Annotated in this window: 55 protein-coding genes and 1 riboswitch (2 of these 56 cut by a window edge); of the genes, 35 read left to right on the forward strand and 20 right to left on the reverse strand. The window is 55.1% G+C overall.

Annotated elements, in window-relative coordinates:
• Positions 1-14: the beginning of a PA0069 family radical SAM protein gene (locus ACT3TR_RS14505; protein WP_441683839.1), read on the reverse strand. It extends 1069 nt beyond the left edge of the window; 14 of the gene's 1083 nt are visible here — the first part of the coding sequence; its start codon is at positions 12-14; the stop codon falls past the left edge of the window.
• 170 nt (positions 15-184) lie between these two features.
• Between ACT3TR_RS14505 and ACT3TR_RS14510 the strand changes: the two genes are divergently transcribed.
• Positions 185-916: an SDR family oxidoreductase gene (locus ACT3TR_RS14510; RefSeq protein ID WP_444625695.1), complete on the forward strand. Its 732-nt coding sequence runs from the start codon at positions 185-187 to the stop codon at positions 914-916.
• Between the two features lie 68 nt (positions 917-984).
• The gene (locus ACT3TR_RS14515) at positions 985-1353 is read left to right on the forward strand and encodes an MliC family protein (RefSeq protein WP_441683835.1); all 369 of its coding nucleotides are present in this window, start codon (positions 985-987) and stop codon (positions 1351-1353) included.
• Between the two features lie 17 nt (positions 1354-1370).
• Here ACT3TR_RS14515 and ACT3TR_RS14520 read toward each other — a convergent pair whose 3' ends face one another.
• Together ACT3TR_RS14520 and ACT3TR_RS14525 are read right to left on the reverse strand one after the other, a co-directional pair.
• The gene (locus ACT3TR_RS14520; RefSeq protein ID WP_225734499.1) at positions 1371-1646 is read right to left on the reverse strand and encodes an AzlD domain-containing protein; all 276 of its coding nucleotides are present in this window, start codon (positions 1644-1646) and stop codon (positions 1371-1373) included.
• Between the two features lie 35 nt (positions 1647-1681).
• Positions 1682-2344 (reverse strand): AzlC family ABC transporter permease, encoded by a 663-nt coding sequence (locus tag ACT3TR_RS14525; protein ID WP_096279348.1) that lies wholly within the window; start codon positions 2342-2344, stop codon positions 1682-1684.
• Positions 2345-2737: 393 nt separating this feature from the next.
• On the opposite strand from ACT3TR_RS14525, the gene ACT3TR_RS14530 reads away from it, so the two are divergent.
• The 8 genes from ACT3TR_RS14530 to ACT3TR_RS14565 all read left to right on the forward strand — a co-directional run bounded on the left by ACT3TR_RS14530 (position 2738) and on the right by ACT3TR_RS14565 (position 9747).
• Entirely contained in the window at positions 2738-3718 is a 981-nt protein-coding gene (locus tag ACT3TR_RS14530) for a C4-dicarboxylate TRAP transporter substrate-binding protein (RefSeq protein ID WP_441683831.1), read from the forward strand.
• A gap of 63 nt (positions 3719-3781) precedes the next feature.
• The gene (locus tag ACT3TR_RS14535; protein WP_444625694.1) at positions 3782-4411 is read left to right on the forward strand and encodes a TetR/AcrR family transcriptional regulator; all 630 of its coding nucleotides are present in this window, start codon (positions 3782-3784) and stop codon (positions 4409-4411) included.
• Positions 4408-4908, forward strand: a complete 501-nt coding sequence (locus ACT3TR_RS14540) for a TRAP transporter small permease subunit (RefSeq protein ID WP_096279355.1) — start codon at positions 4408-4410, stop codon at positions 4906-4908. The genes ACT3TR_RS14535 and ACT3TR_RS14540 overlap by 4 nt, the downstream gene beginning before the upstream one ends.
• 10 nt (positions 4909-4918) lie before the next feature.
• Complete coding sequence (locus ACT3TR_RS14545; RefSeq protein WP_441683826.1) at positions 4919-6226, forward strand: TRAP transporter large permease; 1308 nt, start codon at positions 4919-4921, stop codon at positions 6224-6226.
• A 23-nt stretch (positions 6227-6249) separates the two neighbouring features.
• Entirely contained in the window at positions 6250-7476 is a 1227-nt protein-coding gene (locus ACT3TR_RS14550; RefSeq protein WP_441683824.1) for an amidohydrolase family protein, read from the forward strand.
• Positions 7477-7731: 255 nt separating this feature from the next.
• Positions 7732-8328, forward strand: a complete 597-nt coding sequence (locus ACT3TR_RS14555) for a GNAT family N-acetyltransferase (RefSeq protein WP_444625693.1) — start codon at positions 7732-7734, stop codon at positions 8326-8328.
• 252 nt (positions 8329-8580) lie between these two features.
• Positions 8581-9075: an AAA family ATPase gene (locus ACT3TR_RS14560; RefSeq protein WP_441683820.1), complete on the forward strand. Its 495-nt coding sequence runs from the start codon at positions 8581-8583 to the stop codon at positions 9073-9075.
• A gap of 93 nt (positions 9076-9168) precedes the next feature.
• The gene (locus ACT3TR_RS14565) at positions 9169-9747 is read left to right on the forward strand and encodes a GNAT family N-acetyltransferase (protein WP_444625692.1); all 579 of its coding nucleotides are present in this window, start codon (positions 9169-9171) and stop codon (positions 9745-9747) included.
• A 149-nt stretch (positions 9748-9896) separates the two neighbouring features.
• Here the strand turns inward: ACT3TR_RS14565 and pgi are convergent, their stop codons facing one another.
• The 4 genes from pgi to ptsP all read right to left on the reverse strand — a co-directional run bounded on the left by pgi (position 9897) and on the right by ptsP (position 17335).
• Complete coding sequence (gene pgi / locus ACT3TR_RS14570) at positions 9897-11546, reverse strand: glucose-6-phosphate isomerase (protein WP_442346190.1); 1650 nt, start codon at positions 11544-11546, stop codon at positions 9897-9899.
• Between the two features lie 193 nt (positions 11547-11739).
• Entirely contained in the window at positions 11740-13473 is a 1734-nt protein-coding gene (locus ACT3TR_RS14575) for a PTS fructose-like transporter subunit IIB (RefSeq protein WP_444625691.1), read from the reverse strand.
• Complete coding sequence (gene pfkB, locus ACT3TR_RS14580) at positions 13470-14441, reverse strand: 1-phosphofructokinase (RefSeq protein ID WP_444625690.1); 972 nt, start codon at positions 14439-14441, stop codon at positions 13470-13472. Before pfkB ends, ACT3TR_RS14575 begins: the two co-directional genes overlap by 4 nt.
• Positions 14441-17335 carry a phosphoenolpyruvate--protein phosphotransferase gene (gene ptsP / locus ACT3TR_RS14585; protein WP_444625689.1) on the reverse strand — a complete coding sequence of 965 codons (2895 nt, stop codon included), beginning with the start codon at positions 17333-17335 and terminating at the stop codon, positions 14441-14443. The genes pfkB and ptsP overlap by 1 nt, the downstream gene beginning before the upstream one ends.
• Before the next feature lie 262 nt (positions 17336-17597).
• Here ptsP and cra point away from each other — a divergent pair, with 262 nt between their 5' ends.
• Positions 17598-18581: a catabolite repressor/activator gene (cra, locus tag ACT3TR_RS14590; protein WP_441683807.1), complete on the forward strand. Its 984-nt coding sequence runs from the start codon at positions 17598-17600 to the stop codon at positions 18579-18581.
• Positions 18582-18601: 20 nt separating this feature from the next.
• On the opposite strand, the gene ACT3TR_RS14595 is transcribed toward cra, so the two are convergent.
• Positions 18602-19078: a methylglyoxal synthase gene (locus tag ACT3TR_RS14595; protein ID WP_444625688.1), complete on the reverse strand. Its 477-nt coding sequence runs from the start codon at positions 19076-19078 to the stop codon at positions 18602-18604.
• 197 nt (positions 19079-19275) lie between these two features.
• Between ACT3TR_RS14595 and gap the strand changes: the two genes are divergently transcribed.
• The 4 genes from gap (at position 19276) to ACT3TR_RS14615 (ending at position 22381) form a co-directional block, all read left to right on the forward strand.
• Entirely contained in the window at positions 19276-20277 is a 1002-nt protein-coding gene (gene gap, locus ACT3TR_RS14600) for a type I glyceraldehyde-3-phosphate dehydrogenase (RefSeq protein ID WP_096279377.1), read from the forward strand.
• Between the two features lie 177 nt (positions 20278-20454).
• Entirely contained in the window at positions 20455-20976 is a 522-nt protein-coding gene (locus tag ACT3TR_RS14605; RefSeq protein ID WP_096279379.1) for a DUF3455 domain-containing protein, read from the forward strand.
• 113 nt (positions 20977-21089) lie between these two features.
• Complete coding sequence (locus ACT3TR_RS14610; protein WP_096279381.1) at positions 21090-21653, forward strand: sigma-70 family RNA polymerase sigma factor; 564 nt, start codon at positions 21090-21092, stop codon at positions 21651-21653.
• Positions 21650-22381, forward strand: coding sequence for an anti-sigma factor (locus ACT3TR_RS14615; protein ID WP_441683804.1), 732 nt, complete (start codon positions 21650-21652; stop codon positions 22379-22381). Before ACT3TR_RS14610 ends, ACT3TR_RS14615 begins: the two co-directional genes overlap by 4 nt.
• A gap of 101 nt (positions 22382-22482) precedes the next feature.
• Here ACT3TR_RS14615 and ACT3TR_RS14620 read toward each other — a convergent pair whose 3' ends face one another.
• Positions 22483-23973 carry a TrkH family potassium uptake protein gene (locus ACT3TR_RS14620; RefSeq protein WP_096279385.1) on the reverse strand — a complete coding sequence of 497 codons (1491 nt, stop codon included), beginning with the start codon at positions 23971-23973 and terminating at the stop codon, positions 22483-22485.
• Positions 23974-24210: 237 nt separating this feature from the next.
• On the opposite strand from ACT3TR_RS14620, the gene zwf reads away from it, so the two are divergent.
• The 4 genes from zwf to ACT3TR_RS14640 all read left to right on the forward strand — a co-directional run bounded on the left by zwf (position 24211) and on the right by ACT3TR_RS14640 (position 28941).
• Positions 24211-25716: a glucose-6-phosphate dehydrogenase gene (zwf, locus tag ACT3TR_RS14625; protein WP_096279387.1), complete on the forward strand. Its 1506-nt coding sequence runs from the start codon at positions 24211-24213 to the stop codon at positions 25714-25716.
• A 1-nt stretch (position 25717) separates the two neighbouring features.
• Positions 25718-26383 carry a 6-phosphogluconolactonase gene (gene pgl, locus ACT3TR_RS14630; RefSeq protein WP_096279389.1) on the forward strand — a complete coding sequence of 222 codons (666 nt, stop codon included), beginning with the start codon at positions 25718-25720 and terminating at the stop codon, positions 26381-26383.
• A gap of 57 nt (positions 26384-26440) precedes the next feature.
• A complete protein-coding gene (locus tag ACT3TR_RS14635) occupies positions 26441-27103 on the forward strand; it encodes a bifunctional 4-hydroxy-2-oxoglutarate aldolase/2-dehydro-3-deoxy-phosphogluconate aldolase (RefSeq protein WP_096279391.1) in 663 nt (220 codons plus the stop codon).
• A 242-nt stretch (positions 27104-27345) separates the two neighbouring features.
• Positions 27346-28941, forward strand: a complete 1596-nt coding sequence (locus tag ACT3TR_RS14640; RefSeq protein WP_444625687.1) for a solute:sodium symporter family transporter — start codon at positions 27346-27348, stop codon at positions 28939-28941.
• A gap of 83 nt (positions 28942-29024) precedes the next feature.
• Here ACT3TR_RS14640 and ACT3TR_RS14645 read toward each other — a convergent pair whose 3' ends face one another.
• The 8 genes from ACT3TR_RS14645 to edd all read right to left on the reverse strand — a co-directional run bounded on the left by ACT3TR_RS14645 (position 29025) and on the right by edd (position 37522).
• Positions 29025-29909 carry an SMP-30/gluconolactonase/LRE family protein gene (locus tag ACT3TR_RS14645; protein WP_444625686.1) on the reverse strand — a complete coding sequence of 295 codons (885 nt, stop codon included), beginning with the start codon at positions 29907-29909 and terminating at the stop codon, positions 29025-29027.
• 27 nt (positions 29910-29936) lie between these two features.
• On the reverse strand, positions 29937-30542 hold the full coding sequence (locus ACT3TR_RS14650) for a 2-dehydro-3-deoxy-6-phosphogalactonate aldolase (protein ID WP_444625685.1): 606 nt from the start codon (positions 30540-30542) through the stop codon (positions 29937-29939).
• Positions 30543-30615: 73 nt separating this feature from the next.
• Positions 30616-31590 (reverse strand): 2-dehydro-3-deoxygalactonokinase, encoded by a 975-nt coding sequence (locus tag ACT3TR_RS14655; protein WP_444625684.1) that lies wholly within the window; start codon positions 31588-31590, stop codon positions 30616-30618.
• Positions 31591-31606: 16 nt separating this feature from the next.
• Complete coding sequence (gene dgoD, locus ACT3TR_RS14660) at positions 31607-32755, reverse strand: galactonate dehydratase (RefSeq protein WP_096279399.1); 1149 nt, start codon at positions 32753-32755, stop codon at positions 31607-31609.
• Positions 32756-32776: 21 nt separating this feature from the next.
• The gene (locus ACT3TR_RS14665) at positions 32777-33496 is read right to left on the reverse strand and encodes a FadR/GntR family transcriptional regulator (RefSeq protein WP_096279401.1); all 720 of its coding nucleotides are present in this window, start codon (positions 33494-33496) and stop codon (positions 32777-32779) included.
• Between the two features lie 201 nt (positions 33497-33697).
• Positions 33698-34645: a carbohydrate kinase family protein gene (locus ACT3TR_RS14670; protein ID WP_444625683.1), complete on the reverse strand. Its 948-nt coding sequence runs from the start codon at positions 34643-34645 to the stop codon at positions 33698-33700.
• Positions 34646-34667: 22 nt separating this feature from the next.
• Positions 34668-35633 carry a glucokinase gene (gene glk, locus ACT3TR_RS14675; protein ID WP_096279405.1) on the reverse strand — a complete coding sequence of 322 codons (966 nt, stop codon included), beginning with the start codon at positions 35631-35633 and terminating at the stop codon, positions 34668-34670.
• Positions 35633-37522: a phosphogluconate dehydratase gene (edd, locus tag ACT3TR_RS14680; protein ID WP_444625682.1), complete on the reverse strand. Its 1890-nt coding sequence runs from the start codon at positions 37520-37522 to the stop codon at positions 35633-35635. Before edd ends, glk begins: the two co-directional genes overlap by 1 nt.
• 281 nt (positions 37523-37803) lie before the next feature.
• Between edd and cobT the strand changes: the two genes are divergently transcribed.
• The 12 genes from cobT (at position 37804) to ACT3TR_RS14740 (ending at position 48944) form a co-directional block, all read left to right on the forward strand.
• On the forward strand, positions 37804-38853 hold the full coding sequence (gene cobT, locus ACT3TR_RS14685) for a nicotinate-nucleotide--dimethylbenzimidazole phosphoribosyltransferase (protein WP_444625681.1): 1050 nt from the start codon (positions 37804-37806) through the stop codon (positions 38851-38853).
• The gene (cbiB, locus tag ACT3TR_RS14690) at positions 38850-39866 is read left to right on the forward strand and encodes an adenosylcobinamide-phosphate synthase CbiB (RefSeq protein WP_444625680.1); all 1017 of its coding nucleotides are present in this window, start codon (positions 38850-38852) and stop codon (positions 39864-39866) included. The genes cobT and cbiB overlap by 4 nt, the downstream gene beginning before the upstream one ends.
• Positions 39863-40957 (forward strand): threonine-phosphate decarboxylase CobD, encoded by a 1095-nt coding sequence (gene cobD, locus ACT3TR_RS14695; protein ID WP_444625679.1) that lies wholly within the window; start codon positions 39863-39865, stop codon positions 40955-40957. The genes cbiB and cobD overlap by 4 nt, the downstream gene beginning before the upstream one ends.
• Positions 40941-41495 (forward strand): bifunctional adenosylcobinamide kinase/adenosylcobinamide-phosphate guanylyltransferase, encoded by a 555-nt coding sequence (locus ACT3TR_RS14700; protein WP_444625678.1) that lies wholly within the window; start codon positions 40941-40943, stop codon positions 41493-41495. Before cobD ends, ACT3TR_RS14700 begins: the two co-directional genes overlap by 17 nt.
• A 13-nt stretch (positions 41496-41508) precedes the next feature.
• A complete protein-coding gene (gene cobS / locus ACT3TR_RS14705; protein ID WP_444625677.1) occupies positions 41509-42279 on the forward strand; it encodes an adenosylcobinamide-GDP ribazoletransferase in 771 nt (256 codons plus the stop codon).
• Entirely contained in the window at positions 42216-42869 is a 654-nt protein-coding gene (locus tag ACT3TR_RS14710) for a histidine phosphatase family protein (protein ID WP_444625676.1), read from the forward strand. The genes cobS and ACT3TR_RS14710 overlap by 64 nt, the downstream gene beginning before the upstream one ends.
• The gene (locus ACT3TR_RS14715) at positions 42821-43246 is read left to right on the forward strand and encodes a bifunctional adenosylcobinamide kinase/adenosylcobinamide-phosphate guanylyltransferase (RefSeq protein WP_444625675.1); all 426 of its coding nucleotides are present in this window, start codon (positions 42821-42823) and stop codon (positions 43244-43246) included. The genes ACT3TR_RS14710 and ACT3TR_RS14715 overlap by 49 nt, the downstream gene beginning before the upstream one ends.
• An 82-nt stretch (positions 43247-43328) precedes the next feature.
• A riboswitch (cobalamin riboswitch) is annotated at positions 43329-43559 on the forward strand.
• A 167-nt stretch (positions 43560-43726) separates the two neighbouring features.
• Positions 43727-45538, forward strand: coding sequence for a TonB-dependent receptor domain-containing protein (locus tag ACT3TR_RS14720; protein WP_444625674.1), 1812 nt, complete (start codon positions 43727-43729; stop codon positions 45536-45538).
• Positions 45519-46442, forward strand: a complete 924-nt coding sequence (locus tag ACT3TR_RS14725; RefSeq protein WP_444625673.1) for a cobalamin-binding protein — start codon at positions 45519-45521, stop codon at positions 46440-46442. Before ACT3TR_RS14720 ends, ACT3TR_RS14725 begins: the two co-directional genes overlap by 20 nt.
• The gene (locus tag ACT3TR_RS14730) at positions 46442-47422 is read left to right on the forward strand and encodes a FecCD family ABC transporter permease (protein ID WP_444625672.1); all 981 of its coding nucleotides are present in this window, start codon (positions 46442-46444) and stop codon (positions 47420-47422) included. The genes ACT3TR_RS14725 and ACT3TR_RS14730 overlap by 1 nt, the downstream gene beginning before the upstream one ends.
• Complete coding sequence (locus ACT3TR_RS14735) at positions 47422-48192, forward strand: ABC transporter ATP-binding protein (RefSeq protein ID WP_444625671.1); 771 nt, start codon at positions 47422-47424, stop codon at positions 48190-48192. Before ACT3TR_RS14730 ends, ACT3TR_RS14735 begins: the two co-directional genes overlap by 1 nt.
• A 140-nt stretch (positions 48193-48332) precedes the next feature.
• Positions 48333-48944, forward strand: a complete 612-nt coding sequence (locus tag ACT3TR_RS14740; protein WP_096279431.1) for a Yip1 family protein — start codon at positions 48333-48335, stop codon at positions 48942-48944.
• A gap of 22 nt (positions 48945-48966) precedes the next feature.
• Here the strand turns inward: ACT3TR_RS14740 and ACT3TR_RS14745 are convergent, their stop codons facing one another.
• From ACT3TR_RS14745 to ACT3TR_RS14755, 3 genes are read right to left on the reverse strand one after another with little or no spacing between them, the layout of a single operon-like run.
• Entirely contained in the window at positions 48967-49731 is a 765-nt protein-coding gene (locus ACT3TR_RS14745; protein ID WP_444625670.1) for an ABC transporter ATP-binding protein, read from the reverse strand.
• The gene (locus tag ACT3TR_RS14750) at positions 49728-50795 is read right to left on the reverse strand and encodes a FecCD family ABC transporter permease (protein WP_444625669.1); all 1068 of its coding nucleotides are present in this window, start codon (positions 50793-50795) and stop codon (positions 49728-49730) included. Before ACT3TR_RS14750 ends, ACT3TR_RS14745 begins: the two co-directional genes overlap by 4 nt.
• The gene (locus tag ACT3TR_RS14755; RefSeq protein WP_444625668.1) at positions 50795-51808 is read right to left on the reverse strand and encodes an ABC transporter substrate-binding protein; all 1014 of its coding nucleotides are present in this window, start codon (positions 51806-51808) and stop codon (positions 50795-50797) included. Before ACT3TR_RS14755 ends, ACT3TR_RS14750 begins: the two co-directional genes overlap by 1 nt.
• Positions 51809-52080: 272 nt before the next feature.
• Between ACT3TR_RS14755 and ACT3TR_RS14760 the strand changes: the two genes are divergently transcribed.
• The 4 genes in view from ACT3TR_RS14760 to cobW are tightly spaced (each overlapping or abutting the next) and all read left to right on the forward strand, a layout consistent with a single transcriptional unit that may run on beyond the window.
• A complete protein-coding gene (locus ACT3TR_RS14760; RefSeq protein ID WP_444625722.1) occupies positions 52081-53832 on the forward strand; it encodes an AAA family ATPase in 1752 nt (583 codons plus the stop codon).
• On the forward strand, positions 53829-54422 hold the full coding sequence (cobO, locus tag ACT3TR_RS14765; RefSeq protein ID WP_096279443.1) for a cob(I)yrinic acid a,c-diamide adenosyltransferase: 594 nt from the start codon (positions 53829-53831) through the stop codon (positions 54420-54422). The genes ACT3TR_RS14760 and cobO overlap by 4 nt, the downstream gene beginning before the upstream one ends.
• Entirely contained in the window at positions 54422-55795 is a 1374-nt protein-coding gene (locus tag ACT3TR_RS14770; protein ID WP_444625667.1) for a cobyrinate a,c-diamide synthase, read from the forward strand. The genes cobO and ACT3TR_RS14770 overlap by 1 nt, the downstream gene beginning before the upstream one ends.
• Positions 55786-56140, forward strand: partial view of a cobalamin biosynthesis protein CobW gene (gene cobW / locus ACT3TR_RS14775; RefSeq protein WP_096279447.1) — the 5' end (the start) only. 743 nt of this gene lie beyond the right edge of the window; only the first 355 of its 1098 coding nucleotides appear in the window; it begins with the start codon at positions 55786-55788; its stop codon lies off the right edge, out of view. The genes ACT3TR_RS14770 and cobW overlap by 10 nt, the downstream gene beginning before the upstream one ends.

Consider the following 56140-nt stretch of genomic DNA (forward strand, 5'->3'; position numbering starts at 1 on the left):
CCAAGAGATGCCATGCTTTCACCCCTTTAGTGATTTTATATACAGTAGTTGCGGAGTGAAAAGAAATCAATAGCCATCCAGTTGTTGAGCGAGTGATAAAGTGAACAAGGCGCTACCTAAGGCCCTATTACGACGTTAAGGTATTTGCAGGAACTGACTGTTAACGCGTTACTGAGGAAGCATTATGTCGAAAGTAGTCATCGTGACAGGAGGAAGCCGTGGTATTGGGGCAGCGACCTCATTACTGCTAGGCGCTAAAGGCTATGCGGTGTGCGTTAACTATCTTACTAACCAAGAGCGAGCACGTGAAGTGGTTGATTCCATTATACGTGGCGGGGGCAGGGCCTTTGCTTATCAAGCCGATGTCAGCAAGGAAGCCGATGTCATCCGCTTGTTTGATGCGGCAGAGGCTCACTTTGGCAGTGTGACCCACTTGGTTAACAATGCGGGTATTTTGTTTACGCAATCCAGGTTTGTTGATATTGACTTTGAACGCTTCAAACAGGTGATGGGTAGTAACGTGGACAGCTGTTTTCTGTGTTGCAGAGAAGCTATCCGACGCTTTGGGCAAGGCAGTGCGATCGTCAATGTCTCTTCGCGTGCCTCACAAACAGGCTCGCCCTTTGAGTACGTTGACTACGCCGTCTCAAAAGGAGGCATGGACACGCTGACTAAAGGCTTATCTTTAGAAGTTGCCGCCTTGGGTATTCGTGTCAACGCCGTTCGCCCTGGATCTATCTACACTGATATGCATGCCGATGGGGGCGAGCCAGGTCGTGTTGACCGTTTAGCACCGCAGATTCCTATGCAGCGTGGCGGTACCGCTGAGGAGGTGGCGAATAGCATCGCATGGTTGCTTTCGGAGGAAGCTTCTTATGTGACGGGATCATTTATTGATGTGGCGGGCGGGCGGTAACACTCCCGCACTGGCTACAGTATTATATAGTGTGGATTAGCCCGCATCTCAACAACCGGGAGGCTCATGTGAAAATCTTCGTTCCGCTAACGATTACTTCAATTTTGTTCATTTCGGGCTGTGCAAATTCAGCCCAAAATCAAGTTGATGCTCAAGCATCTGCCGCGACACTTCCAGAATCTATTATGCATAGCTATGAGTGCGAGAGCGGTGAAACGATAGCCGCCGCCTACCCCTCAGCAGACACGGCGAGAGTGCAGTACAAAGGCCGAAGCTACAGTATGCAAATTGCAGTTTCTGGCAGCGGTGCGCGTTATGTGAGTGACGATTTAGAGTGGTGGACAAAAGGCTCTGGCTCAGGGTCTGAGAGTATACTGCTCAGCCATCTGGCTGACGGCACTTCTGGTGACATTATCGAGCATTGTGCCGTGCCCTGAATCCGTCTAGCAATTCATTATGTTACAAACCACCAGCGCCAGCTTGCCGCACATATAATGCCAACGGCAATTGATGCTAAAGGACTTTTTAAGATAATAGCGACAGCACCTGCCATTAAAGCGGCAAACCGGGTTCCTCCGTCACCATGCACAATGATGGGGGTGATGATGGCAATAAGCACCGAGCTAGACATGGCATCAATAAACAGGCGAATGTTAGGGCTTAATGGTATACGGGCCATAATGAGGAGCCCCAAAATTCGAGACCCGTAGCCTATAGCTACCATCATCATGATGGCTAATAGCGATTGCCATAATGGTGATGAGCTCACAAAATACCCGCCTTATACCAGCGTTTGGGAAGTAATATGGCGACCATTCCTCCTGTCAGTGCGCCGACCAGTACATGTAGATAGGGCGGTAGCCACCAATAGGCTAGCAGCGCACTGAGGGCTGCTGCTAACCATGGAAGAATCATTACTAGCTTTGGGTTACCACCTATCACGATCACAAGCAGAAAACATAGCATGATCACGTCAAGACCAAAGCGTTCAGGTTGATGGATACCACCGCCAAATGCCAAGCCGATACCCGTACCTATTACCCAGGCAGTCCATAACGCGATACCTCCTCCTAGGAGAATGCCAATATTGCGCTCTCCGCGCTGATATTCGCCCAGTGCCATGGCCCAATTGGAATCCGTTAACATGAAAATGACGCCAAATTGCTGCAGTAGAGGTAATGGTTTGAGCCAAGGATAAAGCGATGCACTCATTAATAGGTGTCGGGTATGAATGGCCATGGTCGTCATTGCTAGGGCCAGAAGGGGCAGCGGCGTTGTCCATAGTTCAAGTGCCGCAAACTGTGAGGGAGCAGCAAATACAAACATGCTCATTAATATCGCTTCCCAATGAGTGATGCCTGCATGGATAGCTGCTACGCCGAAGGCTAGGCCAAAGGCCACCGTGAAAGTGGCCAAAGGCAGCATCATGAGAATACCTCGCCATGTACCCGCCATATCCAATTTTATTTTATTTTCTCTTTTATTCATAAGCTTACTAGGCATCTTTTGATAGTGAATAATAAAAACAAACAGTCGTGCTTGTTTTTATTATTCTTCGCGTTTAGATTTAACAGCACACATACACCGCTAGGCAATGTGTTATTAAAAATAATGAAATAATATAACACTAAAAAAAGCCGATTAATTCGGTCAGGAGACTGATATATGAACTTCAAGCGCAATGTAATAACACTGGCGGTAACAGCTTTAGCTTTACCTGTAACAGCTAGTTCTACTCAAGCTTCAACTTCATTTATTGCCAATTCGTTTTATGATCAACAACACCCTTTCTCTCGTTACGGCTATATCGAATGGGCAGAGATGGTTAAAGAACTGTCTAACGGGGAGCTTCAACCCGAGGTGTATACCGGGACTGTACTGCTAGCACCTCGTGCTAATTTGCAGGGCATTCAGGATAATATCGTTCAGGTGGCGCATCATGCTGCTATTTTTACTCCGTCTGAAATGCCAGTAGCGAATGCCGTTCAGGAGCTGGGCTTTAACTACGATGATCCGTTAGTCAGCATACTGGCCGTTACCGATTTCAGCCTTAACAACCCCATTCAACTAGCCGAATGGGAAGGCCTGAATATCGTTTATCTCGGCGCCTACAGCACCCCGCCTTATGTCATGTTCTGCCGCGAACCGGTTCGAAACCTTGAAGAATTACGCGGTAAACGGATCCGCACTGCGGGCTCAACGGTGTCTGCCTGGGTCGAACAAGCCGGCGGCACGCCTGTCAATGTTCCTTCGAGTGAAATGTATAGTGGCCTTGATCGAGGCTCGCTGGATTGTGCAACCAACGCGGCTAATGACTTGATTGATCGCTCCCTATGGGAAGTGGCTGAGCACACCACGCTGCTGCCCACCGGCATGTACTGGTCCGGCCCTCAGTGGGGCTTCAACGAAGATTTCTGGTCAAACCTTAATGACGAGCAGCGTGATGTGTTCAAAGAAGCTACCGCTCATGCAATGACGCGTATGGTTGTGCAGTATATTAATGCGTCAGAGGCAGCTATCGAAGAAGCGATCAAGCTTGGCAATAACATCTATGAGCCGGAAGAAGATCTAATGGCATCTGTGGTGGCTTTCCGTGATGAGGCATTGGCAAATGTTTACGATAAGGCCCGTGATCAATACGGTGTGGAAGATCCAGAAGCGCTAATTGATGATTTCCTCGCCACTTACGAAAAGTGGGAAAGTTTACTCAGCGACGTTGATCGTAATGATGAAGGGGCGCTTGCCGAGCTAGCTATGCAAGAAATTTATAATAAGCTACCCGCTGACTACGGCATTTATTAATTTTGGCCGTCATTGGCTGCCCTAATGGGCAGCCAATGCTAATACGATAAAAGGGTGCGCTATATGACTAAACGACAAAATCAGGAAGAGCGCTCACGTCATACCCAGGCTCGCGTTATACAAGCGACTATTGAATGCATTCTTGAAAATGGTATCCGTGCTACATCGACTGTTGACATCGCTCGTCAAGCTGGCGTTTCTCGCGGTGCTCTCGTACATCACTACCCATCCAAAACGCTGTTAATGCAGTCGGCGCTTGAAGACCTGCTAAGCAGAGAGGTTGAGAGCGTTCGAATCATGGCTAATGGCATCAAAGAGGGTGCCTTGGATTTTGATAGTCTATTAAAAGCCTTGCATGAGCACTTCAAGGGCGACCTGTATATGGTGACGCTAGAATATCTTACCAATGCGCGAACTGACCCTAACTTAATGAAAGTTCTAGCTCCATTAGGGATCAAATTCAACACGTCACTTGAATATATATGGGAGCAGTTAGTCGCTAGTGCTGAGCACACTTCTCATCAAAATCGTGTCGCCTTGAACGCCACTTTATGCATGATGAGAGGGATGGGTGCACAGAGCATTTGGCGTGATGATCCTGAGCTTTATCGTGATATGTTGCTGTTTTGGAAGGAAACTCTTATGAAGCTTGGTTTCTCGACTACAGATTCCGAGAGGGGCAGAACAGCATGATCGCGAACAGTATTGAACGCTTATCCCAGTGGGTCGCTAAGAGCACGTTGGTACTCGCTGCTTTCTTTTTAGTACTAATGGCACTGCATGTCTCACTTGATGTCGGACTGCGCTATTTCTTTGGAAAATCGTTTGCCGGCACGCTGGAGTTCGTCTCTTTCTACTATATGGTCGCGGTGATTTTCCTGCCAATTGCTTACGTTGAATTAAAACGCGAGCATATTAGCGTTGATGTTTTTGTGGGCAGGTGTTCGCCTACTGTACAGCTAGCGTTTTACCTCTTTGCCGGTGCTCTGGGCCTTGTGTATTTTGGCATGCTTTGTTACCAGAGCTATCTCGATGCAGTTCGTGCCACGGTTCGTATGGAAACTGCCATGGCCAACTTCACGTTCTATTTGTGGCCTAGTCGTTGGGCATTACCCGTCGGTTTTGCCGCCATGTGTCTGGCCATTCTCGCCAATATGATAAAGGCAGTGCAGCAACGCCAAGCGCTGTAGGAGCTAATCAATGACTAACATCGAGATAGGTGTGGCGGGTATCGCCATCGCCTTGGCCCTGATCGCCCTGCGGGTGCCAATCGGCATTGCCCTTGGCCTAGTATCGATTATCGGTATAGGCGAAATGACCAGTATGCGCGTGGCATGGGGGATGATTTCTGCCACTCCTTTCGATTTTGCAGGCACTTGGGAATTAACCGCCGCGCCTATGTTTTTATTCATGGGCTATTTGTGTACCACTACCAATATGACGCAAGGCTTATTTCAGGCCATGCGTCTTTACCTAGCGCGTCTTCCGGGAGGCTTGGCCGTTTCCAGCGTGATGGCCTCTGCCTTTTTTGCGGCTGCGTCTGGCTCTAGTGTAGCAACATCCGCGGCCATGTCGCGCATCGCTGTACCCGAAATGCTCAAACACAACTACGACAAGGGGCTTGCCACCGGCACCGTAGCTGCTTCTGGGACACTGGGTTCGCTGATTCCACCAAGCGTATTGCTGGTGCTTTATGGTGTTTATGCCCAAGTGTCAGTCGGCCAGCTGTTTATGGCAGGCTTCATCCCAGGCGTAGTTTCTGCGCTGTTATATATCGGCATGATTATGGTGAGGACCAAGCTGAATCCGAAGCTCGCGGGTGATACTGATATTCGCTCGACGTGGAATGAAAAATGGGAGGCGTTCAAACATATTTGGCCACTGCCATTGCTCATTGGCTCCGTGCTTGGGGGGATCTTCCTGGGAGTCTTTTCACCTACCGAAGCTGGAGCGGTAGGAACTACCATTGCCGCATTAATTGCCTTGGCTCGACGTACCCTGACCCTTGAAGCTGTTCGTGAAGCCGTTACGCAAACCGCAGTCAGCACGGCGAGCATTTTCATTATCTTGATTGGGTCGCTCTTTTTTACCCGTTTCTTGGCCATGAGCGGTGTACCTGCTGCATTCGCTGAGTTGATTCTGGGTGTCAGTACTGAAACATGGTGGATCATTCTGGCGGTAGCGCTGATCTATCTTGTGCTCGGAATGTTTATCGACTCAATTGGTCTGCTGCTTCTAACGCTGCCGCTGATACTCCCTTTGGTCGAAGGTGCAGACCTTAATTTGATTTGGTTTGGCATTATCGTGGTTAAGCTCCTGGAAATCGGGTTAGTGACTCCGCCCATCGGCCTTAACGTTTATGTCATCAAGGGTGCCCTGGGCAACAGCGTTACGCTTAGCGAAGTTTTTAAGGGCGTGAGCTGGTTTATCGTCATGGACATCGTCGCACTATTACTCATCGTATTGATTCCCGCGCTTTCGCTTTATCTTCCGCAGAAAATGTTCTGACGCTTTCTCAATAAGGAACACACATGACAGCAATTCGTTTTATCAACGCCAACGTTATCGATTCACGCAACGGTAAAGTGCTCCCTAATCATCAGGTGCGTATTAAAGATGGCCGCATCGACGCGGTAAGCGCAACGCCGCTTGAAGGCGACGACGATCAGGTGATCGATGTCAAAGGGCGCTATTTGATGCCGGGCTTGGTGGACTCCCACGTACACGTAACCGCTATCACGCCCAACTTTGCGCTCCTAGGCACGCTTTCGCCGTTTTACGTGGGCGCCAAGTCTAGTGAGCTGCTTGAAGCCATGCTGATGCGCGGCTTTACCACTGTGCGTGATGCAGGTGGCGCGGATTACGGCCTTGCCAAAGCGGTAGACGAAGGGACGCTGGCCGGGCCACGCATCATGTACGCTGGGCGAGCTCTCTCGCAAACCGGTGGCCACGGGGATATGCGTGGGCCAGGCCAGCAAACCTTTGAAGGCTGCTTCTGCTGCGCAGGTCTGGGCCGTGTATGTGACGGTGTCAGTGAAGTACGACATGCCGCACGCGATGAGATTCGCAAGGGCGCTACTCAGATTAAGATCATGGCGTCAGGTGGCGTATCATCGCCAACGGATCGTATCGATAGCACGCAGTTCTCACTTGAAGAAATTGATGCCATTGTAGAAGAGGCGACTGCTGCCAATATTCATACCATGGCACATGCTTATACTGCGCGTGCTATTAATCGACTGCTGCCTCGCGGCGTTAAAACCATCGAGCACGGTAACCTTATGGACGAAGAGAGCTGCCGCCTGTTCCTCGAACATGATGCTTATTTGACGCCAACGCTGTGTACTTACGATGCGCTAGCGAAAGAAGGCGTTGAAGCAGGGATGGCCGAAGAGCTGCAGCGAAAAGTATTTGAAGTGCTTGAGGCCGGCGGCAAAGCCCTTGAAATGGCCCAGCGCTTTGGGGTGAAAATGCTCTACGGTTCCGACCTTTTGGGCCGTATGCAGCGCCATCAGCTCAATGAGTTCCACCTTCGCAAAGAGGTGGTACCTGCCGATGAGCTGATCCGTGCGGCCACCAGTCACGCGGCCGATGCCTACGGCCATACGGGCGATTTTGGTGAAATCATTCCTGGCGCCCGTGGTGATGTGATTATCCTTAAAGATAACCCCCTGGACGATATCACTGTGCTTACTGAGCCGGATGAGCAACTGATGCTTATCATGAAAGGGGGCGTGGCGTATAAAAATACGCTTTAAGCATTAGGCTTTAACACCCCGTAGTAATTTTACCTGACTGCACCGGCGCCGGAACTCTATAGTTCCGGCGTCTGCGTTCTTGGGCACTGCTAAGCTAAAAGCTGCGATAAAAACCAGCCAACGTGTAAATGCCGACCGCCATGACCAATTCTTCGTGTTATTAATAGACATTATCGACTATTTCGAATCTTATTTTAGTAATATCGACTAATTGCTGTTTTTCGACTGCCAAATATAAGAGGCGTGTGGATAGATATGACTTACGTAAGCGCTGTCACCCTTAACGCGCACGGTGTAAAGCTTGAGCCATTAGCGCACGATCACGAAGCTGGCCTGCGCGCCGCTGCCGCCGATGGCGAGTTGTGGAATCTACGTGTCACATCGGTGCCTTCGCCCGATGAAACAAGCGCCTTTATTGAAACCGCCTTGAAAGACCGTGAGGCAAGCCACCGCTTTGCTTTTGCTGTCATTGAGGAGGCCTGCGGTACCGTGCTGGGCACGACGAGCTATCACGACATCTTACCTGAGGTAAAACGGGTAGAGATTGGCCACACCTGGTATGCCAAACGCGCGCAGCGTACCCATATTAATACCACCTGCAAGCTGCTGCTGTTAACACATGCTTTCGATACGTTGGGTTGTAAAGTGGTTGGCTGGCGCACCGACAACTTCAACTACGCAAGCCAACGTGCCATTGAGCGCCTGGGGGCTAAAAAGGATGGTGTCATACGCGGCCACAAGCTGCGCCGAGATGGCACTATTCGCGACACCGTGATGTATAGCCTGCACAGGGGAGAGTGGCCAGAAGTGCAGGCACATCTCAACTATTTGTTAAGCCGGCCACGTAGCTAATCAATAGGGCTCTGGCTCGACTGCTCCTACATGGAGGTAGGACGCTGATCGCAGCCCTTAATCATATGCGCTACAGGCAAAGCGAGAAAGCACGCGAATTTTGGATAGGCAGCCAGAATTTGCTTTGCTAGCAATAGAATCAATGAGGTAGATTTGATCTAAGCGGCTAGATAACCTCAATCAACGCGACAGCACGTTCATTGAGGTTATGCAGCCGGTATATAATCACTGTTATGCAATACGGGGTAAGAAATGAACAAAGGAGTATTGACGTTTTTCTGTGGAAAAATGGGAGCAGGGAAAACTACAAAGTCTTGTGAGATCTCCCAAGAGCGAAACGCCGTACTGCTCTCAGAAGACGAGTGGCTTCCATCCATTTATCCGAATAGCATAAATACCTTAGATGATTACATTGAATATTCTGGCCGTCTTAAGCCTCAAATGAAAAAACTGGTTCAATCGATCTTGGTGTCTGGAACCAGCGTGGTAATGGATTTTCCGGCAAATACAATTTCACAACGAAAGTGGTTTAAAACCATATTTTCAGAGATCCAGGCTCCACATGAATTAATTTACATCGACCAGCCAAATGAGATTTGCTTGGGACAAATCGAAAAAAGGCGGATAGAACAGCCAGAGAGAGCGGCAACTGATACGGAAGAGATGTTTGAGCTGGTTACCAAGTACTTTGTTGCACCCACATCTGATGAAGGGTTCAACACAACCGTAATTGCGGCAAATGCATAACAATCGCAGGCACTGCGACGTCTTTTCGTTGCGGCTTCGCCTCCACTACAAAGCCGCGCGTGCTGCGGGCGTTAGCTCTATAGGGGAAGTTTAATGTTTATAAATGAAGTCAGATTGACTGGAAAGCATGTGACTCTAGAGCCCTTGTCTAAAAGTCATATCGAACCGTTAAAAGAAGCAGTTCTTGATGGTGAGCCTTGGAAAATATGGTATGCAAATGTTCCTGGACCTGACGAAATGGAAGATTATGTATTATCAGCAATAGAAGAAGCGAAGACAGGCAATATAGCTTACGCTGTGCGATCAAAAGAGCATGATAAAATTGTAGGAACAACAAGATATTACAACGTTGATCCGGTTAATATGCGAGCAATGTTAGGCTACACATGGTACTCGAGCTTAGTTCGAAGGACTTCCGTAAATACTGAGTGCAAATTAATCCTGCTAAGAAACCTATTTGAAGCATCATCGGCGATAGCGGTGGAGTTCCACACCCACTTCTTCAATCAACAGTCTCGAACTGCGATAGAAAGATTAGGTGCAAAGCAGGATGGAGTACTTCGAAGCCATCAGATAATGCGTGATGGCTCACTCAGAGATACCATAGTTTATTCAATAATTTCAAGTGAATGGCCTGCTGTAAAGATTAACTTGGAGAGTAAGTTAAGCTAACAAGTGGCTGTACGCGGCCGCTGGCCGCCAGACGTTCGCAAGCTCACACCGCTGTGCTGCCTGTATAGGCTCAGCCCTGCTTATTCAAAAAAGCCCCGGCTGTTAGGTCAGGGCTTTTGCTTACTGCTTGTTGCGACAACTAAAACTTTCTAGCCCTTCTTCTTATTTATCTTCTTACCACTTTCAGCTTGGGCATTCTCCTCGGAACCGCCACCCGGAAAATGCGCCCGCACCAACTCCAATAATCCTTGCGTAGAAGCATCAAAATCCGCAGCGTTAGTATCGATACGTTCGCTGATTTCACCGGCGATGCGCTTACCCAGCTGAACACCCCACTGATCGAACGAGTTGATGTTCCAGATCACGCCTTGCACGAACACTTTGTGCTCGTAAAGCGCAATCAGTGCGCCCAGGTTGCGGGGCGTGAGTTCGTCCAGCAGCAGCGTGCTGGAAGGGCGGTTGCCGGGGCAGCTGAACGGATCTTGCTGGCTGCCACCCTGGCTGCCTTCCATGAAGGCATTGGCCTGGGCGAGCATGTTGGTTAGTAGCGCGAAGTGGTGGTCTTCCATGCCCGGCTCAGGTTTGAGCGAAGCGATGAAATCAATCGGCACATAGCGCGTGCCCTGGTGCAGCAGTTGGAAGAACGCATGCTGGCCGTTTGAGCCGGTTTGACCCCAAACAATTGGGCCGGTTTTGTAGTTGACCGGGTGGCCGAATATATCCACAGACTTGCCGTTTGACTCCATATCCAGCTGCTGCAAAAAAGAGGGCAGCTGATTTAGCGCCTGGTCGTAGGGCACGATGGCTTGGGTTTCAGCACCAATAAAGTTGATGTACCAAATACCGATCAGTGCCATCAATACCGGCATATTTTCCGAGAGGGGCGCATGGATAAAGTGATTATCCATCTCGTGAGCGCCTTCCAATAGCTCGATAAACCCCTCGAAACCGATGGAAAGCGCAATCGGTAGCCCAATCGACGACCACATGGAGTAACGCCCGCCGACCCAGGCCCAGAATTCGAATACGTTCTCTTCGCGAATGCCGAATTCCATGGCTGCTTTGCGGTTGGTAGAGGCCGCCACAAAGTGGGCGCCTATATCGGCATCGTCACCGGCGTTTTCCAGGAACCAGCGCCGTGCGGTTTTGGCATTGAGCAGCGTTTCCTGGGTCGAGAAGGTCTTGGTGGAAACAATGAACAGCGTTGTGGCAGGGTCAAGCCGTGAAAGCACCTTCTGTATATGAGTGCCGTCCACGTTAGAGACAAAGTGAAAGTGCATTTCGGGGTGGCGATATTTAAGCAGCGCGCGCACGGCCATATTAGGGCCAAGGTCCGAGCCGCCAATCCCGATATTAACCACGTCCTTGATCGGTTTGCCGCTGTAGCCTTTCCATTCGCCGCTACGGACCGTTTCTGAGAATTGCTTGATCTGCTCGCGAGTCCGCGTGATCTCCGGCATCACGTCTTCGCCGTCGACATACACCGGGTCATCGCTGAGATTACGCAGCGCGGTATGCAGTACCGGGCGATTTTCGGTGACGTTGATAATGTCACCAGAGAACATCTGCGCGCGGCGTTGAACTAGCGCGGAGTGGTCTGCCAGTTCAATCAGCTTAGCGAGTACTTCATCAGAGACGTGATTTTTGGAGTAATCAAGAAATAGGCCGCCCACGCGTAAACTCATTTTCTCAAAACGCTGGGGGTCATGGGTGAAGTAGTCACGAATGCGGTCGTTCGTTGTTTTGTCGCGTAGGCGATCTAGCGCCTGCCAGGTAACACTGCGAGTCAGCTGAAACATTGAGCGATCCGTTTGTTATAAGAGGCTGTTAAAAGCGGAATGGCTTATATCGACGTTATGTAAAAATACTACATAAAAAAGCGCATAAAGGGGAGCGTGTTGAAGCTTTTAAAGCAATTATCTGCGTAAAAGTACGTGTTTTTAGCGATAGGCAGGTTTACTTGCCTGCCTATCGTCTATTGTTTCGGAGCGTTTAGCTGGCGACAGCGACCTGGGCGGCGCCGCGTTTGATAAACGCATAGCTTAAACCTGTCACCAGCGAGCCCGCGACAATGGCGCCAAGGTAAAGCAGTGCAGGGGTGATGGCATTGGGAATGAGCAGTACAAAGATACCGCCGTGAGGCGCCATTAACTTTGCGCCCACTAGCATCGAAAGGGCACCGGTTAACGCGCCCCCTGCAATACAGGCGGGGATGACCCGCAGCGGATCTTTCGCCGCAAACGGAATGGCCCCCTCACTGATAAAGCAAAGGCCAAGCACGAATGATGCTTTGCCCGCTTCGCGTTCCGGCGCAGAAAACTTGTTACGTGCCACAAAGCTGGCAATACCCATACCAATGGCTGGCACCATGCCCGCCGCCATAATCGCCGCCATAGGGCCGTACGTTTCGGAGGCGAGCAAACCCACGCCAAAGGTGTAGGCGGCTTTGTTAACTGGGCCGCCCAGGTCGAAGCACATCATCGCGCCCAACAGAATACCCAGCAGTACTGCGTTGGTGGAGCCCATGGACTCCAGGAAACTGGTCAGGGCATTGAGCAGCGCAGCAACCGGCTCGCCAATCACGTAGATCATGGTCAGACCAGTGACCAAACTGGCCACTAGCGGAATAATCAGAATCGGCTTCAAAGATTCAACGCTAGAAGGCAGTTTGACGTAGCGAGTAACCGCCAGCGCCACATAGCCCGCCAGGAAACCTGCCAAAATACCGCCGATAAAGCCGGAGCCGATATTGGCCGCCAGCATGCCGCCAATCATACCCGGGGCGATGCCGGGGCGGTCGGCGATGGAGTAGGCGATATAGCCTGCCAGAACGGGAATCATCAGTGCAAAGGCGGTACCGCCACCGATCTGCATGAGCGCGGCGGCCAGCGTGCCTTCCTGCTCAAAGGCCTCAATGCCAAATACAAAGGAGAGCGCAATCAGCAGGCCGCCTGCCACCACCATCGGCAGCATAAAGGAAACGCCGGTGAGCAGGTGCTTGTAAACGCCTTTCTCTTTGACGCTCTTATTGGCTGTGCCCGCATTGCTGTTGTCGCTCTCTATGGCGGCCTCGCTGAGCGCGGCTTCAAGGGTGGGGCGCGGCTTTTTAAGCGCGTTGCCGGTCGACGTGCGGTAGATGCGTTTGCCTGCAAACCGAGAAGGATCAACGTCAATGTCACAGGCCAGTACGACGATGTCGGCGCCAGCAATCTCATCTTCAGTTAATTTATCTTGTGCACCTACCGAGCCTTGGGTTTCAACGCGAATGGCGTGGCCCATGGCTTTGCCCGCCTCTGCTAGCGCTTCAGCGGCCATAAAGGTATGGGCAACGCCGGTCGGGCAGGCGGTAACGGCAACGATTCTCTTGCCGCCGTCGCTACTTGCAGCAGCCGGTGCGCTAGACGTTATGGGGGCGCTATAAATAGGCGCTTCCCGCTTCGCTTGAGCAAGAAAGCCGCTAGGGTCGGGTAGGGCGCTCGCAATCGGTGCCTGAAATAGGCGCTTGCCCTCGAACCGTTCTGGCGCGGGCACGTGATCGGCGGCTACCACAATTAAATCAGCATTGGCGATCTGCTCAGCGCTAGCAGCGTGTAAGGGGGCTATTTCACCGTGCATTTCCACGTGAGCCGACCAGCCTTGACGCTGGGCTGCTTGCTCCAGGCGCTTGGCAGCGAGGAAGGTCGTCGCCATGCCGCTGGGGCAGGCGGTAATCAGAATGACATTCATAGCGTGGCTCTCTCGGTAATGGCGTCGTCAAGACGCTGTATCCGGGTATGTTGTTGGAGTGAGTCGAAATCAGCCGCGTGAGGGTCGCCCACGCCTACGTGGCGCACGGCTTCAGCAGAAAGCGCGGTGGCGAAGCGCAGGGTTTGTTCAGCGTCGTGCTGGCTGAGCAGGCCATGCAGCATGCCAGCTACCAGCGTATCGCCGGCACACACCGTATTAGTGGCGGTGACGCTGGGCGGCGTCGCGTGCCAGCTACCTTGAGCGTTAACCCACAGCACTCCCTCGCTGCCCGCCGAAATGAGTGCGTGGGTGATGCCACTTTCGTGCAGTCGCCGGGCGGCTTCCAGGCGTGCCTGGATATCATCAAGGCGTTCACCGGCCCATTCAGCGAGCTCTGTTTCATTCGGTTTGACACCTGCCGGACCTGACGCAATCGCCGTGCTCAAGGCGGGCCCGCTGGTATCAACCCATAATGGAACACCGCTGGCATTTAGGTGGTTCAGCAGCTGGCGGAAATCGTCCTGTGAACATCCGGGTGGCAGGCTGCCCGCCATCACGACCGCGTGTGGCGGCGTGGCGCTGGTCAGCTCGGTATCCAGCGCTGCGATCAGCGCTTTCAGGTGAGCGGCATCAATCGGCATGCCGGGGCCGTTAATGTCGGTGACGCGGCCGCTGTGTTCAGCCAGTTTGGCATTAATGCGAGTGCTGCCGGGAACGCGCACAAAGGCATCGACCAACCCCGCCTGCTGAAAAGCGAGCGTAAAGGGAGCATCGTTTTCGCTGCCTAAAAAGCCACTGACCGTTACCTGATGACCAAGCCTAGCCAGCACTCGGGCGACGTTGACGCCTTTTCCTGCTGCTTCTAACTGCGCACTGGTGGGGCGATTCACGCTGCCCAGTACTAGGGCGTCAAGGTTAAACGCCAAATCCAGCGCCGGGTTCAGGGTGATACACAGCACGCGGGCCATTAACGGGCCTCCAGGGCGTCGCGCACCTCATCACTGGTTGCTTTGCTTAGCGCAAGCTGAGCACTGGCCTGGGCATCGGCAAGGTCAAACTCACGCAGGCGGGCCTTCACTAAGGGGATCTGTCGCGCACTTACCGAAAGCTCGTCCACGCCCAGGCCGACCAAGACCGGAATAGCCGCGGCATCTGAGGCCAGCTCACCGCATACGCCCACCCATTTGCCCTGGGTATGCGCGGCGGCCACGGTCATTTGGATCAGACGCAGTACCGCAGGATGCAGGCCATCGGCCTGTGCCGAGAGCTCTGGATGGCCACGGTCAATGGCCAGGGTGTACTGGGTTAAATCGTTGGTTCCTATCGAGAAGAAGTCCACCTCAGCCGCCAGGCTGGGCGCCAAAAGCGCACTGGAGGGCACTTCAATCATCACCCCCAGCTGCACGTCGGTGGTGCGTTGGGCGGCTGGAATCTCTTGCAGTAGTCGGTCATAAACGATCTTAACGGCACGGAACTCGGCAATGTCTTTGACCATCGGTAGCATGATGCGCAGCGGATGATTTTTATCTTTCGAGCCTACCGCTGGCGCTGCTGCCATTAGTAACGCACGTAGCTGGGTTTCGAGCACCTCGGGCTGGGTGAGCGCTAAACGAATACCACGAAGACCCAGAAACGGGTTGTCCTCTTGAGGCACCGGCCAGTAGGGCAGGGGCTTGTCGCCTCCCACATCCAAAGTGCGCGCTACCAGCGGGCGCTCGCCCAGCGCTTCAACCGCTTGGCGATACTCGCCAATTTGCGTCGCTAAATCCGGTGCGCTGGCGTGGGCCATAAACAAAAATTCGGTACGCAGCAGGCCAACGCCTTCGGCGCCGCGCTCTACTGCATCGGCGGCGTGGGCGGTATTACCAAGGTTCGCGGCAACTTCGACACGGTGACCATCCCGGGTTTGGCCAAGGTCAAAGCGGGTTTCCCAGGCATCGGCTTCCCGCTGCTGATGATCGAGCAGCTGTTGTTCGGCGCGCTGTAAACGCTCCTCAGATGGCTGTGAGGTTACACGGCCTCGCTCGCCGTCCAGGATCATCATGCTGGCATTGTTAAGTGCCATCACCGCTTGCCCGGCACCGACCACCGCTGGAATGCCCAGTGCCCGTGCCAAAATGGCGCTGTGCGCCGTGGCGCCGCCGCGAACGGTCAGCAGGCCACGCACGCGGGAAGTGTCTAGGCGAGCGACATCGGACGGGCCAATATCGTCCATCACTAGAATGTAAGGATGGTTCGGGGGCTCAGGGAGTTGCACGTCGCAGAGTACGCCAAGCACCCGGCGGCCAACGTCGCGCAAATCAGCAGCGCGTTCGGCAAGCAGCCGGTCAGCGAGCATTTCCTGCGCGTGGGCAGCGGTTTCAATCGCCTCCCACCAGCCAGCTTCCGCGGAGCGGCCTTCGCGAATGGCATCTGTCGCTGCGTGATGAAGTTCGGGGTCGTCGAGCATCTCTTCGTGCATTGAGAGAATGTCCGCTACCTCGCCCCCCTGTGCATTCCGCACCAGTGCCTGTAACTGCGCTGCGCCTTCTTGAATGGCACTGTTGAACCGGGTGATCTGCTGCTCTGAGTCGTCCGCATGCTGAGGGTAATCAAACTGCAGCGGGCGGATAACAAACACAGGGGCGATGGCTAAGCCGGGCGAGGCCGCCACTCCTGCATGAGGCGTATCCGCACTCAGCGGAACCACGTTTGCCGTTGCTACCTTGGGCATTTGGGCGCTATCGCGGCCACCCTCAAAGAGCGTCACTTTTTCGCCCAGACCTGCTTCAATCGTTTCGGCCAAGTGCTCAAGCGCCTGCTGCGCAGTGTCGCCTTCGGCAGACAGAACCAACCACTGGCCGCGCCGGGCCCCTAAGCCAATCACTTTGGTTAGGCTCGCTGCGGAAACCGGCGTGGCGCTGCCTTCTTCCAAGCGCACATTAATCGGCATGGACTGAGCGCGAGCCACCTGCACCAACTGCTTCGCGGGGCGGGCGTGTAAGCCGTGAGGATTAAGCACCCGCACGCGGCGGGTGTGTGTATTGGCGGTTTCCCCGGCCAGCAGTGCCAGCAACTGATCACTGGTACGTGTGAGGAGGATGTCGCTGACGCCGCTGTCGACAAGTGCCATTAATTGCTCTAGCAGTGGGCGGTGGGCATCGCCATGTGCCGCTAAACAGAACAGCGCATGCACGGGGTGACCCGCGCTTTTCAGGGTGTGCTCAGCCGGTGTGGCGATACCTAGGGCAGGCTGGTTGACGCCGTGTGAACTGCTGGACAGCCATAAACCCTTGCCTAACCAGATAGGCTGAGCGTCCGCGACGGCGGCGATAAAGGTATTATCAACACAGCCACTTTGGCGCAAGCGAGCGGCAGCAGCCAAGGCTAGTTCTTGTGGGTCGCGAGCGGGAAAATTGACACATAGCGTGTCAGCATCAAGCCGCGGTTCAAGCGCTGGCTTTGAAAGCAATTGTGCAATATCCGCGGCAGAGGTAGCGCTGGCAAGCTGCTCAGCCACGCCTTCGCGGTCGAGTACATGGGTTAGCTGGCGCAGAATATCCAGATGCTCGTCGTTGTGTGCCGAGATAGCGACCAGCACATGCACGTTCTGGCCGTCGTGCCACTCAATGCCCTGGGGAAACTGCAGTACGCGAACGCCGGTGCGTTTTACATGCTGGCGGCTTTCTGGCGTACCGTGGGGTATCGCAATCGCATTGCCCAGAAACGTTGATGACTGTGCTTCACGAGCATGCAGGCCGTCGCGGTACTCAGCCTCAACGAATCCGGCGTCTACCAGCGCTTCAGCGGCGCTGTCCAAGGCGGTTTGCCAGCTATCCGCGTGGCGGCCTAGCAAGATGTCATCGGGGCCGAGTGTCAACATAGTATTCTCCTGTAAACGTGCCCTGGCTGCCCTGAATACTGCAGGCTAGCACTGCCCATGAGCGCAGAGACGTGTACATAAACTGATCGTTATCGTGGCATGTCGCCTAGCTGGATTAACCGTGTCATGCCTGTCGTTTCATCGAAGTATAGTGCTATGCTGAATCGATTCACTTAATGACACAAGGTTTGATCTTCTAGACTTTGGTCTTGCATGCGCTAACTTGCTGATAAACTGCCCGGTCACGCCAAGGGGAACCCTCATGACACTCGCCGATATTGCTCGACTAGCTGGCGTTTCACGCACTACCGCTAGCTATGTGGTGAATGGCCAGGCCGAGCAGCGACGTATCAGTGCCGCCACGATTGAAAAAGTGATGGCGGTGGTGCGTCATCATCGCTACCACATTGATCCGCAGGCGGCAGCGCTGCGCCGAGGCGCGAGCCGCTTGCTGGGGCTTATCGTTCCGGATTTGGAGAACATCAGTTATGCCCGCCTCGCCAAGCGCTTAGAGCGTGGTGCACGGGAGAAGGGCTATCAGCTGTTGATCGTCAGTTCAGATGATTGTGCCGAGAGTGAGCGAACGCTGGCACTGTCACTGCGTGCCCAGCGCTGTGAGGTATTGATAACCGCTAGCTGCTTGCCTAGTGATGACACCTTCTACACCGACCTGATGGAAGAGGGCTGGTGCGTAGTGGGCATGGACCGGGGTTTAAATCCAGCGCTGTTTGCCAGCGTCGTGAGCAATGATCAGGAAGCAGCGACGTTACTGACTCGCTCAGTGATCAGCAAAGTAACCAAGCGCGTGGCGTGGCTTGACGCGATGCCTGATTTATCCATCAGCAGTGAGCGGCGCTCAGGCTTTCAGGATGCTTTGGCGGGCACTGGCATTGAGTCGATTGTGCTGAGTGGTACGAGTTACGAGCGTAGCGAAGGCGCGCACTTAGCCACACAGCTGCTGGATCAGCATGGCAGTGTGGATGCGTTGGTGACGGCGTCCTATGCTTTACTGGAGGGAGTGTTTGATGTGTTCTTGGAGCGCGGTGGATTGCCGGAAGATATTCATTTAGCCACTTTTGGCGACCACCGGCTGCTGGATTTTCTCCCTCAGCCGGTCAACTCGGCGCTGCAGGACTATGACCGCATTGCCGAGTTGACCCTCACCTGTGCGTTATCGGCGGCTAGTGGCGACTATCTCAGCGGACGGCAAGTGGTGGCGCGTCACCTGCGTACCCGCTCCGTATAGTGTTGCGCTACGCATAGTGCTTAAACGGTTCTCGCTTGAGCCCAGGCGTTGGCATCCGGAATCGACATATCGTAGCTTTCGTTCAAGTAAGGCGAGGAAAGCAAAAAGTCTGCGGTGGCTGCGTTGCAGGCGACCGGCACATTCCATAATGCGGCCAAACGCAGCAACGCTTTGACATCCGGGTCGTGTGGTTGCGGCGAGAAGGGATCCCAAAAAAAGATCAGTATATCCAGGCGCTGTTCCGCGATACGCGCACCAATCTGCTGGTCGCCGCCCAGCGGCCCACTCATGAGTCCTTCTACGCTTAACCCTAAAGCTGTCTTTAAGCGCCCGGCAGTGGTGCCGGTGCCCAAAAGGGTGTGCTGGCCAAGCGTGTCTTTCCAGCGAGTCGCCCATTCGAGCATTTCACCTTTCTTACCATCGTGAGCAATCAGGGCAATTCGTTTACGCGCTTGTAGTGTACGAATAGTCTGGCGGGGCGGCTGCGCATCACTCATGGCATCACTCTCTTTTGAATTTTTAGTATTGGACTACAATAGTGTTTATATAGTAATTTTACTACATATCGAGTTTACATAAGCCTTTTAAGGCAATTAAGTAGCTGTTGGCAGCTTTTTTGAGGTTTAAATACGTATTTTTGGTAATTTTTTACATCATGCCTTACTTTTCACCACCGATTTATTGAGGAGCTATCATGACAATAAGAGTTGCGATTAATGGATTTGGCCGTATCGGCCGCAATGTACTGCGCGCCCTTTACGAAAATAGCTACCGCGATCGCATTCAGGTTGTCGCCATTAATGATCTTGGCGATCCGTCGTTAAATTCACACCTGTTGCGTCACGATACCGTTCATGGCCACTTTCCTTTTAAAGTAGAGCATGATGCCGAGAGCATCACTGTCGATGGTGATCGTATCGCGATCTCCTCTGAGCGTGACCCGGCGAATCTGCCATGGGAAGCCATGAAAATTGATTTAGTCATGGAGTGTACGGGATTATTTGCCAAGCGTGAGGCGGCGGCCAAGCATATTACCGCCGGCGCCAAGCGAGTACTGATTTCCTCGCCCAGCCCCGATGCCGACGCGACCATCGTGTATGGCGTGAACGACCATGTTTTAACGGCTGATCACAAAGTGGTCTCCAACGCTTCCTGCACGACTAACTGCCTAGCGCCGGTTGCGAAAGCATTGAACGATGCCGTGGGGATTGAGAACGGTTTGATGACCACGGTTCATGCCTACACTAATGATCAGAATTTGTCGGATGTTTATCACACCGACCCCTACCGGGCTCGTAGCGCAACCCATTCAATGATCCCAACCAAAACCGGTGCAGCGGCGGCAGTAGGGTTGGTGCTGCCAGAGCTGGCAGGCAAATTGGATGGCCTAGCGGTGCGCGTGCCGGTCATTAACGTTTCGCTGGTAGATCTCACGTTCACCGCGAGCCGCGATACGACGAAGGAAGAGATCAACGCCATTGTTGAGAAAGCCGCCGCTAACTCGCCGGTATTGGCCGTGAACGCTGAGCCGCTGGTCTCTATCGATTTCAACCATGATGCCAACTCCTCGACCTTTGATGCCAATCACACTCGCGTGAATGGCCGTTTGGTCAAAGTGATGGCTTGGTATGACAACGAGTGGGGCTTTTCTAACCGGATGTTGGATACCACGCTTGCGATGCAGGCAACGGCCTAATCGTTATTGTTAGGCTTTGAATGCTTACGTATTACCCCTAAATAATGCCCTGAGAATCTGCTCAGGGCTTTTTTTTACATTTTTTTAACATCACTGCATCCAAAAGAGGGTCTCGCGGGTATTCCCTATACAGCCGCTATTTGAGGTGGTTGATAACAACCCTTTTTGGAGACTGAAATGACCATTCAAAACCTGACGCGTACTACACTGGCCGCAGCCCTGATTGCATCCTTCAGTCACGCCGCTTTGGCTGAAACGCCAGCGGACGTACAAGTACCAGACGGCAACACCGTAGCGCTTGAAACCGTTGGCGTTGGCGCTATCACTTATATGTGTGAAACCAATGACTCTGGTGACATGGCTTGGGTTTTCAAAGGCCCACACGCTGCACTTAATGACACCGACGGCACTCAAGTAGGTAGCTATTATGGTCCCCCAGCTACTTGGGAAGCGCTGGATGGTTCTAAAATCACCGGTACTCAGCTAGCCACCGCTGCCAACGGTGATGGCAACATTCCTCTTCAGTTAGTAGAAGCCAACCCAGCTGAAGGCGAAGGCGCGATGATGGACGTTAGCTACATTCAGCGCTTGAACACCGAAGGCGGCGTGGCACCTGACGTCACTTGTGATGCAGATCACGACGGCGCAACTGCAGTAGTTACTTATCAAGCCGATTACATCTTCTGGACTGCTAACTAAGTTTAGCAAAACTAGAGTTCAGTAAGGCTAAGGGGTCGTATCGCGACCCCTTAGCCGCTATGCTGTCTGGACGTGCGACGAGTGGGATCGACGCGTCATCAGGGAGCGAAGGTGTGTCCGATATAGCTAATGAATTTGATCATGATGCCGCATTAATTAAGTGTGCTCGCGGCGATCATGACGCTTTGCATCAACTCTATGCTCATGAAGGTGCAAGACTTTTAGGAGTAGTTTTTAGAATCGTCAAAGATCGCGGCATGGCTGAAGATATTGTCCACGATGCCTGTCTTAATATTTGGCAGCGCGCCGGAAGTTATGATCCTGATAAAGGATCCGCGCGAGCATGGATATTTAGCGTAGCGCGTCACCTGGCATTAAATGCCATCCGCTATCGTGATCGTGAAATTACCTTTGATAGCAACGATCCGACCGAATTAGCCCACGATGAGCATTTCCAGCACGCCTCTGTTGCAGAAGAAGCCTTTGATTGGCAGACCGGTCAACAAATGGATCACTGTTTAAAACAACTTGAGCCGGAGCGACGTAACTGCGTACTCCATGCCTATGTTGATGGCCTCAGTCACGCTGAAATTTCCGCCCATACGGGTGCGCCGCTTGGTACCGTGAAAGCTTGGATTAAACGCAGCTTGCTGCGTCTAAGGGAGTGTATGGCATGACTCGCCCCAGCCAAAATGAATACGAAGACGATTATGCCTTGGCGGGTGAATACGTGCTGGGCACGCTGTCGTTAGCGCAACGCCAAGCATTTGAAGCGCGGCTACCCAATGAGCCTGAATTGCAAAAAGCCGTTATGGTATGGGAAGAGCGTTTCTTGCCCTATACCGCTATTACGACGCCAGTAACGCCTTCTGACTATTTGTGGCCTCGCATTGAGCGCAGCATGACGGCATCAAAAAAACCGTCAATCGCTGCTCGTCCGCTGGCTTCTTCACCACGGCGTCCTTTTTTACGCAGCCTGCCACTTTGGCGCGGCGCTGCAGGGCTTGGGTTAGCTGCTGCACTGGTTATGGGCGTGCTGCTGACAAACCAAGTAAATTCGCCAACCACTCCCGAGTACATGGTGGTGCTGCTAGCCCCGCAAACTCAGTCGGCTGGCTGGGTGGTGCAGGCATCATCACGCCAAGAAATAGAGCTAATTCCTCTCGGTACCTTTACAGTGCCTGAAGGCAAAGCGCTTCAGTTCTGGACCAAAGCAGATGAATGGCAAGCACCGGTCTCGCTTGGTTTAGTCGAACCCGGCAAGCCGATTCGGCTACGCCTGGATGAGTTGCCACCACTGCAAGATAATCAGCTGTTTGAGCTAACGCTTGAAGATGAAAAGGGCTCATCTACCGGACTTCCAACCGGGCCTATCGAATTCATCGGCCGCTCGGTCGAGATTTAGTCTGTATCTATGCGCCTGTTAAAAGAATGTTAAGTCGATTTTTAACAGGCGCATGATAGTTATCCGGTAACCAGCAGAGAAGAGTAAATATATGTGAACGGCTAACGTCGCCAAAACATCGGGGTCATTAGTACCACTACGGTGAGTATTTCTAATCGGCCCATCAGCATGCCAATGCACAGCAGCCATTTTGCGGCGTCAGGCAGCGGTGCAAAGTTACCAGCAGGGCCAATGATGTCACCAAGCCCGGGGCCCACGTTGGTTACCGCCGTGGCGGCACCTGAAAGGGCGGTTACTAAGTCCAGCCCCAGCGCGGATAAGCAAAGTGCCAACACGGCAATGGTAATGAAAAAGAAGAACGAGAAAGCCACCACGCTGCGCGAAATATCGTTCGTCACCGGCTGTTGATTATAGCGAGTGGTGAAGATCCCGTTAGCATGGATTAAGTAGCGTAGCTGATTGCGCAGCATCAAAGTGGCAATTTGAAAGCGGAAGATTTTCATCCCTCCGCTGGTCGAGCCGCTACAGCCACCGATAAACGTAAGATAGAAGAAGGCTACCACCGGTAGGGCGCCCCAAAGAGTGTAGTCATCTGAGGCGTAGCCGGTGGTGGTCACTACTGACACAATATTAAATGTCACGTGAGTGACCGCTTCAAAAGGGGCGCTGCCGTGAGTCACGCGCCAGGCGCTCAAAATAACGATCGCCACCAGCAGTAGTTTAAGCAGGCCACGCACCTGCTGATCTTGCCATAAAGCACTGCCTGAACCGCGTATGAAGCGTATATAGAGCACAAAGGGCAGCGCACCGCTGAGCATAAATAAACTGGCCATCCACAGCAGCCACGGCCGGTCGGCGTAGGCGCCAAAAGAAGCATCAGAATTAGCAAACCCGCCAGTCGAAAGCGATGACATACCGTGCACGATGGCGTCCAGCGGCGTCATTCCGCCAAACCAATAGCTAACGCTAGCGATAAGGGTGAGGCTGACATAAATCGTTAGCGTCGCTTTGGCAATTCCACCCGTGCGGGGCATCACTTTATCGGACCAGTCGGATGACTCGGTATGAAAAAGGCGCATACCGCCTACCTTCAAAAACGGTAAAATCGCAATGCCCATCACAATAATGCCGATGCCCCCTATCCACTGCATCAGGCCGCGCCAAAGCTTCAAGCCATCGGAAAAATGTTCAATGCCGACCAGAATGGTCGACCCGGTGGTAGTGATTGCCGAAACTGATTCAAACACTGCATTTGTGAGCGTTAATTGAGGCGCGCCAAGCACTAGCGGTAGGCTGGCAAAGCCGCTAATACTGACCCAGCTGGCGGCAGTGAGAATAAACATCTGCCACGGCTTTAGCTCCAACGATACGCGGTACGTCAATAGCCAAATCAGCGCCGCAGCGCCTAGTATGATCAGTACCGAAATACCAAAGGCCATGGCATCGGGATCATTCTCTATGAGCAATAAGACAAGCGGCACCAGCATAAACAGCGCTAGCACCACCCACAGAATCGAAATGATTTTAAAAACAGGTGCCCAGTGCCGGTACACATCCCTGCTACGATAAAACCACGGTGTCATCGATGTCATATACCCAGCTCGCCATTTAGTACCCTTAAGCATGCGCTAAGAGATCATGGCCTTCCATAAAAAGTCTGTAAAAATGTAAGGCTATTAACAGATAACGTGGGGCTGGCAGGTGTTGATTGTCAGTCACTGTGTTTTTTGTAGTAAAATTACATGAATTATTGCGTACAATGCCTGCTTTACGGTAAATTTTAGGTAATCTAACTACAAGTAGCTGTTTAGATATTAATAGGAGCAACGATGAGCCAGTCTAGTGCTTCACAAAGTATTCCCCTCGGTGACCCCGATCACGCCATTGATCTGGCGCTGTTCGGGGCGCTGGGCGACCTTGCCATGCGCAAGCTGTTCCCTGCCTTATACCATCTAGACCGCGAAGGCTTGATGCCTGAAAGCACCCGCATTATGGGGCTGGCTCGCCAGGAGCACGATGTTGCTGAGTTTCGCGAGCTGGTTAACCTCGCGCTACAGAAGCGACTTAAAAAAGATGAGCAGGATGCAGAGAGCCTAAAGCGTTTTCTTAATCGCCTGGATTATCGGCAGCTGGATTTCACCAAGGTTGATGGTTTTGAAGCAATCCGTCAGTGGCGGGAGGGTTCGTCGCAGCCGATGGTGGTTTATCTTTCGGTAGCGGCGCGTATTTACGGCGATATCTGTCGCAATCTTCAGGCCAGTAACAGTGTGAGCGAAAACTCACGGATCATCGTTGAAAAGCCTATTGGATACGATCTGCAGTCGTCGATTGAGATTAACGACGCCATTGGCGACGTTTTTCCCGAGTCGCGGATTTACCGCATCGATCACTATTTAGGTAAAGAAACCGTACAGAATCTGATTGCACTTCGCTTTGCCAATCCTCTGTTTGGCACCCAGTGGAATCAGAATAATATCTCTCACGTCGAGATTACGGTGGCAGAAAAAGTCGGCATTGAGGGGCGCTGGGGCTACTTTGATGAGGCAGGGCAGCTGCGCGATATGGTGCAAAACCATTTGCTGCAGCTGCTGTGCTTAATCGCCATGGACCCGCCGTCCAATTTGGATGCCGATGCGATTCGGGATGAGAAGGTGAAGGTGCTGAAAGCGCTTAAACCCTTTGTTGGCGAAGCGCTTGGGCGTGACGTTGTGCGCGGCCAATATATCGCCGGTAACACCGACGGCAAGTCAGTGCCCGGATATTTGGAAGAAGAGGATGCCAATACACAAAGCCAGACAGAAACCTTTGTAGCCATGAAAACGGAAGTGGCTAATTGGCGTTGGGCTGGGGTGCCTTTCTATCTGCGTACGGGTAAGCGTATGCCGGAGAAACTCTCACAAATTGTCATTCACTTTCGCCAGCAGCCGCACTATATCTTTGATCCAGACCAGCGCGGTATCGCATCAAACAAGCTCATTATTCGTCTGCAGCCCGAAGAAGGCATCGCTCTGCAAGTGCTGACCAAAGACAGTGGCCTAGATAAGGGCATGCGCCTACGTCCCGGGCCTTTGCATCTTGATTTCAATAGCGCCTTTCCCAAATCGCGGATTCCTGACGCCTACGAGCGTCTACTATTAGAAGTCATGAAAGGGCAGCAATATCTGTTTGTGCGTCGCGATGAGATTGAACATTCGTGGCGTTGGTGTGATCAGCTCATCGACGGTTGGAAAAAACGTGAAACACCGCCTCGCCGCTACCCTGCGGGTTCGTGGGGGCCAGTCGCTTCTATTGCGATGATTACCCAAGACGGCCGCAGCTGGTACGAGGATTATTGATATGAGTCAAGCACGCCAACAGCTGGCTGAGCAGCTTGCAGAGGCCGTTTCTCAAGCCCTGCACGAAGACTTAACGCATCACGAGCGGGCCTTGCTGGTGGTGTCGGGTGGCTCCACGCCGTTGCCTTTTTTCACGGCACTGGCGGCGAAGCCACTGCCGTGGGCGCGCGTAGACATCACGCTTGCCGACGAGCGCTGGGTAGACGAACACAGCAGCGACAGCAACGCCAAGTTAGTGCGTGAGCACTTGTTGCAAGGCAACGCCGCGGCCGCCACTTTTTTACCGTTAACCTGTGATGCAGAGACCCCAGAGGAGGGCGTGGAGCATGTTGCTAAGCAGGCTGCTTTGCTTGCTTGGCCAGCTAGCGCGGTGATTTTAGGCATGGGCGGCGATGGCCATACGGCCTCGCTATTCCCCGACAGCCCTGAGCTTACGCTAGCGTTGGCTACAGGCGAGCCGCTGGTGGCGGTAAGAACGCCAAGCCAGTTACAGCCACGAATTACCTTTTCAGCGGATCGCTTACATCAAGCGCGCCGTCATTTTTTGCACATTACCGGTGAGGATAAGCGAGCCGTGCTGGCGAAGGCATTAAATGGCGATGATGTTCGCCAACTGCCTATCCGGGCCTTTTTATCTTGCCCACTAGCGATTTACTGGGCGCCTTAACGCTTCGCGCTTAGCCACCTATCGGCCGGGCAATAATAGATTTTTGGAGACTCGCACATGACCATTGAAAAACAATTACCGTCTACCCGCACCGCTGAGCTTGATAGCATCTGCCTAAAAGCCGAAGTTATTCCGGTGATTACCGTTGAGCGCTTGGAAGATGCCGTGCCGCTTGGACGTGCTTTGGTCGAAGGCGGTTTGACCGTACTTGAAGTCACTTTACGTACCGACTGCGCGCTAGAAGCGGTTAAACGCATGCGCGAAGCATTGCCTGGCGCCAGCATTGGCGTTGGCACGGTGCTAACACCGGCGCAGTATCGCCAAGCCGAGCAGGTGGGGGCTGACTTTATCGTGACGCCGGGCGCGACAGAAGCGCTGTATCGTTATGGCATTGAAAGCGCAGTGCCAATGTTGCCGGGTGTGTCGACAGTGTCTGAACTAATGACCGGCTGGCAGTACGGCTATCGCCGGTTTAAATTCTTCCCGGCAGAATCTAGCGGTGGAGCGAAAGCGATCAAAGCGTTTGGCGCCCCTATTCCCGAAGCACGTTTTTGTCCCACCGGTGGTATCACGGTAGATAACGCCGATGACTACCTGTCGCTGCCCAACGTAATGTGTGTCGGTGGCTCCTGGCTAACGCCGAAAGCCATGGTAGAGGCGGAAGACTGGGATGGTATTCGTGAGCTGGCCCGTCAAGCGGCCGAGCGTTTTCACCACTAATCAGGCTGCCTCGGCGGGTAGCCGCTAGCGAAGCAACACGCGCCCTAACTGTTTTAAATAACTGTTAGGGTTTTTTTATGGCTTCGTGACGCCTGTTGATCGCTTTGACGCGGATTTAAGACCAAAGACTTATTACTAAGTTATATTTAGCTCGTCTAAAATGATAGCCGATATGTCTGACATTTTGAGTGCGCATCGATTGTGACGTGCGCATCACTGATAACGATGATGAGGTGAGCCCTATGCACGCGTTGACCCTGGCGTCTTTTCTGTTCTTTACAGGATTTGTCGCCTTTATCACTTGGCGAATCACCCGCCGAGATGACCACTCGAGTACCAACGGCTACTTTCTAGCGGGGCGTACCCTAACGTTTCCACTGATCGCCGGTTCATTGCTGATGACCAACCTCTCTACCGAGCAAATGGTAGGGCTCAACGGTGCGGCCTTCACCGATGGCTTGAGCGTCATGGCTTGGGAAGTCGTGGCGGTTATCGCGCTGGTGGCATTAGCACTGTTTTTCCTGCCACGCTTTTTGAAAAGCGGTATAGCAACGCTGCCGCAGCTGCTTGAAATTCGTTTTGATAAAGATACACAGCTGATTACCAACATTATTTTCCTGCTTGCTTATGCTGTTATTCTACTGCCAATCATCCTTTATTCGGGGGCGATAGGGCTGCAGGGCATGCTTGATCTGCAGGGGTTAACCGGCATTGAGTCTTCCACGACGCTGCTTTGGTTAACGGTCTGGATCGTCGGCATCATCGGGGCCGTGTATGCACTGTTTGGCGGGCTGCGCACAGTCGCAGTCTCTGACACTCTTAACGGGGTCGGTCTATTAATTGGTGGTTTTGTCATCGTCTATTACGGTCTGCAGGCCGTGAGCGGTGGCACAGGCATTATGGAAGGCTGGAGCATTCTTAAAGAGAGTGACCCTGACAAGCTTAATTCGATTGGCGGCGGTGATCAGCAGGTGCCGTTCTTCACGCTGTTTACCGGCGTATTCCTGATTAACTTGTTCTATTGGAGCACCAACCAGCAGATTATTCAGCGTACCTTTGCCGCGAAAAACCTGGCTGAAGGCCAGAAAGGCGTTTTGCTCACCGGCTTATTCAAGCTTCTAGGTCCGCTTTATCTGGTACTTCCAGGGATTATTGCTTATCACCTTTATGCCGATCAGGGCGTGCGTGCTGATGAAGCCTATGGGCACTTGGTGTTTAACGTATTGCCGCCTTACTTAACAGGTTTTTTCGCCGCGGTAATGGTAGGGGCGATTTTGTCATCGTTTAACTCGGCACTTAACAGCACGACGACTATTTTCAGCTTAGGCATCTATAAAGGTGTGTTTAATAAAGAGGCCACTGAAGCGCAGGTCGTGAAATCGGGCAAGGTGTTTGGTTGGATCATGGCGGTTCTTACCATGATCATTGCACCGCTGCTGGCAGGTCAAGAGAGTCTGTTTGGCTATCTGCAGAAGATGAATGCGATCTATTTCATTCCCATTCTGGCCGTCGTGCTGGTGGGGCTACTGACGAAACGCGTTCCTCCCATGGCGGCTAAAATCGCGCTGGTGGGTGGTTGCTTGCTGATTGCCGCCGGCTACTTTGTACCGCCCTTTAACTTGCTGCCACAGGTCATGAACGAGTTCCACTTTGTGGCGCTGGTGTTTGTGCTGTTGGTGGTGACGATGCTAATTATCGGTAAGCTGCGCCCCCGTGAGACTGACTGGGTACAGGAGCATACCGGTGATGTTGACCTAACACCGTGGAAAGGCGCGGTACCCGCTGGTATCGTTTTGGTGGTGTTAGTGATCGTGATGTATATAAGCTTTGCGGGCTAATAGTGGTATCGAGTAACTAGAAAACCAGATATTTCAGCCGCAAGATCAAGGCCCCGCTAGCATATGCTGGCGGGGCCTTCGCGTTATATCAGGCGTAGCGGCAGCTCAGCCAAACCGGCAATGCCGGTGTCTACCGCGTAAAGTGAACCAGCGGTCGGTTCCTGGGCAAGCTGTGCGGCACTAAAGCCTTCCTGGGCCGTGGTGATGTATAGCGTTGTCAGGTTAGGACCTGCAAACGCGGGGCAGGAGGGCTGGCTGACGGGAAGCTCAACGCGAGCAATGATCTGACCCTCATGATCAAGGCGAACCACCTGGCCTGCCCCCCAAAGCGCGAGCCACAGGCAGCCTTCGCTGTCCATTACGGCGCCGTCTGGGTTGCCCAGTACAGATGAGAAATCAGCCCAGGGCACTGGCTCACCCGTTGGCCATCCATCGCGATCTAGCGCCCAGCGCATCACTACGCCGGCAGCGGTGTCGGTAAACCAGGCGAACTCGCCGTTTTCAGAGAAGCAAATGGCGTTGGGAACTGTCAGGTTCGGGCGTAAAAGTGTGAGCTGGCCGCGATGCAGGCGATAAAGACTGCCTGCGCCTTTTTCGGCAGCCTTACCCATGCTGGAAAGCCACAGGCTGCCATGTCGATCAACCCGGGCATCGTTGCTGCGGGTAAGTGGGTTATCGGCTTCGAAGTCACAAAATGTTTCTACGCTGCCGCTGCTAGGGTCGAAGCGGCTTAAGCGATTTTCACCCACTAACAGCAGTCCGCCTTCTTCAAGGGGAGTGGCTAGCGATACCCTATGATCAAGCGGATAATAGCCGCTTTCCCCGCTGCTAGGGGATAGCCAGTGCAGCTGTTTTCCAAGAATATCGCACCAATAAAGGCGCTTATTTTTAGCGTCCCACTGCGGACCTTCACCTAATGTGCAGCGGCAATCAACCGCTAACTCTGCCTGCCACGTTGCAACATGCATGCCTGCGCCCATTGTTGTTAGCTCCCCTTATTGTTCTCCTGCCAACCACGCATCGACAAGGGCTTGCGCCTGTTGCCCCACCTGGGAAGCGCTTTGGCCAGGCTTGTATAGCGCGCTGCCCAGGCCTGCACCGTCAACGCCAGCGGCGCGCCATTGGGCAAAATTATCGATGCCTACTCCGCCCACCGCATATAGCAGAGTGCCTACCGGTAGCACGGCGCGAACGGCTTTCATGCCCTCTAAACCTACCTGAACGGCGGGGAATAGCTTAAGCCCCGTGGCGCCTGCTTCTAACGCATCGAAGGCTTCGGAGGGCGTGACAATGCCCGGCCAGCTTGCCATGCCAAGCCGATGGGTTTCTTCGATGACCGCTGGCTGGCAGTTAGGCGATACAATCAAGCGCCCCCCAGCGGCGTGGACGTCGCGCACTTGTGCCGGCGTCAGCACCGTGCCTGCGCCAATCACCGCGCGATCGCCAAATGCATCGACCAATCGGCGGATGCTTTCCAGCGGGCTGGGGGAGTTGAGCGGCACTTCGATTTGCGTAATGCCCGCCGCCAGCACCGCTGCCGCGATATCAACGACTTCATCGGGCGCTACACCGCGTAAAATACCAATCAGAGGCAGCGTCATAGCCAATCTCTCCTTACGTTAATTGTTGCAACCTTAAGTATGCCGATAGTGGTCCAAGCGATTCGCGCGTGCATCAAGTCTTCAGCGCTTGATGCGCAAGGCGTAAACCTGCGAGTACGGCCGTATCGCCATCCACATACTGTGTTTGATAGCCGATAGCATTCAGGGCCAGCGTATAGCGCTGACAAAGCACCTGATTGCCAATCAGAGTAATGGGCTCAGACGCCGGACATGCGTGACAAGCGCCTGAAAGCTCCAGTCCGATAGTCAGTCCTGAAAGCCTTGCTGCGAGTATTGCTGAGCGCGCCTTGCCTAGTGGTAAGGTGCCGTCGAGTAAGTCTTGCGCGCGTAGGCCAAAAAGGCGGCTGCTAAAGGTGGCTGGCGCTTTATGGATCTCGCTGACTGCCGCTATAAACGCGTCGCGGCAAGCCGAATCGTTTAAATCGTCGCTACCAATAGAGTGCTGTAGAACCGATTGGCGTGCCAGCAGCTGATATGTTTCGCCGGTTAAATAGGTAGTAAATTGCGTGACGGCACCGGATGCCAGCATCGCCCATTTGGCGTGAGTACCGGGCAGGCATGCAAGGCCCGAAAAGCTGGCGTTATCGGCCACCAGGCCCGCCAGTTGGGTTTCTTCGCCGCGCATGACATCAAAATGAGCGGATGCGCTGCGGGTTTGACTCAAGCCAGGCAGCAGATGCACGCGCAGCCGGTCGTTAGACAGCGTAGGGATCACAGCGCCCTGGCTAAGCTGATCAAGGCGCGTGGGCACCGGCAAATAAGCGGCTTCCCGCCACCCTTGTCGAGCCCCGGCCATACCGCACACCATTACGTTGATCTGGCCGCTGTCGGGCAGCCAGTCAGCTACCAGTCGGTGCAGCTCTGCTTCGTACTCATCGGCCTTTAACGACAGCATGCCTTTTTCACTACTGGCATGGGCAATCACGTGGTCGTGCTTATCCAGCCCCCAGGCGCGCAGGTTACTGGAGCCCCAGTCCACGGCAATCCAAGCTAACTGAGGCGCTATTTCTGCAGCGGTTGTTTTCATTTAATTAACCTCATGCTCACCACTCTGCAATAGAGCCGTCTTCGTGCGTCCACACCGGGTTGCGCCAGCGATGGCCAACCTTGGAGCGCTCCTCAACGAACTCTTCGTTGATTTCCACGCCAAGCCCTGGACCTTGGGGAATCGCGCAGAAACCGTCTTCAATGGCGAGAGCTGATTTATCAACCAGGTAGTCGAGTACATCGTTGCCCTGGTTGTAATGAATGCCCATGCTTTGTTCTTGAATAAAAGCGTTGTGGCTCACCGCGTCCAGCTGGAGCGAGGCGGCTAATGTCAGCGGGCCAAGCGGGCAGTGCGGCGCTAGCGCCACATCGTAGGCGGATGCCAGGGCGGCAATTTTAAGACCTTCGCTGATGCCACCACAGTGCGAGATATCGGGCTGAATGATATCAATCATGCCATCAGCGAGCAGGTCGCGAAACTGAAAACGGGTGTGCAGGCGCTCACCCGTCGCCAGCGGATAACCCAAGCCCCCTGCAATATCTTTCAAGCAGGGCAGGTGTTCCGGCGCAACCGGTTCTTCCACAAACATCGGGTGGAAGGGCTCTAATTCGCGTAGCAGCGCTTTGGCCATTGGCCGATGTACGCGGCCGTGAAAGTCGATACCAATGCCGACATCAGGGCCCACGGCATTGCGGGCTTCTGCGACCCGGGCCACTGCTTCGTCGACCTTGCGGTGCGAGTCAACAATCTGCATCTCTGGTGTGCCGTTCATTTTGAACGCGGTAAAGCCTTTTTCGACCAGCGCTTTAGCACCCGCGCCTACATCGCTTGGGCGATCGCCACCGGTCCAGGCGTACATGCGCATCTTGTCGCGCACGGCACCGCCGAGTAGCTGGTGAACCGGCACACCCAGATCGCGACCTTTAAGATCCCATAGTGCCTGATCGATCCCCGCGATCGCGCTCATTAAAATCGGGCCGCCGCGATAAAAACCAGCGCGATACATCATGTTCCAGAGATGTTCGATGCGGTGCGGGTCTTGGCCAATCAGATAGTCAGAAAGCTCATGCACGGCGGCTTCAACCGTGGCGGCGCGACCTTCTACGACGGGTTCGCCCCACCCGTAGCAGCCTTCGTCAGTCTCGATTTTCAGAAATAACCAGCGCGGCGGAACCTGCCAGGTCTTGAGACGGGTGATTTTCATATTCAATCTTCCTCTTAATGATTAACTGACGATGCCAAGATCGATAGCCGTACGGCGAAGGACTTCGTGCGCTGCGGACTCTGCGGCGCTGATGTCTCGGTTGCGTATCGCTTCAAGCACCTGGCGATGGCGTGAAAGGCTGTCGTCTAAGGTGCCAGTGCGGTCTTGCGATCCCCAAACAAGGGCCATGATAGAAGGTCGCAGCAGATGCCCCATTTGCCGCCAGACGAGATTGTGAGTAGCCCGGTAGGTCGCATCGTGAAAAGCGACGTCGTACTCGGCGTGTTCGCCACGTAGATCAGTGCTGGCAGCGGTTTTTTCCATGCCGGCAAAGGCGGTTTCTAGGCGCTCAAGATCTTCAGGTAGGGCTGCCTGAGCCGCTAGCCCAGCCACCATGGGTTCGGCTGAGTAGCGAAAGGCATAGATGGCACGTACTAACTGGGGGTCAATATTGACCAGGCCTGTCATCCACTTGCTCATTAGCGGGTCGAGCAGGTGCCAGTCACCCATCTCGCGAACCAGCGTGCCACGGCCTGCCGTGCGCTCTAATAGCCCCGCCGAGGTGAGAGTGGCTAGCGCGTTGCGAACCTGGTTACGGCTAACCGCAAAGTGTCTAGCGATATCCAGTTCGCGCGGAAAGGCGTCGCCCGGCTGCCAACGGCCTGCTAGCAATGCCTGCGCCAGTAGGCGTGCTAAATGTTCGGCACCACCTGTGTGGGGCGGCAGGGTGTCCAGCGTCATGGCGCGTCTCGTTAATAACCGTATTTAGCTCAGTTTATTAAATGTCTGACATTTCTACAACCAAACGGTTTTAGACATAAGTCCTAGTTGATTGGGCGCTAAGCACCACGGGGAAGAGCGCGTAAGAGCATGGGTGTTAGCAACAGCAAAACGGCGCGCCTGATGCAGGTGCGCCGATAGGTTAATGCCTGGATAGGGATGCTAGATAATATCCGCCCGGGTGGGTAGCGCTGCATAGGAGCCAGGCCGGGTCACGGCAAAGGCACCGCAGCGGCAGGCGGTAGCGACTGCTTGGGTTAGAAAGTTGCTATCGCGCTGCCAGTTTTCGTTAATGCCGTGAGCCGAGAGTTCGGCGAGCAGACCACCGATAAAGGCGTCGCCCCCGGCGGTAGTGTCAATGGCGACAACGTTGGGTGGCGCAATGCGCTGATCAATATCGATGCCCTTGAGTACGACGTCGTTGGGACCATCGGTGATCAAAACAATTTTCACTCCCGCCGCTAGCCGTTGGGCTAGCCACGCTTCAGCGTCATGATCGGCACGCAGGTAGTCAAGCTCTTCCTGGGAGAGCTTGAGTAGCTCGGCGCTGTCGAGCAGCTGTGTGACAAGGCTGATATCCGCCGACCCCTCAGGCCACAGGTTGTGGCGTAAGTTGGCGTCTACGCTGACCAAACAGCCTGCCCGCTTAGCCATGGTGGCTATCGCAAGGGTGACGGCGGCGATGTCGGGGTCGGTAAGGCTGTTACTGCAGAGATGCAAAATGGCGGGGTTCTCGAAAATGCCCGCGGGTAGGTGCTCAAGGCGGTAAAGCAAGTCCGCGGCGGGCGGGCGGTAAAAATCAAACGTGCGCTCGCCAGCCTCATCACGGGAAACAAAAGCCAGCGCCGTGCGTGCTTGCTTTGTGAATACTACGCCGCCCGTGTCTACGCCGTGGCTATTAAGCTCTCTCACCAGAAAATGGCCAAACGTATCATCGCCCAGCATGCCTAAAAACTGGCTGGGCACACCTAAACGTGCGCAGGCGACGGCGACATTAGCGGGGGCACCACCGGCATAGGGTGTGAAGGTTTCCTGGGAAGCCGTTGAAACCCCTAAGCGATTGGAGAGCATGTCAACGAGCGCTTCTCCAAATGCGATGACTGGCGTCATAAGCTGCCTCTTATTGAATTTGTTAGAAAACTTCTTCGTTATATAGCGCTTCTGCGGCGCCCAGCAGACCTGTCCAGGGGGCGGTAACCACCCATATGGGGATATCCGCATTATAAGCACCTATGCGGCCTTTGTTCGCAAAGGCTGTACGTAGCTCGCTTTTCGGCAGCCATTCCAGCAGCCGTGGAAGAATGCCGCCACACAGATAAACCCCGCCGCGCGCGCCCATGGTTAACGCGGCATCGCCACTAACATCGCCTAAAATCTTAAGAAAACGCAGCAGGGCAGCGGTGGAAAGGCTATCACCTTCATTGGCAGCTGCTGTGACGTCGGCAGGGGTCGTCAGGCGCGGCTCGACACCTTCAATAACGCAGTAGGCTTGATAAAGCTCTAATAAGCCCTGACCGCAAAGTAGGCGCTCAACGCTAATACGCGAACGGCGTTGCTTAAAAATATCTAAAATCGCGCGTTCTGTATCGTCAGTGGGGGCGAAGGTAATGTGACCGCCCTCTGTTGGCAGAGGAATCCAGGCATGTTGACCGGGAAACACGCCAGCAACGCCTAACCCTGTGCCTGGCCCGATGACTAAGCGGGTTGAATGCGCCTGGGGGTTCCCAGGCTGGATCTCTACCAAATCACCTGCCGCCACGTGGGGCACGCCCAGCGCCTGAGCAGTGAAGTCGTTAATGACTTTAAATAGCGATAAGTTCAGCGCTTGCTGAACGTCACCTTTCATAAAGTCCCAGTGGTTGTTCGTCATTTTGACCCGCTCAGCGTGAACCGGGCAGGCGAAGGCTAAGCATGCTTCTTGAGGTGCGCCTGCAGCGCTAACGCCTACGCGATTCAGGTAGTCTTGAATAGCGTCTACTACGCCGGGGTAATCGGCGCAGGGCAGGTTTAAAATATCGCGTGGGGCCATTTCACCCGGCGGCACCAGCGCAAAGCGTGCGTTGGTGCCGCCGATGTCGCCGATTAATGCCGGTCGCATCAAGCATCCTCTTGTGAAATGTGCTCCTGCTGGCGAGCGAGATCATCGGCTTCAAACCCACCAAATACCCCGGCGCCTTCTTCGCCGCGCATGGCCAAATGGCGGAAGCCGCCAAACAACTCACGACCCATGCCTACGTGGTAATGATCTAAATTGGCGACCACCTGCTCACGTTTCGCCCAGATAGCGGGATCAACCTTTGCTTCTAACGTGCCTGCATTCGCATCTAAGCGCACGATGTCGCCATCGCGCAGCTTGGCCAGCGGGCCGCCATCCAAGGCTTCAGGGCTAATGTGAATAGCGGCAGGTACTTTGCCCGATGCGCCTGACATTCGTCCGTCGGTCACCAACGCTACTTTGTGGCCGCGGTCTTGCAGCACGCCTAAGAACGGCGTCAGTTTATGAAGCTCTGGCATGCCGTTGGCTTTGGGGCCTTGGAAACGTACTACGGCAATAACGTCACGATCCAGTTCGCCTGACTCAAATGCACCTTTCAAATCGTTTTGGTCTTCAAATATTTTGACCGGTGCTTCTACAATGCGATGCTCTTCTGCCACCGCCGACACTTTGATCACTCCGCGGCCCAGGTTGCCTTTCATTACCGTTAGGCCACCAGTGGGTGCGAAAGGCGTTGCGACAGGGCGAAGAACGTCTTCGTCAAGGCTCTTCTCAGGGCCTTCGCGCCAGACAATTTTGCCGTTCTCAATGAAAGGCTCTTGGGTGTAGGCGGTTAAATCGGTGCCGAAGACAGTAGGGATATCGCCATGAATAAGGCCTGCCGCTAACAGTTCGCGGAACAGGTAGCTCATGCCGCCCGCGGCCTGGAAGTGGTTGATATCCGCTTGGCCGTTGGGATAAACCTGCATCAGGCTGGGCGTCACTGCGGAAAGCGCCGTGAAGTCGTCCCAGTTAAGGGTGATTCCAGCAGCAGCGGCCATCGCGATCAGGTGCAGCGTATGGTTGGTCGAGCCGCCCGAGACCAGCAATCCCACCAGGGCGTTAACGATAGCGCGTTCATCAATCTGTTTATAGAACGGACGATAGTTGCCGCCGGGCTCAGTATTGCGAATGGCTTGCTCGGTGGCGTAGCGGGTCAATGCTTCGCGCATGTCGCTGCCAGGATTAACGAACGACGTGCCCGGCAGGTGTAGCCCCATCATTTCCATCATTAGCTGATTGGAGTTTGCGGTGCCGTAAAAGGTGCAGGTGCCGGGGCTATGGTAAGAGTCGGACTCGGCTTCAAGCAGCTCCGCTCGGCCCACTTTACCTTCTGCGTAAAGCTGGCGGATACGCGCCTTCTCTTTGTTGGGCAAGCCGCTGGGCATTGGGCCTGCGGGCACAAACATGGCCGGCAGATGCCCAAAGCGCGCCGCGCTAATAAATAATCCAGGGACAATTTTGTCGCACACGCCTAAATAAAGAGCGGCATCAAACATATTGTGTGACAGGCCAATGGCTGCAGACATCGCAATCACGTCGCGGGAGAACAGCGACAGCTCCATACCTGGCTGGCCCTGGGTAACGCCGTCACACATCGCCGGCACGCCGCCGGCAAATTGAGCGGTCGAGCCCATGTCACGCGCGGCGGCTTTAATAGTTTCAGGAAAAGTTTCAAACGGCTGGTGCGCTGAGAGCATGTCGTTGTAAGACGAAATAATGCCCAGGTTCGCGCTGTTCATCATCTTAAGCTCGCCCTTATCACGCGGGTTGCAGGCGGCGAAACCGTGAGCCAGATTACCGCAGCTAAGCTCGCCTCGATGCACACCACGCTTGTGCTGGTCAGCCATGCGCTGCTCATAGAGAGCACGACGTTCGGCAGAACGCTCACGAATGCGCTGGGTGACTTCGGCAACAATGGGGTTTAATGGGGCAGGTGTTGAACTCGGCATAGTGACCTCTGCATGATAGAGACGGTGTGTGAGACTTGTAGTTATTTTACATTCTTTGGTGTCGATATAAGAGACTTTACGGCAATAAAAACACTGTTTGTAGTTTTATTACCTCAAATTAGGCCGGAGTACATCGCCAACAATGGCCTCCATGACGCCATAAAATCCAGACGGAGTGTGAGCGCCGCCCGTGAAATAGCAAGTATAGCACTCGGGCTTTTGCTACCCTTTTATACCTCGCATTTGATTATTGAATGAGCCATCCCTGAGCTGGAGCCAGCATGCATGCCACTGTTAACCGCATTCAGCCCGTTAATTTCTTAGCGGGTGAGGAAACGCGTCGCTATTTAGATACGCTGACTAAGCCTGCCGGCAGCCTGGGTGCGCTGGAAGCGCTGGCGATTCAGCTTAGCGCCATGACGGGCGAGCTAAGGCCCAGCGTTGCAGCACCAGCAGTGATTGTCTTTGCGGCAGACCACGGCGTCGCCGCGGAAGGCGTCTCGGCTTTTCCTCAAGCGGTAACCGCGCAGATGGTAGCCAACTTTGTACACGGCGGCGCGGCGATTAATGTCTTCGCCCGGCAGATTGGCGCCCGTGTTGAGATAGTCGATGTTGGTGTGGCAAGCCATCTAACGGAACCCAGCGTGGTCAATGCCAAGGTACGCCATGGCACCGGGAATATGCTGGTGGAAGACGCGATGCAAGCGTATGAGGCCTTGGCCGCGATTGATGCGGGCATTGCGGCCGTTGAGCGAGCCCAAAACGCCGGCACCCATTGCCTGATTATTGGCGAAATGGGCATTGCGAATACCACCGCCAGTAGCGCGATGTTAGCGGCCTTGACCGGCGGGTCAGTAGCAGACCTAGTAGGCGCGGGTACGGGGATTAACAGCGTCCAGCAAGCGCATAAAATCGCAGTGATTGAGCGTGCCATTGCCGCACGGCGCGCTGACCCTAAGGCACCTTTTGACGTGTTGGCTAAACTGGGTGGGCTGGAAATTGCCGCCATGACGGGGGCTTACTTGGCGGCGGCTGCCCAGCGGCTACCGGCGATTGTCGATGGCTTTATTGCCACCGTTGCCGCGCTGACCGCTTGCCGACTTTGCCCCGCAGTGCGTGGCTATCTCATTTTTGGTCATCGTTCCCAAGAGCCGGGGCACGATATTGCGTTAGCGGCCTTAGCAGCAAAGCCCTTGCTTGATATGAACATGCGGCTAGGCGAAGGCAGCGGTGCGGCGCTGGCGTATCCGCTACTACAGGCGGCAACTGCCATGATGCGCGAAATGGCCACGTTTGATGCGGCGGGCGTTAGTGACAAGGCGAAGCCATGATCGCTGGCGCCACGCTCGGTGGGGCAGGTTTGATCATGCTGGCCATTATGATTGATTTAATCATCGGCGATCCGCGCTCGTGGCCGCATCCGGTGGTGTTGATCGGGCGCTTCATTAGCGTATTTGAGCGGCGCTGGAACCGTGGCTCTGCTGCTGCGCGAAGATTTAGCGGATTGCTACTAACGGTCAGCGTGGTGGGCGGCGTATTGGGTGTCAGCTGGCTGTTGCTTTGGGCATTAGCACAGCTGCACCCAGGCTTGGCGCTTATCGCTGAGCTTTGGCTGCTTTCCACCACGCTCGCTATTAAGGGCTTGGGTGATGCGGCGCGCGCCGTTGTCGTGCCGTTGACTAACGGTGATTTACCCGCAGCGCGTCAAGCGCTGAGTATGATTGTGGGGCGCGATACCCACCCGCTAAATGAAGCCGATATTACTCGCGCCACGGTGGAAACCGTGGCAGAAAATACCGTAGACGGCATTGTTGCACCGTTATTTTTTGCTTTCATTGGCGGCGCACCGTTAGCGCTGGCTTACAAGGCGGTGAACACCCTGGATTCGATGGTCGGCTATCGAAACCAGCGCTACAGCGATTTTGGATTTTTTTCTGCCAAACTAGACGATATCGCCAACTGGCTACCGGCGCGCTTAACGGCGCTGTGCCTGTGGCTTGCAGGCCTGCTATTAAGCACTGCAGGTGTGTTATCTGTGCGCTGGAAAGGTGCGCTGCGCAGTACCTGCCACGATGCGCCGCGCCACCTAAGCCCAAACGCTGGCTGGCCGGAGGCAATGGTTGCCCACTTGCTGGGTGTGCAGTTGGGCGGCACGAGCTTCTACCAAGGCCTAGCATCGCACCGCGCGACGCTAGGCGAACCCATTAACGTGCTGCGGGTTGCACACATCAGCGCCACGGTGCGTTTAATGCACGGTGCGTGGCTGTTGTTTACGCTACTCTTTGTTCTTCTAATGATAGTACCGATAGCGATGAAGATGGCTATCTTCTCGGGGGTAATATGAATGAGCTTGAATGGCCCAGCCACGGCGGCCAAGCCGAGGCACTGTTAGCACATTTCAATTTGCCCGCAGATCATCGCCTGGAAGATTTTAGTGCCAACCTTAACCCCATGGGCCCGCCCGCGTGGGTTCGCGATTGGTTGATGGAGCAACTGGCCGGTGTTGAATGCTACCCAGCACCCGATTACCACGCTGCCCGTCAGGCGATTGCCACACATCATCAGCTTCAGCCCGAACAAGTGCTGCTGACCAACGGCGGAGCCGAGGCAATTTTCCTCGCTGCCGCGCTGCATGCCGGTCAGCGAGCCGCTATCATTACGCCCACCTTTGGCGAGTATGACCGCGCTTGTCGCGCTCACCGGCTTTCTGTCACGGTGTTACCACTGACCGCGCCGAACTTTACGCTGGCGTGTGATCCGCTTCTAGAAGCGCTAGCCGACCACGATGTGCTGTTCCTTTGTCGACCTAATAATCCGACAGCAACGCTTATAGATACCCCGGCCATGCTGAGTTTGTTGGAGCGCACCGCGGCGCTTGGTTGTCGCGTGGTGGTTGATGAAGCGTTTATCGATATGGTTGATGACACCCAGCAAACGGCCTCGCTGGCACCTTTGTTAGCGCGCTTTCCGCATCTGATATTGCTGCACTCAATGACCAAGTTTTATACCTTGCCAGGACTTCGTATGGGCTATCTGCTGGCGGATGAAGCCACCATTAGCGCGGCAGGGGCTCATCAGCCACCCTGGAGTGTTAATCATTTGGCAGCCGAGCTGGTGGCGCCGCTGCTCGCAGACGATGCCTTTGCACGACGCACTCAGCGATGGCTTGCCAGTGAGCATCCGCGCATGGCTCAAGCGCTGGCTCAACTAGGATTGGACGTCGCGCCCAGCCATGCCTGCTTCTTTTTAATTAGGCCCGGCGCCCAGCATGACATTACCTGTGATGCACTGTTTGAACAGCTGCTGCGCCGGGGTGTGCTGGTACGCCACACGCATAACTTTGCCGGGCTAGACGGTGGCTGGCTGCGCGTGGCGCTGCGCGATGCGCCTGCCAATCAACGGCTGATGAAGGTTTTGCATGATTGTCTTTGTTAGCGGCGGGGCGCGCTCAGGTAAAAGCGCCATTGCTGAGCAGCAAGTGCTAAAGGCGGCCGCTGGCACCCTTTGCTATTACCTGGCCACCGCCAGCGTGTATGACGAGGAGATGGCCGAGCGGGTGGCCCGCCATCGGGAGTCCAGACGCGCGCTGTCACAATCCGTGCAGTGGCAAACCATCGAAGCGCCGCTCGGTATCGATCAAGCGATTGCCGCGCTGCCCGCTAACAGTGTCGTGCTGCTTGACTGCTTAACGCTATGGGCCAGCCAAGTGCTGTACGCCAGTGAGCTGAGTGACGAGGAGGGCTTGACGCTGTTGGGCAATAGTCTTTGTGATGCCCGCGCACGCAGCCTGCATTTAGTGATTGTCTCTAACGATATCAATGAATCGCTGCCGCCCACCGATGCCGAGACCTGGCGCTACCTCGCGTTTCTACAGCGCGCTCACCGCTGGGTGGCGGCAGAGTCGGACTCAGTGATTGAGGTGGTGGCAGGCTGCGCGATGGAGTGGAAACCAACCCGCGGATGCTATTTATGAACGGGCGGCCATTATGAAAGATGCCCTATGGGGTCTAGTGTTAGCACTGCAGTTTCTTACCCGCATTCCACTGCCTGTTGCCTGCCCATGGACGCCAGACACACGCCGCTGGGCAGTGCGCTCCTACCCGCTGGTGGGATTGTTGATTGGCGGCGTACTGGCGCTCGTCGCACTGCTTTTGCAAAACGCTCCGGTACCGATCACCGCGCTGGCCGTGCTAAGCGTGTGGGTGGCGTTATCGGGTGGCCTGCATTTAGACGGAGTGATGGATATCGCTGATGCGCTGGGCAGCAATCAGCCGCTGGCGCGCCGCTGGGAAATCATGAAGGACTCTCAGGTTGGTAGCTTCGGCATATTGGTGCTGGTGTTTTTACTCGCCTGGAAAGGCATTTTACTATGGGCGCTGCTTCACTATCAGGCGCCACTCTGGTGGCTAGTGGCGATGCCCGCGTTAGGCCGCTGGGCCGGCGTTGCCTTGTTGGTGCTGACGCCCTGCGCCCAATCGCAAGGCTTGGCATGGAGCTGGCAGCAGTCGCTTAGTGGTCAGGACGTTGCGCTAGCGCTATTGCCGATGGCGCTGTTAGCCCTGCTAGTGCCTTCCACAGTGTTAATGCTGCTAGCGGTCGCGGTCTTTGTGATGCTCATGCGCGGAGTCATGATGCGATTATTCAACGGCATTAACGGCGATATGGTCGGTGCCACTATTGAAGGAGGAGAGCTTTGGCTACTGATCTTACTGTGGAGCTGGTGGCAGTTCGTCACGGTATCACCGCTTGGAATTTAGAGCGCCGCTATCAAGGCCAGCGCGACATTCCGCTGCTTTTCCCCGATGCGCAGGCGGGGTTGATAACCCTGCGTGAAGCGCTGGCGCTTGAGTCGTTTGATTCCATTTACTCAAGCGACCTACACCGTTGCCAGCAAACGCTGGAATGGTCGCAGGCGGCAGATACGGGCGCGCCGGTGCACCTTGAAGCGCGCCTTCGCGAGCTAGATTTTGGCGACTACGAAGGTAAGGTTTACGACGAGCTGAAAGACTTGCCGCACTATCGTGCTTGGATTGACAGCGTGGGTGAGCTGCAAATTCCCGGCGGCGAGTCTGCCGCCCAGCTGCGTGAGCGCTTGGATGCCTGGCTATCTGACTTGGCGGCTGATGCCCAGGCCAGCGGTCATCGAAAAATTCTGGCCGTGACCCACGGCGGCGTTATTCGTGAACTGCGCAGGCGCTTTGAAACTATCCACTTTTGGGACGCCACGGTACTTCAAGCCGAGGGCAGGCGCTGGCAGCTCTCGTATCACGTTGATGAAAAGGGACAAGGAGAATGGCAATGCAGCTCTTCATCGGCGGTGCCTGCGCTGGCAAGCGCGACGCCGTAGCCGCTCGCTTTCCCGCCGCCACTAGCTGGCGACTCAAAGCCCATAAGCCGCTGAGTGATTGCCGGTCAGCGCTTTCTAGCCACACGCCGCTTGTAATTAATGGTGTGCTTGATTGGCTCAGCGCAGATTTAGAAACAACCGATAGCGACACGCTGCGCCAGCGCTGGCAGGGCGATATAGAACAGCTCTGCCTGCGCGCTGAAACACTCAGCGCAGCGTTAATTATCATCGCTACTGACGTTGGGCGTGGCATTGTGCCCATGCAGTCTACGCAGCGTCGCCTGCGCGATGTAAATGGTTGGTTCACTCAAGATATGACCGCCCACGCTGAGCGGGTGTGGTATGTCCGCCACGGGCTGGTGATGGCGATTAAATAAGTGCTTCACCCTTAGTTAAAGGCCTGCTCACGGCACTTTAATTGACCTTCTCTTTCAATTGACCTCCTCATAGCAAGTTGCTAGCTTACGCGCACTCTCAGGTGCTGGCGGTATAAAAGCCGCTAGTGAAACGGGAAGTTGGTGAACGCCTTGCGTGATTCCAACGCTGCCCCCGCAACGGTGATCGAGATAAGAACGGCTAAAACGCCACTGTGCCTTGGCATGGGAAGGTGGTCGTTCAGAAATGAGTGGGCCTTGTTAGGCCCGCCTTTCGCTCGTCAGCCCGGAGACCGGCCCGAGAGTAGCGGTTCAACAGAACCAAACTATACCGAGACGCGGTGGGCGCTCTCAGGGTGGTTGACGGCGGCATGATGTGATCATGCAGTGCGACCGTTATTGCCTTGCTATGCCTAGTTATGCCCTGCGCTCGGCCAAAAAAAATACGTTGTGCGGGTGAGCACGACGCGCAAGGGATCTCACATGAACCATCGCTCTAATACCACCGCAACGCTTGCGGCGTTAGCTATGTCTGCGCTACCGCTGGCTGTTCAGGCCCAATCCACGGCGCAAAATACGCCGACAGCGGCTGAGTCACTTAACCCTGTTGTGGTCACCGCAGCACTGGCCCCGCGTACGGCTAATGAAAGCCTTTCGTCGGTAACCGTGATAGACGAAGCGACTTTTCGCCGCCAGGACCCTACCAGCATTACCGATCTTCTCCGCGGCCAGCCGGGCGTTGATGTATCTTCCAATGGCAGCTTCGGCAAAAACAGCAGCGTCTTTATTCGTGGCACCGGTAGCGGCCAAAACGTGCTGTTAATTGATGGTATCCGTTTACGTTCTGCCACTAGCGGCGGTGCAGCGTGGTCGTATCTTGACCCGCGCATGTTTGATCGTGCGGAAATTGTACGTGGCCCGCGCGGCAGCCTTTACGGTGCCGATGCGATTGGTGGCGTCATTCAGCTCTTTACGCCGCAAGGCGATGAAGAGGGGCCGCAGCCGCGTATATCGGTAGGCGGGGGCTCTTTCAATACCCAGCGGCTAAGTGCTGGCGTGAGCGGTCGCGAAGGCGGCACGCGCTATAGCTTTGCCGGCAGTCATTTCAACACCGATGGCCAGCCTGTGCGCAGGAGTGGCGACGACAAAGGTTACGACAATACGTCCGCGCTGGCGCGCGTTTCGCATACGTTTGAAAGCGGCGCGGAAATGGGCGTACTGGCGCTTCGTGCGCGCGGTAACAATGAATATGACGGCGGTGAGAACGATTTTGTCCAGCAGGTAGCGGGTGTCTATGGCGAGCTACCGCTGATGGACAACTGGCGGAGTCGACTGACGCTCAGCGAGTCCCGGGATGAAAGCGATAACGTCGCTGATTCAGGGGAGTCTGTCTTTAATACCAAAGTGCGTACCGCTCGCTGGGAAAACACCTTCACGGCGGGAGTGCATGAGCTAATCGCCGGCGCTGAGTACAGCGAAGACAGGGTAAGCGGCACGACGGCATACGATGAAAATAGCCGCAGCAACGCCGCTGTTTTCTCTCAGGCGCTGCTGGATTTTTCGCCGTTTATGCTTCAGGCCAGCCTGCGCTTTGACGATAACGAAGCCTATGGCAATGAAGTAACGGGTAGCCTGGGGTTGGGTTATGACTTAGATGGCCATCATACGTTACGCACGAGCTACGGGACGGCGTTTAATGCGCCTACCTATAACCAGCTATATTTCCCTGGCTTTGGCAATCCTGATTTAGAGTCGGAAACGTCTGAATCAATTGAAGTCGGCGTGCGCGGCCAGTATGCAAACTGGTTCTGGGATGCGGCCATCTATCAAACGGATATCGATAACCTGATCGCAGGGCAGGGTGTTCAGTTCAATGTGCCCACATCACGCATTCGCGGTGCTGAGCTTGCAAGTGGCGTTGAGATTAATGATTGGACGCTGGCCGCCGCATTGACCTATACCGATCCGGAAAATCGCCTGACAGGTAATCGTCTACAAAATCGCGCCACGCAAAGTGTGCGCTTAGATGCTGATCGCGAGCTGGGCGAGTGGTCGTTGGGAGGCTCGTGGGTAGTGCAAAATCATCGCTATCGTGATGCGCAAAATAACGATCGCCTTAGTGGCTATGGGCTTGTTAACCTTCGTGCAGGCTGGCAGTTCACTCCGCTTTGGAGCGCCCGTGTGACGGTTGAAAATGCGCTGGATCAAGACTACATCACCACGCGTTCCTTTGACGGCGCGGACTACATTAACGCAGGCCGAGCAGGATTTTTGAGTGTGCACTTTGGCCAATAGGAAAAATCACCGACTGTGCGGGGCCTTAGGCCTCGCGCTGTTGGTTGCATCGGTAGCGTCGTACGCCGATAACCCTGCGCGCTGCGCAATCGATGACCGTGACCGTGAGGTGTGCCTTCACTCGGCTGCTAAGCGTATTGCTACCCTTTCGCCGGGGGCGACTGAGCTGACGTACGCAGCCGGTGCCGGCGACCAAGTGGTGGCAGTGGTGTCTTACAGCGACTACCCGCCTGATGCTAAAAACGTGGTCTCGGTAGGTAGCCATACCCGCATTGATTTAGAAGCGCTGGTAGGTCTGGCGCCCGATCTAGTGATCGGCTGGGTAACAGGCAACCCGGCAGAGCAGCTTGAAACGCTGAAAGCACTGGGGATGCCGGTGTTTTACATTGAGCCACGCAGTATGGAAGGCGTGGCCAGCGCCATAGAACGCTTGGCACGCTTGGCCGGTACTGAAGCTGCCGGGCAGGCCGTTGCCGATAATTTCCGCGCGACCATGACCGAGCTTGCCGAACGCTACAGCGAGCGCGACCCGGTGCCGACGTTCTACCAGGTGTGGGATGAACCATTGATGAGCGTTAATGATCAGCACCTTATTGGCCAAGTGGTCACAATGTGTGGCGGTGTTAACGTCTTCGGCGGGCAGTCGAGGCTTGTCCCACGCATCGACGATGAAGCCGTGCTTGCCGCTAACCCTGAAGTCATTGTTGCCGGCGGTATGGGAGAGGAAAATCGTCACTGGCTCACGCACTGGGAGCAGTATTCTAGTCTGATGGCCGTGGCTGAAGATAACCTGTTTTTCGTACCGCCATCGCTCATACAGCGCCCCACGCCACGCCTCATGGAGGGCACTCAGCTGCTCTGTGAGAAGCTTGATATCGCCCGTCAAAAGCGCAGGAATACTTAATGCTAACGCGCCTGGGCCTGCCACTGGGCCTATTGCTGCTAGCGGCGCTGGGTGCGCTGCTGGTAGCACTGGGTGTCGGCAGTGCGCAGATTTCCCCCGCACAAATTTGGGCTGTGGTGACGGGCGATGGCGGGCAGGGCGATGCCTTGGCGCGGATCATGGTGCTAGAGTTGCGCTTGCCTCGCGCGCTTTCGGCCTTTGCCGTGGGTGGTTTGCTAGCGGTAGCTGGGGCGTTAATGCAGGTGCTACTGCGAAACCCTCTGGCCGATCCTTATGTGCTTGGGCTTTCTGGTGGTGCCTCGATTGGCGCGCTGGCGGCCATGTTAGCAGGGCTAGGGGGATTAGCCATCTCAAGCTCGGCATTTGGCGGCGCGCTGTTTTCTACCTTTCTGGTATTTGGGCTGGCGCACGGCAGCGGTAGTTGGACACCTTCTCGACTGCTGCTCACGGGGGTGGTCGTCGCGGCGGGGTGGGGCGCGGTGATTACGCTGATGTTGGCCTTAAGCCCGGCCGAACGACTGCCGGGAATGCTCTATTGGCTGATGGGCGATCTTTCCTACGCCCGAACGCCGTGGCCGCCGCTACTGCTGCTATTAGCCATCTGCGTGGTGCTGATTCCGCTTGGGCGCAGCTTAAACGTATTGGCGCGTGGTCCGCAGCAGGCTGCCGCACTGGGCGTTGCGGTCAAGCCGCTTGAGTGGTGTATCTACGTTGCCGCCAGCTTACTGACGGCGGCGGCAGTGACAACCGCCGGTAGTATTGGTTTTGTGGGCTTGGTCGTGCCGCATATGCTGCGCTTGCTGTTGGGTAATGATCAGCGGCTGATACTGCCTGCCTGCGCGTTAGCCGGTGGCACGCTGCTAGTGCTGGCCGACACGCTGGCGCGCACCATGATTGCGCCAGAACAGCTGCCGGTCGGGGTGATCACCGCGCTACTGGGCGTTCCTACCTTTTTGTTTCTGCTCTATCGGAGCCGCTGATGAGCGTACTTTCTACCCATGACCTCATCATCGATGTGCCCGGTAGAGAAAGCGGTACGCCGCTTAATATAACCATTCAGCCCGGTCAGCGTTGGGGTGTATTGGGTCCCAATGGCGCGGGTAAAACGACGCTGCTGCATACGTTGGCGGGGCTGCATGCGCCCCGGTCCGGCGAGGTTGAATTGAATGGACAGCCCATGCGTCAACAACGCCGCCGCTATATTGCACAGCGCTTGGGGCTGATATTTCAGGATCGCCAGGATGGCTTTCCTGCGTCTGTGTTAGAGACCGCGCTGATTGGGCGTCATCCGTACCTATCGGCTTGGCAAATGGAGGGCGCCGCGGACTATCAGCGTGCGGAAGAAGCGCTGCAGCGCTTAGACGTGGCGCATTTACGTGACCGCTTGGTCAGCACGCTTTCGGGCGGCGAGCGCCAACGCGTGGCGATTGCCACCGTGCTAACGCAGGCACCTAGCGTGTGGCTGGCCGATGAGCCCACGAATCATCTTGATCTTCATCATCAAAGCTCAGTGATGAAGCTTATGGCCGAGCAGGCCGCTTCCGGCCATGCGGTAATGATGTGTCTGCACGATCTCAACTTAGCGGCCCGTTGGTGCGACCATGTGCTGCTGCTTTATCCTAATGGCGAGGCCTGTTGGGGCACGCGGGATAGCATGCTGGTGCCTAGCGCATTGGAAAAGCTGTATCGCCAGCGGTTAACGGTGGTTGAGGTGGATGGCGCACCGGTGTTTGTGCCCATCAACGGATAATCTATTTCTAAAACCCTCCGTGATAAACCCCTTCACACCTGATTCTTGGCCTACACTGAATATTGATGCGGACCACTGCTGGCCCGGTCGGTTAATGAATGATCCTATCGATATTGCATCTGCAAAAACGGGAGGTCGTTATGATCCATCATGTTTGGGGGCTCCTCCATCATCCTGAACGAGAATGGCATAAGATCAGTGGCGAGCATGAAACGGTCACCCATCTTTATGCTCACCACGTTCTTTTGCTTGCCGCTATCCCCGTCATCTGCGCACTGATTGGTACCACTCAGGTTGGCTGGACCTATGGCGGCAGTGACACCTATAAAGTGTCTCTCTCAAACGGCATTGCGCTAGGCGTGGCTTTTTATGCGCTGATACTGCTGGCCGTTGGCATTGTAGGTAGCGTGATCTATTGGATGGCTCGCGATATAGAGCAGCGCCCCAGTCGCCGCGACTGCCTTATCTTTGCGGGCTACATTGCGACCCCCATGTTTATATGCGGGGTTTTTGCGCTATATCCGGTTTTCTGGCTCTGTATGCTGGGGATGGTGATTGGGCTGGTGTATTCCGGCTACCTGCTCTACAGAGGGACGCCCAGTTTTCTAGGCATTAGTCATCAGCGTGGATTCATTCTTTCAATCAAGACATTGGGGATCGGTGTCTTGGTGCTAGAAGCACTCCTCGTCGTTACGGTGCTGCTGTGGAGCATGGGCACTGAGCACAGCGTCGTCTGGGAGTTTTTTAGGTAAGTGTTTAAGTCGCAGGCTGTTATTAAACGGCGCTACGAAAACGCATCACCTGGCTGCCGTCGATGGGGTCGGCGAAGATATCAGCATAAACGCCAAACGTCTGACGTAAGCGATAAGGTGTCAGCACGTCTCGAGGTGGGCCGGTGTCAACCAAACGGCCACCCTCCATGACGCCTATTCGGTCGCACTCCATGGCGTGGTTAAGATCGTGAAGAGAAATAATCACCGTGATCGGTAGTTGCCTGACCAGCTCAAGAATCGAAAGCTGATGGCGAATGTCTAAATGGTTGGTCGGCTCATCAAGCAGCAGAATTTTAGGCTGCTGAGCCAGGGCGCGGCCAATATGCACACGCTGGCGTTCGCCGCCTGACAGCGTGTGCCAAAAACGGTCAGCCATATGCTGCATATCCACATCCTTTAGCGCCTGCGCCACAATCAGCTCATCCTGGTGGGACCAGGGGCGCAGCGCTGACAGAAACGGCGTACGGCCAAGCGCCACGACATCGCGCACCTTGATGCGATCAGTGGTTTCCGCCTGCTGTTCTACTAACGTAACCGATTGGGCGATATCTCGCTGACGCATGGTATCCATCGGCCGATCACCCAGCAGCACTCGGCCTTGCTTCGGTTTGCGCAGCCCCGCGAGAAGCCGAAGCAGGGTGGTTTTGCCTGAACCGTTGGGGCCAATCAGGCCAAAGGTTTGGCGAGGCGATACCGACAGCGAAACGTCCGTCAGGAGCTGGCTGCCGTGAACGCGCCAGGTGAGTTGTTCGGCGGTGATTTTCATCGTGTCCTTGTCCCGCGTATCAGGATAAGAGCAAAGGCCGGCGCGCCAATAAGCGATGTGATGACGCCAATCGGTAGCACCTGTCCTGTGACCAAAATGCGTGAAAGGATATCTGAAAAAATCAAAAATACAGCGCCCGCCAGCGCCGCGGCAGGCACCAGCCGCGTATGGCGGCTGCCGACAATAAAGCGCATGGCATGCGGAATCACCAGGCCCACAAAGCCGATGGCCCCTACCATAGACACCATGATCGCTGTCACCAGCGCCATCGTGGTAATCAGTAGGCCGCGCACCGGCCGCACGGCAATGCCCATGGAGGCCGCGCTATCGGTGCCGAAGGTAAAGGCATCCAGGGCTCGCCGGTGCCATAGGCAAATAATAAGGCCAAACAGCGCGGCGGGAACTGCCATCCAAACATTGTCCCAGCGCACGCCGGAAAGGTTGCCCAGTAGCCAAAACATGATTCCACGGGCCTGCTCAGCGCTAGCCGATTTAGTAATAATGAAAGCGGTCAGCGCATTAAATAGCTGCGAGCCCGCAATGCCCGCTAAGATAATAGCCCCCGCCGCCTGAATGCCACGCCCGCCGCCGGTGCCACTGCTTGCCGCATGGGCAAGCAGTATCACTAAGCCGAACGCCAATCCCGCGCCCGCGAAAGCGCCAATCGAAAGCGTTATAACGCCTGCGCCAACGCCCGCCACCGCTACGGCGACCGCGCCGGTGGAAGCCCCGGCCGATATGCCCATGAGATAAGGGTCGGCGAGAGGGTTGCGCAACAGGGCTTGTAGCACCACCCCCGCTAAGGCCAAACCCGTGCCGCAGCAGGCGGCAACAATGGCGCGGCTAAGCCGATAGTTCCAAATAATGCCGGCATCAATGCGATCAACGACATAGTCAGCCCCGAACAGCTGATTAGCCAGCACTTTGAAAATCGTCTCAATAGGAATAGATGTCTCACCAATCGCGGTGCCCGCCATTAGCGCTATAAACAGCACAAGCGGCGTTAACCATAGCCAGCGCCACCAAAAGCCCTCCGTGGATGATCGCTTTAGTGCGATAGGCATTAGTTAAATGACATGGTCGATAACGCTTGGGCAAGAGACTCAAGGCCATAAATGCTGCGCATGGTGGCACTCATCGCATGGGCATCCATTTCCACAATGCGGCCGTTTTTCACGGCGTCCATTTCGCGAGTAACCGGGTCGCTTTGTAGAAGCTCAAGTTTGGTGGCCAGGTCGTCGCCTGGGTAGCGGCGCCGGTCCATGCGTGCCACCACGATAACGTCAGGATTAGCCCGAGCAATCGACTCCCAGCCTACGGTCGGCCATTCTTCATTAGAGGTAACCACGTTTTGGATACCGAGTTGCTCCATCATATAGCCAGGCGCCCCCAACTGACCGGCAACGATGGGGGCGGCCGCTAAATCGTAAGAGGAAAACCAAAACACGGCCGACAGATCGTCGGGTAGTGCAAGGCTAGTCGCCTGTTCGATAGCGCGCCCTTCGCGGGTCTGCAAATCGGCCACTAGCGTATCGCCCCCGCTCTGCACGTCGAAAATAGCCGCCAGCTCGTGAACGCCTTTATAAATTGAGTCGGTTGAGAATGCCGCCACCCGGGTACCGTCACCGCCGGTCGCATTGTCTTTGGTATCGCAATCGGCAGGCATGATGTAAGAGGCGATGCCCAGCTCATGAAACTGCTCGCGGGTGGCTACGCTGCCGGTAGGGCCTACGTGCCACTCGTATTGAGCCGCGACGAGATCAGGCCGCTTGTTCACCACAGACTCAAAGCTTGGGTCGTTATCGGCAATACGCTCAATGCGGCTGTTTATATCGCTGAATTCGGGCAGCACGGGATTAAACCAGACTGACGTGCCGCTCACTTTATCGGCAAGCCCCAGGCGATATAGCACCTCGGTCGCAGACTGGCCGACCGTTACCGTACTCTCGGGGGGTGCATCAAACGTGATTTCTACGCCGCAATTAGTCAGCGTAAGCGGATAAGCCGTGCTATCAGCAAAGGCTGCGTGGGCGGGTAAGAAAGCTAACGAAATGCATAAAGGGCGGGCGAGCTTCATGGGACGGTGTTCCAAATGCCGATTGAGGAAAGACTCGACGGACTGCCGAAGACGAGAGAATAAAGGACGCAAGGCCTTTGCGGTTGGTGACGTGCTGGCGTGATAGGCTGGCCTCTATCTAACGCCTTCCACTATACTGGGCGGTCATTGTAGTCACTTTCTTAACGCTTGGCTCTATCGTTATGTTCTTGTCAGGTATGAATAATTTTCACGCGTGAGGCGGTGTCCCTACGCCGTTTAATGTATTAACTTGGCTCCTTTTGCCCATGGTGATGCCTGTGGTTGAGTTTCCCTTTACCGCCGTGGTCGGTCAGACGTCGCTTAAAACAGCGCTGCTGCTGAACGTGATTAATCCGCGTATTGGCGGGGTGCTGATTAGCGGGCCACGCGGTAGCGCGAAATCGACCCTTGCGCGGGCGCTAGCGGCCATTTTGCCTGAGGGCGAGAAGCGAAAACCACCGTTTGTCACCTTGCCGCTTGGCGCCAGCGAAGACCGCCTAACCGGCAGCCTTGATCTGCAAAAGATACTCACTGAGCGTGAAGCCACGTTCCATGAAGGGCTATTGGCCAAAGCCGATGGCGGGATTTTATACGTCGATGAAGTGAATTTACTGGCCGATACGCTGGTCGATTTACTGCTCGATGTCGCGGCCAGCGGTATCAACATCGTCGAACGCGACGGCATTAGCCATTCGCATCCAGCGCGCTTTAGCCTAATCGGCACCATGAACCCCGATGAGGGCGAGCTTCGCCCCCAGTTGCTTGACCGCTTTGGACTGTGCCTTGAGCAGCCGCCTAACGTCAGTATTGAAGCGCGCATCGCCATTGTGCAGCAGCGCGATGCCTTTGATCGCGATCCCGCTGGTTTTATAGCAGGCTTTGCCGACGAACAAGCTGCGCTCGTCAGCCGTGTAGAGCATGCGCGCCGAGGGCTGGCGACGGTAACGGCATCTGCCTGGGTTTACGAGCACATCGCTAAGCGCTGCGAAGCAGCAGGGGTTGAAGGTATGCGCGCCGATGTCACCTGGCACCGCGCTGCGCAGGCCCACGCTGCCTGGCGTGGTGATACGACGATCAGCCAGGAAGATGTCGATAGCGTTGAGCCGTGGGTGCTGGCCCATCGGCGTACGCGCGCTGAAGATAAGTCTGCTGAGCCGCCATCTTCACCGCCACCATCTTCACCGCCTTCATCTTCACCATCATCACCGCCTCCAGAATCGGGCCAAGACCCCGGCAGCTCAGTGTCGTCAAGTAATACTGACGAGCACTCAGCTTCACACGGGCAATGGGGCGCTATGCCGCCCATGGCGCAGAACATGCTAGAAAGTCAGCCGCTTACGCTGCCTGCATTATTAGCTCGGCCCTTTGGGAAACACTCGCTGTTTAACGGCGGCACGCGTAAGGGCCTTGCGCTGGGGCAGGGGCGAGCCAGTAAGCCGCCAGCTGCAGCGTTTCGCCCCGATTGGTTTGGTACTTTGATCGCAAATCGCGGTCAGTGGCCCTGGCGTCAGCTGCGCTATCGCAAGGCGCGAACCGGTCAGCCGCGGGTGCATTTGGTATTGCTTGATACCTCCGGCTCGACGCTCGGTAAGCGGCTTTTGGGCCAGACCAAAGGATGGGTCGATAGCCTTACTCGTCAAGCTTATTCAGCTCGTGAGCAAGTGGCGATAGTCGGGTTTGGTAACGACACGCTGACGTGCCTACTGCCACGACAGCGTGCTCCCAAAAGTGTGCAGGCCTTATTGAATGCCACCGATGGCGGCGGCGGCACACCGCTACGTAAAGCGGTTGCTCACGCAGGCCAGTTGATTCGTCAGTGGCAGCGCCGCGACCCCGGCTTACTTATCCGTACTTACCTAATGACCGATGGGCGTACCCGAGAGTCCGTCGCTGGCCTGCCGCCGCTTGGCGACTGCGTGGTCATGGATGCCGAACAGTCCTTCGTTAAACGTGGCCAGGCAGCGCGTCTTGCTCAGCAGCTTGGCGCACTCTATTGGACACCGCCCACCCAGGAGCCAGCATGAGCGATAGCAGCCACCTAGACCGTATGCAGCGTAAGAAAGAAGTTATCGACGAGCGAATAGCGCGTGCATCTGAAGAGCGCGGTGTATTGATTTTGCTAAAAGGAAACGGCAAAGGAAAGAGCAGTTCTGCTTTCGGCACGCTGGCGCGTTCGTTAGGCCATGGCCAAAAAGGCGCGGTCATTCAGTTTATTAAAGGCCGCCGTGAGACCGGTGAATATCTGTTTTTTCGCGATCACCCTCAGCTTGACTGGCACATTATGGGCCAGGGCTTTACCTGGGAAACCCAGGATCGACAGCGCGATATCGAAGCCGCCGAAGCCGCCTGGGAAATCGCCCGGGGGCTGTTAGAAGACCCTGCCTACAACGTTATCGTATTGGACGAAATGAGCTACATGTTCAAATACGACTATTTAGACACGGCGCCTATTGTCGAGGCGCTTTTACGCCGACCCGCCCACCAAAATGTGATTATCACCGGCCGAACCATGGCGCTGCCGCTGCAGGAAATCGCCGATACCATCAGCACCGTACAGGATGACCGTCACGCGTTTCGTAACGGCGTTAAAGCTCAGGCGGGGATCGAGTACTGATGACGACATCTTTGCCAAGCGCTAGCTGCCCGGCGCTATTTATCGCCGCACCTTCTTCAGGGCAGGGCAAAACAACCGTCACGGCGGGGCTGGCACGCCTGCTGCGCAACCAGGGCAAAGTAGTCAGAGTATTTAAAACTGGCCCTGATTACCTGGACCCACAAATATTGGCGCAAGCATCGGGCCAGCCCGTAGACCAGTTAGATCTGTGGATGGCCGGTGAAGCCTACTGCCGGCAGCGCTTTTATCAAGCGGCGGTGAGTGCCGATATTATTTTGGTGGAAGGCGCCATGGGCCTTTTCGATGGCGAGCCTTCCAGCGCCGATTTGGCTGCGCTGTTCGAGTTGCCGCTGGTGATCGTGATGGACGTTAAAGGCATGGCACAAACGGCGGCCGCCCTGATGTCGGGCCTTGCAGGCTTTCGCGATGACCTTCTCATCGCAGGCATGATCGCCAATGCCTGCGGTACGCAGCGCCATCGTGAGCTGATTGAGTCAGCGCTACCGCTCTCGATTCCGCTACTGGCCGCAGTGCCGCGTGACCCCGCCTTAACGCTTCCCGAACGTCACCTGGGGTTGGTACAGGCAGACGAGATTCGTGATGATTTGGAAGCGCGCTTTGAAGCGGCCGCCAGTGCATTAGACGCCGCTGGGCTGGCGACGGCGTTGATGAAAATAGCGCCCGTAACGTTCACCGCTTCGCAAGACCATGTGCCGTCAGTGCCATCTTCGCTGGCGGGCCAGACCATTGGTGTGGCTAAAGATGCGGCGTTTAGCTTTATCTACCAGGCCAATTTGGACCTGCTTGAGCAGATGGGCGCGAAGCTATGCTTTTTCTCACCGCTGGCCGACCGCCGTTTGCCCTTGTGCGATGCGCTTTGGCTGCCCGGTGGTTATCCTGAGCTGCATGCCTCAACGTTGGCTGAGAATGTCGGCATGCGCGAGGATATTCAGCGCTTTTATAGCGCAGGCAAGCCCATTCTCGCTGAGTGTGGCGGCATGCTCTACTGTTTGGACACGCTGACCGACTACGACGAAAACACCCATACGATGCTGGGTCTGCTGCCAGGGCAAGGCGCCATGCGCGGACGAAGAGGCTGCCAGGGAATGCAAACCGCCGACTTGGCGGAAGGTGCTCTTCGCGGGCATGCGCATCATCGCTCAATGGCAGAAGGAACGCCTGAGCCCATTGCCCACGGCCGCCGTCAGCGCCACCCCGCACCGGGTGAGCCGATTTATCGCCAGCGCCAGTTAACCGCATCGTATCTTCACTTTTTCTTTCCTAATAATCCTGCCGCGGTCGCGAGTCTGTTCAGCGGCTCAGCAGCATCAGCGCAGCCTAGCGCCACAGAGGAATTTAACGCATGCAGCTAAATAAAATCCCCGCCACGGTCGTCACCGGTTTTCTCGGCAGCGGTAAAACGACGCTGCTGGCCAATATTCTGCGTCAAGTGACCGGCAAGCGCATTGCGGTGATCGTCAACGAATTTGGCGAGCAGGACATAGATTCGAGCCTGCTGCGTAGCTGCGCGCTCGGTTGCGAAGGCGAACAGCCGATGGACGGCGAGGACGGCAGTATTTACGAGCTGGCCAATGGCTGTATCTGTTGCACGGTGGAAGAAGAATTTTTGCCAGTGATGAAAAAGCTGGTCGCACGGCGTAATGATATCGACCACATTTTAATTGAAACCAGCGGGCTGGCGCTGCCCAAGCCGCTGG

Origin of the sequence: Halomonas sp. AOP12-B1-6 (genome assembly GCF_052379225.1) — a bacterium.
GTDB lineage: Bacteria > Pseudomonadota > Gammaproteobacteria > Pseudomonadales > Halomonadaceae > Vreelandella > Vreelandella casei.

Excerpts from the sequence above, each read along its gene's own strand:
- ACT3TR_RS14510 (WP_444625695.1), top strand. The coding sequence starts at position 185 with ATGTCGAAAGTAGTCATCGTGACAGGAGGAAGCCGTGGTATTGGGGCA.
- ACT3TR_RS14520 (WP_225734499.1), bottom strand. The coding sequence starts at position 1,646 with ATGATGATGGTAGCTATAGGCTACGGGTCTCGAATTTTGGGGCTCCTC.
- ACT3TR_RS14525 (WP_096279348.1), bottom strand. The coding sequence starts at position 2,344 with ATGATGCTGCCTTTGGCCACTTTCACGGTGGCCTTTGGCCTAGCCTTC.
- ACT3TR_RS14530 (WP_441683831.1), top strand. The coding sequence starts at position 2,738 with ATGGTTAAAGAACTGTCTAACGGGGAGCTTCAACCCGAGGTGTATACC.
- ACT3TR_RS14535 (WP_444625694.1), top strand. The coding sequence starts at position 3,782 with ATGACTAAACGACAAAATCAGGAAGAGCGCTCACGTCATACCCAGGCT.
- ACT3TR_RS14540 (WP_096279355.1), top strand. The coding sequence starts at position 4,408 with ATGATCGCGAACAGTATTGAACGCTTATCCCAGTGGGTCGCTAAGAGC.
- ACT3TR_RS14545 (WP_441683826.1), top strand. The coding sequence starts at position 4,919 with ATGACTAACATCGAGATAGGTGTGGCGGGTATCGCCATCGCCTTGGCC.
- ACT3TR_RS14550 (WP_441683824.1), top strand. The coding sequence starts at position 6,250 with ATGACAGCAATTCGTTTTATCAACGCCAACGTTATCGATTCACGCAAC.
- ACT3TR_RS14555 (WP_444625693.1), top strand. The coding sequence starts at position 7,732 with ATGACTTACGTAAGCGCTGTCACCCTTAACGCGCACGGTGTAAAGCTT.
- ACT3TR_RS14560 (WP_441683820.1), top strand. The coding sequence starts at position 8,581 with ATGAACAAAGGAGTATTGACGTTTTTCTGTGGAAAAATGGGAGCAGGG.
- ACT3TR_RS14565 (WP_444625692.1), top strand. The coding sequence starts at position 9,169 with ATGTTTATAAATGAAGTCAGATTGACTGGAAAGCATGTGACTCTAGAG.
- pgi (WP_442346190.1), bottom strand. The coding sequence starts at position 11,546 with ATGTTTCAGCTGACTCGCAGTGTTACCTGGCAGGCGCTAGATCGCCTA.
- ACT3TR_RS14575 (WP_444625691.1), bottom strand. The coding sequence starts at position 13,473 with ATGAATGTCATTCTGATTACCGCCTGCCCCAGCGGCATGGCGACGACC.
- pfkB (WP_444625690.1), bottom strand. The coding sequence starts at position 14,441 with ATGGCCCGCGTGCTGTGTATCACCCTGAACCCGGCGCTGGATTTGGCG.
- ptsP (WP_444625689.1), bottom strand. The coding sequence starts at position 17,335 with ATGTTGACACTCGGCCCCGATGACATCTTGCTAGGCCGCCACGCGGAT.
- cra (WP_441683807.1), top strand. The coding sequence starts at position 17,598 with ATGACACTCGCCGATATTGCTCGACTAGCTGGCGTTTCACGCACTACC.
- ACT3TR_RS14595 (WP_444625688.1), bottom strand. The coding sequence starts at position 19,078 with ATGAGTGATGCGCAGCCGCCCCGCCAGACTATTCGTACACTACAAGCG.
- gap (WP_096279377.1), top strand. The coding sequence starts at position 19,276 with ATGACAATAAGAGTTGCGATTAATGGATTTGGCCGTATCGGCCGCAAT.
- ACT3TR_RS14605 (WP_096279379.1), top strand. The coding sequence starts at position 20,455 with ATGACCATTCAAAACCTGACGCGTACTACACTGGCCGCAGCCCTGATT.
- ACT3TR_RS14615 (WP_441683804.1), top strand. The coding sequence starts at position 21,650 with ATGACTCGCCCCAGCCAAAATGAATACGAAGACGATTATGCCTTGGCG.
- ACT3TR_RS14620 (WP_096279385.1), bottom strand. The coding sequence starts at position 23,973 with ATGACATCGATGACACCGTGGTTTTATCGTAGCAGGGATGTGTACCGG.
- zwf (WP_096279387.1), top strand. The coding sequence starts at position 24,211 with ATGAGCCAGTCTAGTGCTTCACAAAGTATTCCCCTCGGTGACCCCGAT.
- pgl (WP_096279389.1), top strand. The coding sequence starts at position 25,718 with ATGAGTCAAGCACGCCAACAGCTGGCTGAGCAGCTTGCAGAGGCCGTT.
- ACT3TR_RS14635 (WP_096279391.1), top strand. The coding sequence starts at position 26,441 with ATGACCATTGAAAAACAATTACCGTCTACCCGCACCGCTGAGCTTGAT.
- ACT3TR_RS14640 (WP_444625687.1), top strand. The coding sequence starts at position 27,346 with ATGCACGCGTTGACCCTGGCGTCTTTTCTGTTCTTTACAGGATTTGTC.
- ACT3TR_RS14645 (WP_444625686.1), bottom strand. The coding sequence starts at position 29,909 with ATGCATGTTGCAACGTGGCAGGCAGAGTTAGCGGTTGATTGCCGCTGC.
- ACT3TR_RS14650 (WP_444625685.1), bottom strand. The coding sequence starts at position 30,542 with ATGACGCTGCCTCTGATTGGTATTTTACGCGGTGTAGCGCCCGATGAA.
- ACT3TR_RS14655 (WP_444625684.1), bottom strand. The coding sequence starts at position 31,590 with ATGAAAACAACCGCTGCAGAAATAGCGCCTCAGTTAGCTTGGATTGCC.
- dgoD (WP_096279399.1), bottom strand. The coding sequence starts at position 32,755 with ATGAAAATCACCCGTCTCAAGACCTGGCAGGTTCCGCCGCGCTGGTTA.
- ACT3TR_RS14665 (WP_096279401.1), bottom strand. The coding sequence starts at position 33,496 with ATGACGCTGGACACCCTGCCGCCCCACACAGGTGGTGCCGAACATTTA.
- ACT3TR_RS14670 (WP_444625683.1), bottom strand. The coding sequence starts at position 34,645 with ATGACGCCAGTCATCGCATTTGGAGAAGCGCTCGTTGACATGCTCTCC.
- glk (WP_096279405.1), bottom strand. The coding sequence starts at position 35,633 with ATGCGACCGGCATTAATCGGCGACATCGGCGGCACCAACGCACGCTTT.
- edd (WP_444625682.1), bottom strand. The coding sequence starts at position 37,522 with ATGCCGAGTTCAACACCTGCCCCATTAAACCCCATTGTTGCCGAAGTC.
- cobT (WP_444625681.1), top strand. The coding sequence starts at position 37,804 with ATGCATGCCACTGTTAACCGCATTCAGCCCGTTAATTTCTTAGCGGGT.
- cbiB (WP_444625680.1), top strand. The coding sequence starts at position 38,850 with ATGATCGCTGGCGCCACGCTCGGTGGGGCAGGTTTGATCATGCTGGCC.
- cobD (WP_444625679.1), top strand. The coding sequence starts at position 39,863 with ATGAATGAGCTTGAATGGCCCAGCCACGGCGGCCAAGCCGAGGCACTG.
- ACT3TR_RS14700 (WP_444625678.1), top strand. The coding sequence starts at position 40,941 with ATGATTGTCTTTGTTAGCGGCGGGGCGCGCTCAGGTAAAAGCGCCATT.
- cobS (WP_444625677.1), top strand. The coding sequence starts at position 41,509 with ATGAAAGATGCCCTATGGGGTCTAGTGTTAGCACTGCAGTTTCTTACC.
- ACT3TR_RS14715 (WP_444625675.1), top strand. The coding sequence starts at position 42,821 with ATGCAGCTCTTCATCGGCGGTGCCTGCGCTGGCAAGCGCGACGCCGTA.
- ACT3TR_RS14720 (WP_444625674.1), top strand. The coding sequence starts at position 43,727 with ATGAACCATCGCTCTAATACCACCGCAACGCTTGCGGCGTTAGCTATG.
- ACT3TR_RS14730 (WP_444625672.1), top strand. The coding sequence starts at position 46,442 with ATGCTAACGCGCCTGGGCCTGCCACTGGGCCTATTGCTGCTAGCGGCG.
- ACT3TR_RS14735 (WP_444625671.1), top strand. The coding sequence starts at position 47,422 with ATGAGCGTACTTTCTACCCATGACCTCATCATCGATGTGCCCGGTAGA.
- ACT3TR_RS14740 (WP_096279431.1), top strand. The coding sequence starts at position 48,333 with ATGATCCATCATGTTTGGGGGCTCCTCCATCATCCTGAACGAGAATGG.
- ACT3TR_RS14745 (WP_444625670.1), bottom strand. The coding sequence starts at position 49,731 with ATGAAAATCACCGCCGAACAACTCACCTGGCGCGTTCACGGCAGCCAG.
- ACT3TR_RS14750 (WP_444625669.1), bottom strand. The coding sequence starts at position 50,795 with ATGCCTATCGCACTAAAGCGATCATCCACGGAGGGCTTTTGGTGGCGC.
- ACT3TR_RS14755 (WP_444625668.1), bottom strand. The coding sequence starts at position 51,808 with ATGAAGCTCGCCCGCCCTTTATGCATTTCGTTAGCTTTCTTACCCGCC.
- ACT3TR_RS14760 (WP_444625722.1), top strand. The coding sequence starts at position 52,081 with ATGCCTGTGGTTGAGTTTCCCTTTACCGCCGTGGTCGGTCAGACGTCG.
- cobO (WP_096279443.1), top strand. The coding sequence starts at position 53,829 with ATGAGCGATAGCAGCCACCTAGACCGTATGCAGCGTAAGAAAGAAGTT.
- ACT3TR_RS14770 (WP_444625667.1), top strand. The coding sequence starts at position 54,422 with ATGACGACATCTTTGCCAAGCGCTAGCTGCCCGGCGCTATTTATCGCC.